The following is a 57,671-nucleotide window of genomic DNA, read 5'->3' on the forward strand; positions in this document are numbered from 1 at the left end:
TGCGTTTCCGACTCTATCAGACCGTTTCCGGTTCCGATTTCCTCGGTGCCTTTCAGGTTTCCGCTTTCGCGTTTCCCTTTCCGGCGGTTCCGACTTTATCAGAGGTTCTGAGTCAGAATTTCCGCCCCCTTCGGGGACTGGCTCCAGCACGCGAGGCGTTCCGGGTTCCCGTTCAGGCGGAGCCGTAAACGTACTGGAGCGGGGCTCCTCGATGCAAATCGAGGAGCCCCGCTCCAGGTTGGCGCGTGTGAGGGTCAGACCTCGACGACGACCGGGAGGATCATCGGGCGCCGGCGGTAGTTGTCCGAGACCCACTTGCCCAGCGTGCGGCGGATGAGCTGCTGCATCTGGTGGGGCTCGACGACGCCGTCCTGAGCCGACTTCTCCAGCACGTCCCTGACCTTCGGGATCACGTCGACGAAGGCCGAGTCGTCGATACCGGAGCCGCGGGCCTGTACGTGCGGGCCGCCGGTGATCTTGCCGGTACTGGCGTCCATCACGACGAAGACCGAGATGATGCCCTCGTCACCGAGGATGCGCCGGTCCTTGAGCGCGGGTTCGCCCACGTCACCGACCGAGAGGCCGTCAACGTACACGTATCCCGCCTGGACCTTGCCGGAGATCTTGGCCTTGCCGCCGACGAGGTCGACGACGACGCCGTCCTCGGCGATCACGATGCGGTCGTGCGGGACGCCGGTGAGAGCGCCCAGCTCGGCGTTGGCCCGTAGGTGGCGCCATTCGCCGTGCACCGGCATCAGGTTCTTCGGCTTGCAGATGTTGTAGAAGTACAGGAGCTCGCCCGCGGACGCGTGGCCGGATACGTGCACCTTGGCGTTGCCCTTGTGGACGACGTTCGCGCCCCAGCGGGTCAGGCCGTTGATGACGCGGTAGACCGCGTTCTCGTTGCCCGGGATGAGCGACGACGCGAGGATCACCGTGTCGCCCTGGACGATGCGGATCTGGTGGTCGCGGTTGGCCATACGGGACAGCGCGGCCATCGGCTCGCCCTGGGATCCCGTGCAGACCAGCACGATCTCGCTGTCGGGGAGGTCGTCGAGCGTCTTGACGTCGACGACGAGGCCCGGCGGGACCTTCAGATAGCCGAGATCTCGTGCGATGCCCATGTTGCGCACCATCGAGCGGCCGACGAAGGCGACCCTGCGGCGGTTCTCGTGGGCCGCGTCCAGGATCTGCTGGATGCGGTGCACGTGGCTGGCGAAGCTGGCCACGATGATCCGCTTGCGGGCGCCGGCGAAGACCTGGCGCAGCACGTTCGAGATGTCGCGCTCGGGCGGGACGAAGCCCGGGACCTCGGCGTTCGTCGAGTCCGAGAGAAGAAGGTCGATGCCTTCCTCGCTCAGCCGTGCGAAGGCGTGCAGGTCCGTGAGACGGCCGTCCAGCGGGAGCTGGTCCATCTTGAAGTCGCCGGTGTGGACGACCATGCCCGCGGGGGTGCGGATGGCGACCGCGAGGGCGTCCGGGATGGAGTGGTTGACCGCGACGAACTCGCAGTCGAAGGGGCCGATGCGCTCGCGGTGGCCCTCGGCCACCTCCAGCGTGTAAGGCCGGATGCGGTGCTCCTGGAGCTTCGCCTCGATGAGCGCGAGGGTCAACTTGGAGCCGATGAGCGGGATGTCCGGCTTCTCGCGGAGGAGGAAGGGAACACCGCCGATGTGGTCCTCGTGACCATGGGTGAGGACGATGCCCTCGATGTCGCCGAGGCGGTCTCTGATGGACGTGAAGTCCGGCAGGATCAGGTCGATTCCGGGCTGCTCCTCCTCAGGGAAGAGCACTCCGCAGTCGACGATCAGCAGACGACCGTCGTACTCGAAGACCGTCATGTTCCGGCCGATTTCGCCGAGGCCGCCCAGCGGGGTGACCCGCAGGCCGCCCTTCGGGAGCTTCGGCGGGGCGCCGAGTTCGGGATGCGGATGACTCAAAAGACTCTCCTCACCACACGCGCCACGTACCTGGCAAGGCACGTGGCGCGCGTGACGTTCGTGCAGTAGCAGTTGTCGTGTGGGGTGCAGGCCCGGTGGCCTGCGTGGTCGTGCGTATTCAGTTGTGAAGTCTGTATTTAGAGCTGTACCCCGCCGGCGGCAAGATCGATCTTGAGCTGGCTGGTCTCCTCGGGCGAAAGCTCGACCATCGGGGCGCGCAGCGGTCCCGCGGGCAGGCCCTGGAGGGCGAGCGCGGCCTTCGTCGTCATGACGCCCTGGGTGCGGAACATGCCGGTGAAGACGGGCAGCAGCTTCTGGTGGATCTCGGTGGCCTTCTGCACGTCACCCGAGACGTAGGCGTCCACCAGGGTGCGGAGCTCGGGGGTGACCACGTGGCCGACGACCGACACGAAGCCGACAGCGCCCACGGAGAGCAGCGGCAGGTTCAGCATGTCGTCGCCCGAGTACCAGGCGAGGCCGGAGCGGGCGATCGCCCAGCTGGCTCGGCCCAGGTCTCCCTTGGCGTCCTTGTTCGCGACGATACGCGGGTGCTCGGCGAGGCGCACCAGGGTTTCAGTGCTGATCGGTACGCCGCTGCGGCCAGGGATGTCGTAGAGCATCACCGGGAGTTCGGTGGCGTCGGCGATGGCTGCGAAGTGCCGGTACAGGCCCTCCTGCGGGGGCTTGTTGTAGTACGGCGTCACGGTCAGCAGGCCGTGCGCGCCGGTCTTCTCGGCGGCGCGGGCGAGTTCGACGCTGTGGCGCGTGTCGTTCGTGCCGACTCCGGCGACGACGTGGGCGCGGTCGCCGACCGCTTCCAGTACGGCTCGTACGAGATCCGCTTTCTCCGCGTCGCTGGTGGTCGGGGACTCACCGGTGGTGCCGTTGACGACCAGGCCGTCGTTGCCTGCGTCCACCAGGTGGGTTGCGAGCCGCTGCGCGCCTTCGAGGTCGAGCGCGCCGTCCGCCGTGAAGGGCGTGACCATGGCGGTGAGGACCCTCCCGAAGGGGGTCTGCGGAGTGGAGGTCGGAGCCATGGGTAACACGCTACTCGCTGCTCAACGCGGGGTCTGCCCTCGGGGCAGGCGACAAGTCGTGAAAAAAGTGGAGCCCGGCACTGCCTGCTCGGGGGTTCAAGCAGTGCCGGGTCCGTTTCATCAGGCTAGATGAACTTCTCGAAATGCCGCAATACGGACACTTCGCTCGGGCCACCCGCGCATCTGTGCCGCAAGGCGTGCGGGAGCACGCTACGGCGCCACACGTCCATTGGCGTTGAAGGCCGCGTACGTGAGCGGCATCAGCTTCGCCCACTCCGCTTCCATCTTCTCCCCGACCATCTCGATCTCGCGCTGCGGGAAGGACGGGACCTTGGCCAGCTCGTGCTGGGTGCGCAGGCCCAGGAAGTGCATCAGCGAGCGGGCGTTGCACGTGGCGTACATCGAGGAGAAGAGGCCTACCGGCAGGACCGCACGGGCGACCTCGCGGGCCACGCCCGCGACCAGCATTTCCTGATACGCCTCGTACGCCTGACGGTATGAGTCCTCCATCACGCGGGAGGTGAGCTCCTGCTGGGCCGGGGTGCCCTCGACGAAGATGTACTTGCCGGGGCGGCCTTCCTGGATCAGCTTGCGGGACTCGCCCGGGACGTAGAAGACCGGCTGGAGCTCCCTGTACCGGCCCGACTCCTCGTTGTACGACCAGCCGACGCGGTGGCGCATGAACTCGCGGAACACGAAGATCGGGGCGCTGATGAGGAACGTCATCGAGTTGTGTTCGAAGGGGCTGCCGTGCCTGTCCCGCATCAGGTAGTTGAGCAGGCCCTTCGAGCGCTCCGGGTCCTTCTTCAACTCGTCCAGCGACTGCTCACCGACGGTCGAGACACGGGCGGCGAACAGCACGTCCGAGTCGGAGGCGGTGTGCTTGACCAGCTCGACGTGCACGTCACTGCGGAAGCTGGGCTTGAGGTCGTCGGCGGAGGTGTCGGTCACGGTGGAGAGGGTCCTTCCATCACGGGCTCGGGCGGCGCCCACTCTACGGCCCGGCACCGACAACGGGGCGTTCGGTGTCGTGCCGCGACAATAGTCCGCGAACTTCTGCGAATTCGGTGAAACTGGGCACCTCTTGGGGCGTTCGGTCGTCTGTATTGGTGACAGCAGTTCGTTCGAGTTCCCAGAGGAGAAGCAGTTCCCATGTTCCGTCGGCGCGAGCCCGTTCCCTTCGCCTTCATCGCCGAAGCCGACCAGTTCCGCAGCAACGTCACTCCCCCGCCCCGTGAGCGCCCCTCGGCCGGTCAGATGGTCGGCCGATGGCTGATCGGACTCACCGTGGTCACCGGGCTCATAGGCGCTCTGATCATCGGAATGCCCGCCTTGTCCCTGGACAAGTCGTCCGCGGACCAGACATCCGCGACAACGCGGCAGTCCGAAGCCTCCGACGGCCGCTGACTCGTCCGGACCCCCAAGGGTGGTGAGCGGGGACCCGGCTCGATAGCCTCACCGGGCACAGCCCATGCGTGGATTGAGTGAGGACCAATCGTGCCCCTGCCCTTCCTGACGGCGGATCGCGCTTTTGACGAGGTGGCGGACGACCTCGCGCTGCCGTTCGACGACCGCGACCACTGGCGGCGTCCCTACCGGCCCGGACCGTGGCGGGTGGGCGCGGCCGCGCTCGTCCTGCTGCTGGCCTCGTACGTGCTGTTCGCCGGCGTCATCATCGCGGTGACCGGGACCCTGACCGCTGCCATGGCCTGCTTCGGCGGTGCCGTGCTCGTCATACTCTGCGCGCTGCGGTTGCTGCGGGTGGGAGTGTGGGTGAGTGCTCAGGGGCTGCGCCGGGTGACCTTCTTCCTTACGAGTACGACGCGGTGGGACAAGGTCGTCGCGGTGCGCACGGTGCAGCAGCCGGTGCGCTGGCTCGGACTGCCCCGCACCGTTCAGGGACAGGCCCTGGTCCTCGTACGCGGAGATCGCTCGCCCGACGACCTGCCGCCCCTGCTGACCACGCACAACGCCGACTTCCTGGCGCGCATGGAGGCCTTCGACCGGGCGGCCGACGCCATCGAGGTGTGGGCGGACGAGTACCGGCGGCCCTGAGGACCGGCACCGACGAGAACACGAGAGGGGCCGGCCCGCGAAACGCGGACCGGCCCCTTCGTCGTACCTCCGAGGTCTCCGTGGTCGTACCTCTGAGGCTTCCGTCCAGGGCTTCTCAGGCTTGCACCGGTGGTCTGCCCTCGTGGAGGGCGATCGCTCGCTGCATCGCCTTGCGGGCGCGTGGGGTGTCGCGGGCGTCGTGGTAGGCGACGGCGAGGCGGAACCAGCTGCGCCAGTCGTCGGGGGCGTCCTCCGTCTCGGCCTTGCGCCGGGCGAAGACCTCGTCGGCCGAGTCGCGGTCGATGCGGCCGCCCGGGGTGCGCTTCAACTCGTCGACGGGCAGGCCGCCTTCGGCGTCGAGCTCGGCGGCGAGGCGATTGGCCTTGCGGACGAACTCGGTGTTCTTCCAGAGGAACCAGATGCCGATGACCGGCAGGATCAGCACCGCCGCCCCGAAGGTGACGGTGAGGAGCGTGCCCGTCTGGATGAGCAGTACTCCGCGCCAGCCGACCAGCACGAAATAGGCGACCAGGACGGCCGCCGTGATGGCGTATGTGAGCTTCGCGCGCATGGTTACCGGTTCAGATCCAGGAAGTGTTCCAGGCCGAAGGTGAGGCCCGGGGTGGTGACCACGCGGCGGGCGCCGAGCAGGATGCCCGGCATGAAGCTGCTGTGGTGCAGGGAGTCGTGGCGGATGGTGAGGGTCTCGCCCTCGCCGCCGAGCAGGACCTCCTGGTGGGCCAGGAGGCCGCGGAGGCGTACGGCGTGCACGGGCACTCCGTCCACGTCGGCGCCGCGGGCGCCGTCCAGGGCCGTGGCGGTGGCGTCGGGCTGCGGGGCGCTCCCCGCGCGCTCCCGGGCCGCGGCGATGAGCTGCGCGGTGCGGGTGGCGGTGCCGCTGGGGGCGTCGACCTTGTTCGGGTGGTGCAGTTCGACGACCTCGACGGACTCGAAGTACGGGGCCGCCGCCTCGGCGAACTTCATGGTGAGTACGGCGCCGATGGAGAAGTTGGGCGCGATGAGCACGCCCGTCTCCGGGGAGGCGGACAGCCAGGCCCTGAGCCGCGCCAGGCGCTCGTCGGTCCAGCCCGTGGTGCCGACCACGGCGTGGATGCCGTGCCGTACGCAGAAGTCGAGGTTGTCCATCACCGAGTCCGGTGTGGTCAGCTCGACGGCGACCTGGGCACCGGCCTCGGTCAGTGCCTCCAGTCCGTCGCCCCGGCCGAGCGCGGCCACCAGCTCCATGTCCTCGGCGGCCTCGACGGCTCGTACCGCCTCGGCTCCGATACGGCCCTTGGCACCGAGGACCGCCACCCGCAGCTTGCTCATCTTCTTGTTTCCTTAGTCGAGGACTTGCGCGACCGGTCGAGGACCTACGCGACCGCTTCGTGCAGACGGGAGGCCTGCTTGTCCTTGAGCGGGCCGATGACCGACAGCGAGGGCCGCTGTCCCAGGATGTCGTGGGCGACCGCGCGGACCTCGTCCGGGGTGACCGACGCGATCCGGACCAGCATGTCGTCGACGGACATCTGCTCGCCCCAGCACAGCTCGCTCTTGCCGATACGGTTCATCAGCGCGCCGGTGTCCTCGAGGCCGAGGACGGTGGAGCCCTGGAGCTGGCCGATGGCGCGGCCGATCTCGTCGTCCGAGAGGCCGTGCTCGGCGACGTGGTCCAGCTCGTCGCGGCAGATCTTGAGCACGTCGTGCACCTGGCTCGGGCGGCAGCCCGCGTACACGCCGAAGAGGCCGCAGTCGGCGAAGCCCGAGGTGTACGAGTACACGCTGTAGGCCAGGCCGCGCTTCTCGCGGACCTCCTGGAAGAGGCGCGAGGACATGCCTCCGCCGAGTGCGGTGTTCAGGACGCCGAGGGCCCAGCGGCGGTCGTCGGTGCGGGCCAGGCCCGGCATGCCGAGGACGACGTGGGCCTGCTCGGTCTTGCGGCCCAGGAGCTCGACGCGGCCCGCGGTGCGGATGGCGCGGCGGCCGTCGCGCGGGGCGAAGGGGACGGCGTCGGGGACCTTGAGGGCGCCCGCCTTCTCGAAGGCGGCGCGGACCTGGCGTACGACCTTGTTGTGGTCGACGTTGCCCGCGCAGGCCACGACGAGGTGTGTCGGGTCGTAGTGCTTCTTGTAGAAGCGGCGGATGCGGTCGGCCGTGAGGGCGTTGACGGTGTCGACCGTGCCGAGGACCGGGCGGCCGAGGGGGGTGTCGCCGAGCATGGTGTGCGCGAACAGGTCGTGCACGCAGTCGCCCGGGTCGTCCTCGGTCATCGCGATCTCTTCGAGGATCACCCCGCGCTCGGCGTCGACGTCCGCCTGCTCGATCAGCGAGCCGGTGAGCATGTCGCACACGACGTCGATGGCGAGCGGGAGGTCGGTGTCGAGCACGCGTGCGTAGTAGCACGTGTACTCCTTCGCCGTGAACGCGTTCATCTCGCCGCCGACCGCGTCGATGGCGGAGGAGATGTCCAGGGCCGACCTGCGCCGGGTGCCCTTGAAGAGCAGGTGCTCCAGGTAGTGGGTCGCGCCGTTCAGCGTCGGCGTCTCGTCGCGGGAGCCGACGTGCGCCCAGATGCCGAAGGTGGCGGAGCGTACGGAGGGGAGCGTCTCGGTGACGATGCGCAGGCCGCCCGGGAGGGTGGTCCTGCGGACCGTACCGATGCCGTTCTCGCCCTTGATGAGGGTTTGGGTACGGGCGACGGCCCGCGCCTCCGAAGAGGTGCGGGCCGTCGCCGTGGAGCTGCTCGACGTCACTGGTCGGTGTCGTCCTTCTTGTCGTCGCCCTCTTCGCCCTCGACCACGGGGATCAGGGAGAGCTTGCCGCGGGAGTCGATCTCGGCGATCTCGACCTGGACCTTGGAGCCCACACCGAGCACGTCCTCGACGTTCTCCACGCGCTTGCCGCCGGCGAGCTTGCGGATCTGCGAGATGTGCAGCAGACCGTCCTTGCCCGGGAGCAGCGACACGAACGCGCCGAAGGTGGTGGTCTTGACGACCGTACCCAGGTAGCGCTCGCCGACCTCCGGCATGGTCGGGTTGGCGATCGAGTTGATCGTGGCGCGCGCGGCCTCGGCCTGCGAACCCTGCTGGGCACCGATGTAGATGGTGCCGTCGTCCTCGATCGTGATGTCGGCGCCGGTGTCCTCCTGGATCTGGTTGATCATCTTGCCCTTGGGGCCGATGACCTCACCGATCTTGTCCACGGGGATCTTGACGGTGATGATCCGCGGGGCGTTCGGGGACATCTCGTCCGGCGTGTCGATCGCTTCCATCATCACGTCGAGGATGTGGAGGCGGGCGTCGCGGGCCTGCTTGAGGGCCGCGGCCAGGACGGAGGCCGGGATGCCGTCCAGCTTGGTGTCCAGCTGGAGGGCGGTCACGAACTCCTTGGTGCCGGCGACCTTGAAGTCCATGTCACCGAAGGCGTCCTCCGCACCGAGGATGTCGGTGAGGGCGACGTAGTGCGTCTGGCCGTCGATCTCCTGGGAGATCAGACCCATGGCGATACCGGCGACGGGGGCCTTCAGCGGCACACCGGCGTTCAGCAGCGACATGGTGGAGGCGCAGACCGAGCCCATGGACGTCGAGCCGTTGGAGCCGAGGGCCTCGGACACCTGACGGATCGCGTAGGGGAACTCCTCGCGGGTCGGCAGGACCGGCACGATCGCGCGCTCGGCGAGCGCGCCGTGGCCGATCTCGCGGCGCTTGGGGGAGCCGACGCGGCCCGTCTCACCGACGGAGTACGGCGGGAAGTTGTAGTTGTGCATGTAGCGCTTGCGGGTCACCGGGGAGAGGGTGTCCAGCTGCTGCTCCATGCGGAGCATGTTGAGGGTGGTGACGCCCAGGATCTGGGTCTCGCCACGCTCGAACAGCGCCGAGCCGTGCACGCGCGGGATGGCCTCGACCTCGGCGGCGAGCGTACGGATGTCCGTGACGCCTCGGCCGTCGATGCGGACCTTGTCCTTGATGACGCGCTCGCGCACCAGGGCCTTGGTCAGCGAGCGGTACGCGGCGGAGATCTCCTTCTCGCGACCCTCGAACTGCGGGAGCAGCTTCTCGGCGGCGATCTCCTTGACGCGGTCGAGCTCGGCCTCGCGGTCCTGCTTGCCGGCGATGGTGAGCGCCTGGGAGAGCTCGCTCTTGACCGCGGCGGTCAGGGCCTCCAGGACGTCGTCCTGGTAGTCGAGGAAGACCGGGAACTCGCCGGTCGGCTTGGCGGCCGCGGCGGCGAGTTCGGCCTGAGCCTTGCAGAGCACCTTGATGAAGGGCTTCGCGGCGTCCAGACCGGCGGCGACGACCTCCTCGGTCGGCGCCTCGGCGCCACCCGCGACCAGCTGGATGGTCTTCTCGGTGGCCTCGGCCTCGACCATCATGATCGCGACGTCGCCGTCCTCCAGGGCGCGGCCCGCGACGACCATGTCGAAGACGGCGTCCTCGAGCTCGGTGTGCGTCGGGAACGCGACCCACTGGCCGTTGATCAGCGCGACGCGGACGCCGCCGATCGGGCCGGAGAAGGGCAGGCCGGCCAGCTGCGTGGACGCGGAGGCGGCGTTGATCGCCACGACGTCGTACAGGTGGTCGGGGTTGAGCGCCATGATCGTGGCGACGACCTGGATCTCGTTGCGCAGGCCCTTCTTGAAGGACGGGCGCAGCGGGCGGTCGATCAGACGGCAGGTGAGGATGGCGTCCTCGGAGGGACGGCCCTCACGGCGGAAGAAGCTGCCGGGGATCTTGCCCGCGGCGTACATCCGCTCCTCGACGTCCACCGTGAGGGGGAAGAAGTCGAGGTTTTCCTTGGGCTTCTTGGAGGCGGTGGTGGCCGACAGAACCATGGTTTCGTCGTCCAGGTACGCGACGGCGGATCCGGCGGCCTGCCTGGCCAGCCTGCCCGTCTCGAAGCGGATGGTGCGGATGCCGAAGGAACCGTTGTCGATAACGGCCTCGGCGTAGTGGGTCTCGTTCTCCACTAGCGTTTTCTCCGATACTTTTCGTCTTTCGCCCCGTCCTGCCCGTGTGGCAGGGGGACAGCGGCGGAGAAGCGCTCCTACTGGTGCTGGCCGGTCTTCGATCGAAGCACCCGGGTTTCGCGTTCTCCCGGGGGCCACTACCGAGGACCGGCGGCGGCGAGGTGCGCTTCTCCTCGTTCCCTGACGTGACGTGCCCTGCCCGGCGGGCGGCGCTTCGTCACGCTTCGTCCTGCGTACTTCTGTCGTACCAGCTGTCTCGTATCAGCTGTGCTCCGCGTACCGCGTCGCGCTACCACACTACAAAGCGTCGGTGACACTCCGCACCTAGAGCACGTACAGCAAAAGGGAGCGGTCCCCTAGTAGTGGGAACCGCTCCCTCTCACGGTGTCTTACTTGGCGCCCGCCGCACCGCGGCGGATGCCCAGGCGGTCGACCAGCGCACGGAAGCGCTGGATGTCCTTCTTGGCCAGGTACTGCAGCAGGCGGCGACGCTGACCGACCAGGATCAGCAGACCACGACGGGAGTGGTGGTCGTGCTTGTGGGTCTTGAGGTGCTCGGTCAGGTCCGAGATACGGCGCGAGAGCATGGCGACCTGGACCTCGGGGGAGCCGGTGTCGCCCTCCTTCTGACCGAACTCGCCGATGATCTGCTTCTTCGTTGCGGCGTCGAGCGACACGCGTACTCCTCGTAGTCTGTGATGTGCCACCGAGTGCCCCTGGTCCACATCTCAGGGGAGCTTCCGATACTCGGGAGGCGGGATCCGCCGGGCGCGGCCTCCGGAGCGGTGAGCTCCGAGGGTGCGTACACAGGCGGCCGTTACACAGGGTACCAGCCTGGACAGACCCGGCTTACCCGCTCCCCGAACCCGCCCATACGGCGCGGACCAGGCCACTAGGCTGGACCGACAGGTCTTTCGTATGCGGGGAAGGGGCCGGCGGAACATGGCCGAGGAAGCGGACAAGGACGTCAAGGCGCGCAAGGAGCGGGAGAAGGACGAGCTCTACGCCCTCGACATCTCGGGCGTCGAATGGCTGAGCGCGCCGGGCACCGAGGAGCACGAGGAGCGGGTGGAGATCGCGTACCTGCCCGAGGGCGCGGTGGCCATGCGTTCGTCTCTCGACCACGGGACGGTCCTGCGGTACACGGAGGCGGAGTGGCGGGCCTTCGTGCTCGGCGCCCGGGACGGCGAGTTCGACCTGGAACCGGCTCCGCACAACGGCGGGCTGGCGGGCGACTAGGGCGACGGGGCCACCGCCCGAGAGGGTCGGCGCGTAGGCAGGCGTGAGCGGTCGGGGCGGTGTGTTCGCCTCGGCCGCTTTTCACGTTCGGGCGGGGGTTCTACGTCGACATCGACATGTACTTGGGCGTACGACTTGACCGTCGCTGTCGGTCATGAGCGCGGCGCTTCGTCGTGGACGGGGAGGCGTCGTGCGTCAACTGCCCGGCGCCTGGTGCGGCTTGTTCACCGGTGCTTCCAAGGCCCGTAGGCGGCTTGCTGTTCCGCCGCCGCCTCGGACTGGGTACAAGGGGAGAGGCGGGTCGGCCCCCCTCGCCGGGTCGACCGCCTCGATGACAGTGTTTGTCCGCTTTGCTGGTCAATAGTGCACGTGGGTACGCCACTTCTGGGCAGCGTGTGTCGTAGTGGGCAGTGGCGGTGGGGCGGACGGGCCTGCCGTATTGACAGTCGTGGTGATTAGGCTGGGACCGGGCGCGACGCCAGAACCCGTGGACGGACCGACCACATCCCGCCCCGGCACGGCGCCGCATCAGGGGGCTCGACCACACCAGGAGGAATTGTGAGCAGCGATCGGGACGGCATCCGCGGGGGCTGGGCCACACCCGGCGATGACCACTCCGACGCGGAGTCCGCCGTCGAGACGACGGGCGAGTTCACCATCGACTACGCGCCGCCGGCCTGGTACACGCAGAACGCGTCGGGGAGTTCGGGGGATGCGGCTCCCAAGCCGGAGCCCGAGGCCGAGGCCGAGGCCGAGCCGGAGTTCGAGCCCGAGCCGGAGCCGGAGCCCGCTTCGGAGGACGCGGAGAACGCCGGCGATGTGGCTGAGGGCTTCGCGGGTTCCGACTCTCCGGAGGCGCCGGTGCCCGACGCGGAGGCCGCGGGCGACGCGGGCGCTGCTTCAGAAGCGCCGGTCACTCCGGAGGCTTCGGCCTGGGGTACGTCCTCCGTGCCGCCCGTGGTGAGCCCCGCCGCCGTGCCCGACCTGCCGGTGGGCGGGGAGTTCGAGCCGCCCACCGGCGCCCCGGCGGACGAGGCTCCTGTCGCGGGGCCCGTCGCGGGCACCCCGGCCGAGCTGCCGAGCCTGCCGCTCCAGGTGCCTCCCGCCGTGGCCCCGGCCGCCGCCGCTGCTCCCTCCGCCGCTCCCTACGTCGTCCCGCCCGCCGCTCCCGACGTCGCACCTCCCGCGTCGCCCGTCGGGGTGTCCGGCGACGACGCGGAGAGCCGTGCCGGGGATCTGGAGAGTGGCGCCACCATGCGGATCTCCGCCCGCGCCGTGAAGCGCGAGGTCGAGGAGCGGGCGGGGGCGACCCCGGATGCCGGTGTCGCTGCCGGAACCGCCGGGGACGGCGTTCCCGGGCACGCCGGTGATTCCGGCGGTGTCGGTGACCCTGATGTCGTACAGGACGAGGAGACGGGCGGCGCCGGGGCGCGGTCCGCTGACACTGATGCGATCGACGACGCCGTGGTCGTCTCGCGGACTTCCGGCGCGTCCGATGACGCCGGGGCCGTGGAACCGCGGGACGCCGATGCCGGTGACGGCGTCGACGAGGTCCAGGACGCAGTGCCCCAGGACGCGGCGGTCCGGAACGCCGAGCCACAGGACGTGGTCCCGGCCCCTGAACCGCGTGGAGAGGCTCCGGCGCAGGACGCTCCCCCCGCGTGGGCTCCGCCTCCGTTGCCGCAGGCCGGGCTGCCTCCGTTGCCGCCCGCCTATCAGCCCGCGGCGCCCACTCCCGCGGCGGAGTGGCCCGCGTCCACGCAGCCCGCTGCGGCCGAGGCCGGGCAGGTACAGGAACCGCCGCGGGTGCAGCCGCCCGCGCCGGGCCAGCCGTTCCAGCCACCGGCATCCGCACCCGGCCAGCCTTTCCAGCCACCGGCACCGGCCCCCGCGCCCGGCCAGCCTTTCCGGGCGCCCGTACCCCAGCCCGCTCCGCAACCCGCACCCCAGCCCGCAGCGCCTCCGGCGTGGCCCGCCTCCAGTGCGCCCGCTCCCGCAGGCCAGGCCCAGGCGCCCGCCCCGGCCGAGGCCCCACCTCAGGCGCCCCAGCCTCAGACTCAGGCCCCCGCTCAGGCCCAGCCACAAGGAAGCTACGGCTTCCCCCAGCCCAGCGTGCCTGCCCCCAGCCCCACCCCGCAGGGCAGCTACGGCTTCCCTCAGCCGGGCACCCCCGCGCAGGCTCCGGCTGTGCCCGGCCAACCCGCACAGGCGGCCCCGCCCGCCCCGGCGCCCGGTTACGGCTTCCCGCAGCAGGCTCCCGCCCCGCAGGCGCCCGACGCCCCCGCGCCCCAGCCCGGCTACGGCTTCCCGCACCAGGCCTCCGCGCAGCCCGCGGCCCCGGTGCCCCCGGCGCAGGCGGCACCGTCGTACCCGCAGCAGGGCCAGGCACAGCCCCAGCCGGGCCACCCGCCCGTACCGCAGCAGTACGAGGCGCAGCCGCCGCAGGGTTTCCCCCAGCAGGGACCCGACGCCCCGCCGGCCGCGGAGCCGCAGGCCCAGCAACAGCCGCAGGCGCCCGTCGATCCGCGGGCCGGGGCCGGCTGGCCGCAGCCCGTGCGGCACGACCAGCGGCAGCCCATCAACCCCAACGCCGCCCCGCTCGGGTACACGGCGGCGGTGGAGCTCTCGTCCGACCGGCTGCTCAACAACAAGAAGCAGAAGGCCAAGAGCGGACGCCCGGCGGCCGGCGCGTCGCGGTTCAAGCTCGGCGGGAAGAAGGAGGAGGCCGAGCGGCAGCGGAAGCTGGAGCTGATCCGTACGCCGGTCCTCTCGTGCTACCGGATCGCCGTGATCAGCCTCAAGGGCGGCGTGGGCAAGACGACCACGACCACCGCGCTCGGTTCGACGCTCGCCACCGAGCGGCAGGACAAGATCCTCGCGATCGACGCCAACCCGGACGCCGGTACGCTCGGGCGCCGCGTCCGCCGCGAGACCGGGGCCACCATCCGTGACCTCGTCCAGGCGATCCCGCACCTCAACTCGTACATGGACATCAGGCGGTTCACCTCGCAGGCCTCGTCGGGCCTGGAGATCATCGCCAACGACGTCGACCCGGCGGTGTCGACCACGTTCAACGACGAGGACTACCGGCGCGCGATCGACGTACTGGGCAAGCAGTACCCGATCATCCTGACGGACTCGGGCACGGGGCTGCTGTACAGCGCCATGCGCGGGGTGCTCGACCTGGCCGACCAGCTGATCATCATCTCGACGCCGTCGGTCGACGGTGCGAGCAGTGCCAGTACGACGCTGGACTGGCTGTCGGCGCACGGGTACGCGGATCTCGTCTCGCGGTCCATCACCGTCATCTCCGGGGTCCGCGAGACCGGCAAGATGATCAAGGTGGACGACATCGTCAGCCACTTCGAGACGCGCTGCCGGGGTGTCATCGTCGTGCCCTTCGACGAGCACCTGTCCGCGGGTGCCGAGGTCGACCTCGACATGATGCGGCCCAAGGTGCGGGAGGCGTACTTCAACCTCTCCGCGATGGTGGCCGAGGACATCGCGCGCCACCAGCAGTCGCACGGGCTCTGGACGTCCGACGGCAACCCGCCGCCGGTGGCCGCTCCCCCGCTGCCCGGACAGCAGTACCAACAGGGGCCGGCCCAGCAGTACCCCGGTCAGCCCGCCCCCGGGCAGCCGGCGCCGGGTCAGGTCCCGCAGCAGCCGCAGCCGCAGCACGGACAGCAGCCGTATCCGCAGCAGCCCGGTCAGCCCTACCCCCAGCAGCCCCAGCAGCCGGGGCAGGGCCACCCGCAGCAGCCGGGACAGCCGTATCCGCCGCAGCAGGGGCAGCCGTACCCCCAGCCGGGGCAGCCCTTCCAGCCGCCGGCACCCCCTCAGCAGTAACCCGATCGGCCCCTTTCCGGGGACCGATTCGCGTCAGGGCCCGCACCGTCTCCGTACGGTGCGGGCCTTTCGCGTACCCGGGGCTGTTTCCCGCCGTCAGGCCCCCACCTGGAGGGCTTCAGCGGTCTGAACCAATGAGTGAAAAATGCGCGTCAACTCGTTATTTCCGCAGGCCACATGGGGTTCACGCGCCGTTGACTCGTGGAGACCGCCGCTGGTAGACACACTCACCAACCCCGCCGGCGTCCCCCATCAACCGTGGTCCATCCGTTCAACAAGCCATCCCTGTGCGAGCGATGACGCGAGGTCACCGACCCATGAAGACACAGCATCAGCACGGCAGAAGGCGTCTGCGGCTCGTCGCCGCCGCGGGCCTCGCGGCGCTCTCCCTCACCGCCGCTCTCGCGACCCCGCTCAACCCGGCGCCCCAGCAGGCCGAGGCGCGGCCCGACGCACAGGCTCAGGCCAAGGAGGGCAAGGAGGCCAAGGAGGGCAAGGAGACGCTCACGGTCGCGGTGGCGCAGAGCGTCGACTCACTGAGCCCGTTCCTCGCGAGCCGTCTGGTCAGCACGAGCATCCACCGGCTCATGTACGAGTATCTGACCAACTACGACCCCACGGACAACCACGCCATCCCGGGGCTCGCCACCAAGTGGGAACCGTCGGCCGACAAGCTCACGTGGACCTACACGATCCGCTCCGACTCCAAGTGGTCGGACGGCGAGCAGGCCACCGCCGAGGACGCGGCCTGGACCTTCAACAAGATGATGACCGACGACGGCGCGGCCACCGCCAACGGCAGCTTCGTCGGCAACTTCAGGAAGGTCACCGCCCTCAGCCCCACCGAACTGGTCATCGAACTGAAGAAGCCGCAGGCCACCATGGCCGCGCTCGACGTGCCGATCGTGCCGAAGCACGTCTGGGAGAAGGTCGGGGACTTCTCGAAGTTCAACAACGACAAGACCTTCCCCGTGGTCGGCAACGGCCCGTTCGTGCTCACCGACTACAAGGCCGACAGTTACGTACGGCTCAAGGCCAACAAGAGCTTCTGGCGCGGCTCCCCCAAGTTCGACGAGCTGGTCTTCCGGTACTACAAGGACAACGACGCCGCCGTCGCCGCCCTGCAGAAGGGCGAGGTGTCCTTCACCTTCGGCCTGACGCCCGCCCAGGCGGACACCCTGGAGACCCAGAAGAACATCAAGGTCAACGACGCCCCGGGGCGCCGCTTCTACGCGCTCGCCGTCAACCCGGGCGCGCGGGCCAAGAACGGGCAGAAGTTCGGCGACGGGCACGAGTCGCTGCGCGACGAGCGGGTGCGGCAGGCGCTGTTCAGGGCCGTCGACCGCAAGGCACTCCTCGCCAAGGTCTTCCAGGGCCACGCCGTCGAAGGGGCCGGCTATCTTCCGCCGCGCTTCGCCGACTACTTCTGGAAGCCGTCCGCGAGCCAGGAGCTGTCCTACGACCCGGCGGAGGCGGCCCGGCTCCTCGACGAGGCCGGCTACAGGAAGAACGGCGACGGCAGGCGCGTCGGCAAGAACGGCAAGCCGATCAACTACCGCGTGCTGTGCCACGCCACCGACCCGAACGACAAGGCGGTCGGACAGTACCTGAAGGAGTGGTGGGGCGAGCTCGGCATCGGTGTCACCCTCAACTGCCTGGACAACGTGACCGACCCCTGGCTCGCGGGGACGTACGACATCGCCTTCGACGGCTGGTCCGCCAACCCCGACCCCGACTTCCTCCTGTCGATCCAGACCTGCGGCGCGCTCCCGGCGACGCCCGAGGACACCGGAGCCACGGACAACTTCATCTGCGACAAGAAGTTCGACGACCTGTACGACCAGCAGCTCGCCGAGTACGACACCGCCAAACGGGCGGACCTCGTCAAGCAGATGCAGTCGCGGCTGTACGACACCGGATACATGAACGTCATGGCGTACCCGAACGCGGTCGAGGCCTACCGCACCGACCAGATCGAGTCGATCGAGACGATGCCGAAGTCGGCGGGCAACATCTACGGCCAGGACGGCTACTGGAGCTGGTGGTCGGCGGTTCCGGCGGCCTCCTCCGGTGAGTCCTCCGACGGTTCCGGCTCGACCGGGGTCATCATCGGCATCGTCGCGGGCGTCGTGGTCCTGCTGGGCGCCGCGGCGTTCTTCGCGATGCGGCGCCGCTCGACCGCCGACGACCGCGAGTAGTCACGGGTCCCCCACCGAGCCGCGAACAGCCCCCCACCGAGTGAGAGTCCATGACCGCTGAAGCAACACCCTCGCCGGCCACGGCGATCGGCGGTCCGGCCGAGGCCGGGCCGTCGGTCCGCGGGCCGCGGGCGCGCAGCAGGACCGCCTATCCGCGGTACGTGGCGGGCAAGTTGGGCGGCGCGGCCGTCTCCCTGCTCGCCGTGCTCGTCACCAGCTTCTTCCTCTTCCGGCTCATCCCCGGCGACCCCGTGAAGTACATGACGGGCGGCCGTCAGGTGTCGGCCGAACAACTCGCCAACTACCGCAAGGAGTTCGGGCTCGACCTGCCGCTGTGGGAGCAGTTCACCGACTACTGCGCCAAGGTACTCAGCGGCGACCTCGGCACGTCGTACCAGTTCCGCGCCCCGGTCATCGACAAGATCACCGAGGCGCTCCCGAACACCCTTCTGCTCACCGGCACGTCGTTCGTCCTCTTCACGGCGCTGGGCATCTTCCTCGGCACCCGCTCCGCGTGGCGCAACGGCGGGGTCGGCGACCGGCTCAACACCGGTCTGGCGCTCACCCTCTACTCCATCCCGTCGTTCTGGCTCGGGCTGCTGCTCATCATCGTCTTCTCGGTGGGCATGGGCCCGATCCCCGGCCTGTTCCCGACCGGCGGCATGGAGTCGGGGAACGGCGAGACCGGTTTCGCGTACGTCGCCGATGTCGCCCAACATCTCGTCCTGCCGGTGCTGACACTGGTCGCGGTCGAGTACGGGCAGACCCTGCTCGTGACGCGCTCGGCGCTGCTCGACGAGATGGGCAGCGACTATCTGACGACGGCACGGGCCAAGGGCCTGCGGGACGACCTCGTGCGGCGCAGGCACGCCGTGCCCAACGCGCTGCTGCCGACCGTGACGCTGATCTTCATCAACCTCGGCAGGACCGTCGCCGGTGTCATCCTCGTCGAGACCGTCTTCTCCTGGCCTGGCCTGGGCGGGCTCTTCTACCAGGCGCTGAGCGTGCCCGATCTGCCGCTGGTGCAGGGGCTGTTCTTCTTCTTCGCGGCGGCGGTGATCGTGATGAACACGCTGGCCGATCTGATCTATCCGCTGCTGGATCCCCGGGTGGGCCGATGACGACCGAATCCACCGCGGCCGAGCAGGCCGCGCCGGTATCCGAGAAGAGCCCTCGTGCTCTCGCCCGGCAGCGCCGCCGGGCCTCCGCGGCCCGCTTCTGGAAGCAGTACCGGACCCACCGGGCGGGCGTCCTCGGGCTCGCCGCGCTCGGCCTCTTCGCCCTCATCGCGCTCACGGCGCCGCTGACCGTCGGCTCCGACGTGCGCAGTGTGACCAACGCGCCCGGCGGTCCGATGGAGAGTCCGAGTGCCGAATTCCCGCTGGGGACGGACCAGTTCGGGCGCAATCTGCTCGGCCTTGTGGTGTGGGGAGCGCGGGTGTCGCTGCTCGTCGGTCTGCTCGCCGCCGTGCTCTCCGTGGCGATCGGCGCGGTCATCGGGATCACCGCGGGGCACTTCCGGGGCTGGTTCGCGACGGTGATGATGCGGATCACGGACTGGTTCCTGGTCATGCCGACGCTCGTTCTCGCGATCGCGCTGGCGACCGTGATGTCACGCTCACTCGGCACGATCATCCTCGCGATCGGCGTCACCACCTGGCCGACGACGGCCCGGCTGGTGCGCGCGCAGACCCTGGCGGTGGAGTCGCGGCCGTACATCGAGCGGGCCAGGGCGCTCGGCGGCGGGCACTGGCACATCATGTCCCGCCATGTGCTGCCCAATGTGATGCCGCTGGTGCTGGCGCAGACGACGCTGATCATCTCTTCGGCGATCCTCGCCGAGGCGACGCTCGCGTTCCTGGGGCTCGGCGATCCGACGGTCGTGTCGTGGGGCGGGCTGCTCCAGGACGCCCGGGAGGCGGGCGCGGTCAGCGCCGGGAAGTGGTGGTACCTGGTGCCGCCGGGGGTCGCGATCGCGGGCGTCGCGCTGGCGTTCACCCTGTGCGGGCGCGCGGTCGAATCGGTCCTCAACCCCAAGCTGGGGGTGGCACGTTGACGCTCCTCGATGTCCGGAACCTCGAAGTGACCTACGCGGGCGGCGCGGCCGCCGTGCGCGGCGTGGACCTCAGGCTCGAAGCGGGCCAGAAGCTCGGCATCGCGGGCGAGTCGGGCTGTGGCAAGTCCACCCTGGCGCTCGCGCTGCTGCGGCTGCTGCCCGCCGGCACCCGCACCACCGGCGAGATCCTGCTCGACGGCGAGGACGTGCTGTCGATGAAGTGGGGCCGGGTGCGGGCGGTCCGCTGGGCGGGCGCCTCGATCGTCTTCCAGGGCGCCATGCACTCGCTGAACGCCGTGCACCGCGTCGGCGACCAGATCGCCGAGCCGATCCTGCTGCACCGCAAGGCGACCGCGGCGGGCGCCAAGCGGAAGACCGGCGAGCTGCTCGAACACGTGGGTCTGCCCGCCGCCCGCGCGGACGCCTACCCGCACGAACTCTCCGGCGGCCAGCGCCAACGCGTCATGATCGCCATGGCGCTGGCCTGCGACCCCCGGCTCGTCATCGCCGACGAACCGACCACCGCGCTCGACGTGATGATCCAGGCACAGATCCTCCGGCTCATCCAACAGCTCGTCACCGAGCAGGAGTTGGGCCTCGTCATGATCAGCCACGACCTCGCGGTGCTCTCCGACACCTGCGACCGGCTGGCCGTGATGTACGCGGGCAGGGTGGTCGAGGAGGGACCCGCCCGCCAGGTCTACGAGAACGCCCGACACCCGTACGGCCAGGCCCTGTCGGCCGCCTTCCCGCGCATCGGCGACACCGCCTCCCGGTTCGCGCCCCGCGGGCTGCCGGGCGACCCGCCGGATCCGTCGGCGCTGCCGTCCGGCTGTACGTTCCACTCCCGGTGCACCGTGGCGCTTGACTCGTGCGTGACCGAGGACCAGGTGCTCCGGGACGCGGGAGCGGGCCGGTGGGCCGCCTGCGTGCACGCCGGGGCGCCCGCTCCGGAGACGAGGAGCACCGTATGACCGGCCCCGCACGCCAGGAGCAGCCCGTGACAGCGCCTCCCATGCCAGCACCCTCGCCCCTGCTCAGCGCCCAGGGCCTGCGCATCGCCTTCCCCGGACGGCACGGCGCGGCCCTAGCCCGTGCCGTCGACGGGGTCGACCTCGACATCAGGCGCGGCGAGATCGTCGCGCTGGTCGGCGAGTCGGGCTGCGGCAAGACGACACTGGCGCGCTCGCTGCTCGGCCTCGTCCCGCCGACCGGGGGCCGCGTCACCTTCGACGGCAGGCCCCTCGACTACTCCTCACGCGCGCTGAAGGCGTACCGCAAGCGGGTCCAGCTGGTCCTCCAGGACCCGAGCGGCTCGCTCAACCCCCGTCACACGGTGTACGACGCGGTCGCCGAGGGCCTGCGCATCCACCGGTACGGCGGTGACGAACGGGCCGCGGTCGCGGAAGCCCTCTCCCGGGCGGGACTCCGCCCCCCGGAACGCTTCTTCCTCCGCTATCCGCACGAGCTGTCCGGCGGCCAGCGCCAGCGAGTCGTCATCGCGGGAGCCCTCGTCCTGGAACCCGAACTCATCGTCGCCGACGAGCCGGTGGCCTCCCTGGACGCCTCGGTACGCGGCGAGATCCTGGCCCTGCTCCTGTGGCTGCGCACCGAACTCGGCCTGTCCGCACTGGTGGTGACCCATGACCTGGGCCTGGCGTGGAACATCGCCGACCGGGTCGCGGTGATGTATCTGGGCCGCATCGTGGAGACGGGCAAGGTCGAACAGGTCCTGACGGCACCTCAGCACCCTTACACACAGGCCCTGTTGTCGGTCCTGCCAGAAGCTCCCGGCGACCCGGTGGTCCTGACCGGCGAGCCCCCGGACCCGTCCCGCATCCCCTCCGGCTGCCGCTTCCACGCGCGCTGCCAGGTCCTGGCGAGCGGCGAGGCGGAACGGGCGGGAGTCGCGGACGCCTGCCGAACCCAGGATCTCGCGGTGCTCGCCGGAGGCGCCGAGACACAGGTCGCGTGCCACTGGGCAAAGGCACCGGCAACCAAGTAGGACACCGTCAGGGCGTGAGGAGAGCGGCCGGTGCGACCACGGGCGCCGGCCGCCGCCATCGACGTACGACAGGCGACAGGCGACAGAAAACCCGAGGGAGAACACCCGAGGGAGAACTACTCCCCCTCGTACCCCTCGATCAGCTCCCGCGACCGCTTCACGTCGTCCCCGATGGCCACGAGCAGGGCCTCGATGGAGTCGAACCTGGCCTGGCCGCGCACGAAGGCGAGGAAGTCGACGGCGACGTGCAGGCCGTACAGGTCGAGGCCGACGCGGTCGATGGCGTACGCCTCGACGGTGCGCTCGGTTCCGTCGAACTGGGGGTTCGTGCCCACGGAGATCGCGGCGGGCATCGCCTCGTCCGCGACGTGCAGCCAGCCGGCGTAGACGCCGTCGGCGGGGATGGCGGTGTGCGGCAGTGTCTCGACGTTCGCCGTCGGGAAGCCGAGCTCGCGGCCTCGCTGGGCGCCGCGTACGACGATGCCCTCGACGCGGTGCGGACGGCCGAGGATCTCGCGGGCGCCCTCGACATCCCCCTCGGCGACGAGCCGGCGGGTGAGGGTCGAGGAGAAGGGTTCACCGCCGCCGGCGTCACCGGTCACGTACAGGTCGACGACCTCGACCTCGAAGTCGTACGTCCGGCCCTGCTCGCGCAGGAAGTCGACATTTCCCGCGGCCTTGTGGCCGAAGCGGAAGTTGGGGCCTTCGACGACCGCTTTCGCGTGCAGTTTGTCGACGAGGACCTTCGCGACGAAGTCGGCGGGCGACAGCTTCGAGAACTCGGTGGTGAAGGGGAGGATGAGGAGGGCGTCCACGCCCAGCTCGGCCATCAGTTCGGCGCGGCGGTGGTGCGGGGCGAGCAGCGGCGGGTGGCTGCCGGGGCGCACGACCTCGCTGGGGTGCGGGTCGAAGGTGACGACGACGGAGGGAACGCCCAGGTCACGGGCGCGGTCCACGGCATGCCGGATGATCAGCTGGTGCCCGCGGTGCACCCCGTCGTAGGAACCGATGGTGACGACGCTGCGCCCCCAGTCCTCGGGGATGTCCTCCAAGCCACGCCAGCGCTGCACTGTGTCTGCTCCTTGTCGCAAACTCGTCGAACCCGTGTCCGTGATTGCCCTCATGCGCAGCTCTAAGAGTGCCATGCCGGGTGCTCTCCGCTTGCATCGGCATCGGGCTGTGACGCATCCGGCACCACCGCACGGCGGTCAGGCGGGAACCGGCGCGCCGGCCAGGTTCTCGATCATGCGGCGGGTGCTCGGCCCGACCACGCCGGACCACTCCTCGGGAGCCTCGGCCAGCCAGCGGGCGACGAGCGTGGCGAAGCCGGGGACGGCACGGGCGAGTTCGACGAGGCCGTGGTCGAGAACGGTGGCGCCGGCCGGGGTGCGGGCGAGGAGGAGGCCGGTGCGGTGGACGAGTTCGCGGGTGGGTCCCTCTCCCCCGCGGGCGGCGCCCCTCGCGGCGGCCCGCAGCAGGGTTTCGAGGACGGCCGGGTCCCGCTCGTGCGTGAGGACGAGGTCCAGCAGTTCGCGGCGCAGTGGCCGGGAGGCCGGGCCGCCGGGCGCGGCGAGCACGGTCGCGAGCGACGAGCGCGCCGGTGCGGGGCAGCCGTAGAGCAGGCCTGTGACCAGCGGAAAGAGCACCGGACGCGCTTCGGGACCCTGTTCGAGGCGCCTGTCGACGTAGGCGGCCACGTGGGGGGCCGTCGCCGGGCGCAGCTCCACCACCTCGCGGACGAGGACGGCGACGCGGCGGGCCAGGGCGGGGGTGGTGACATCGACGAGCGTGCGCAGCGTCTCGTACGTGTCCGAGTCCAGGTCCGAGTCCGAATCCGAGCCCGTGTCCCTTCCCGTCCCCGTGCCGCTGCCCGACTGGCACAGCCGTGTCCTGAAGGCGGCGAGCACCTGGTCGGGGTGGGTCGTGAGGGCGGCCGCCGGCGCGCTCGCGGGCAGCTGCGGGTCGCCTGCCGTGAACCGCTCCAGAGCTCCGGGCAGATGACGGGCCCTGGTCCACGGGTCCCGTACGAGGAGGCCGAGCGCGCCGCCGTGCAGGGTGCTGTCGGCGGGGCGGGCCAGCAGGGCGAGCGCCGCGTAACGCAGCAGGGCGCGGTCGGCCTCGGTGCGCACATGCGGCGCGGCACGGAGTCCGTAGGCGACCGCCGCCACCCGCCAGGCCGGCCGCTCGTCGTGCGCCCACCGGTCGACCGCCCGGCAGACGGCGGACGGTTCCTCCTCGGCGAGTACGGCGAGCAGCTCGTCGGCGCGCCGGTGCGCGACTCCGACCAGCGCCTCCGCGAGATCGTCCAGGGCGCGGCGCCGGTGGGCGTACAGCAGCGCCTGTGCCGCCGTGGCCACCGTCGCGTGCGGGGTCGCGGGGAGAGGGCGGTCGTCGTCGAACCAGGCGGTGAGATGCGGCTGTACGGCGGTGGGGTCGGCGGCGAGCCGGCGGGCCACGGCGTCCAGGTAGCGGGGGTCGCCTTCGTGGTCGCGGCCCGGATCCAGGCCCTGGCTCCGGTCCGCGGAGCGCGGCGCCTCGTCCGCGACGACCAGATGCCGCAGGAGTTCGAACCGGTCCGCCTCGGGCAGCGCCAACGCCTCCCAGAACGCCGGCCCGAACTCCCCTGGTACGCGGCGCCCTTGTTCCCGCCACACCCCGATCCGCTCGGCGAGCTGCCGCAGCACCCCGGCGTACGGGCCCGCGTCGGGCACGCTCAGCAGGACGTCGGCGCAGAGGTGCGTGGCCCACCAGGCAGCGTCGCCGGCCGGTGTCGGCTCCGTGGGCAGGAGGTCGTCCATGGCGTGGACCAACTCCGCGAGCCTGCGCGCCAGTTCGGCGGGATACCGCTGACGGGCCAGCAGGAGCAGGGCCTGCACGACCGGGCCGATGCGGTGACGGGGAACGGGCGGCGCGGGCGCCTCCCGGGCATCCTCGGGCGTCTCGGACGGAGCGGCGCGCGCCCGGTGCACCAGGGCGTGCAGGGCCGGGGCCAGGTCGAGGTGGGCGCCCTGGATCCAGTCGGCGAGTTCCTCGTGGGCGAAGCGGTAGCCGGTGCCCGCCGGGACGAGGAGTCCCTCGGTGAGGACGGCCGAGGCCCAGCCGGTGGCGGCGCCGAGGCGGCGTCCGCGGCCGGGGCCCCACGGGAAGACGGCCTCGAAGGCGGCACGGTCCAACTCCCCCTGGCCGGGCCCCAGACAGCGCCGCGCAGCTTCGTGCACCTGGCCGGAGACCTGGGCCGCCATCCGCCGTACCGCCGCGCCCCGCAGCCCGTTCGCCGCGGCGAGCCGCACCGCGACGCGCAGGCACATGAGGTCCAGGTAGGCGGCGAAGACCTCGTCCCGGTCGAGCGGCCCGGCGTCGCCGTCCGGCAGCGCGGCCCGCACCTCGGACAGCAGCCGCAGGGTCAGCGGGTGCCGTGCGTCGGCTCGCGCCAGCACCCCCTCGGGGATCCCCGCCCGGATCCGCGCCCGCAGCGCCTCGTCGTCGGTCAGGTCCCCCAGCCGCACACAAGCCGGTGACCGCCCGGTCTCCCGGGCCGAGGGGGCGGGTGGGGCGGGGTACGTAGCGGGCGGAGCGGCGTAGGGAACCGGCGGGGCAGCGGGCGGAGCCGCGTAGGGAACCGACGGAGCAGCGGGCGGAGCCGCGTCCAGAACCGACGAGGCAGCGGGCACACCGGCGTAGGGAACCGACGGAGCAGCAGGCGCACCCGCGTCCAGAACCGACGAGGCAGCGGGCACACCGGCGTAGGAAACCGGCGGAGCCGCATACGGAGCCCACGGGGCGACCGGCGAGGCAGCGTCCGGAACCGACGCGGCAGCAGGCGCACCCGCGTCCGGAACCCACGAAGCCGCAGGCGCACCCGCGTCCGGAATCGAAGAGGCAGCAGACGCACCCACGTCCGGAACCCACGAAGCGGCAGGCGCACCCGCGTCCGGAACCCACGAGGCAGCGGGCGCCCCGGCCCGGTGCAGCAGTTCGCTCGGGAACTCGGCCCCCGCCTGCTCCCAGTACTCGGCCCGGCACGCGATCGCGAGCCGCGCGCCGTTCTCCCGCAGCCACTGCGCCGTGGCCGCCGTCCACCGGGGCATCCGGTGGGCGAGGGCGGGCGGCATCTCCTCCGGCCCGTCCAGGAGCAGCAGCAACGGGCGCCCGGCGTCCCGCGCCACCCGGGCCAGCCGCTCCGGGCCGATGTCGCCCAGCTCTCCGCCGTACCCCTGGGGAGGCAGCACGCCCGAGCCCTCCGCGCTGCTCCCGGTGCCCTCCCGCGAGGCCGCGACGATCCGCCCCGCCCGCTCCAGCGCCCGCGCCGCGGCCTCCGCCACCGAGAGGTCGGTGGCGAGGAGGTCGGCGCCTCGCAGCCACAACGTGGGAGCCGGTTCCGCGCTCCGGGTGCGGCGTTCGGCGAGGGCCGCCAGTTCCGTCGTACGACCGCTGCCGGGTGGGCCGACGAGCCCGAGCACCGCAGCCGGGCCGCCGTGCGGAGCCGTGAACGCCGCCAACTCCCGTGCGACCTCGGCCCGTTCGACAGGAGCGCAGTCGACGGTGTCCGGACCGCCCGAGCCGACGCCCGGACCCTCCGAGCCCACGGAGGTCGCCGTGAGCTCCAGGACACCCGCCGGATTCAGGTCGGCCCCGTACGCGGGCACCGTGCTCGCGTTGCGGGCCAGCAGTGCGGCGAGGGGGCCTTCGGCGTCCGGCCCTCGCAGCGGGACGGCGAAGCCGGCCACCCTGTGCCCGGCGTGCAGCGCGGTGCCGAGGACCGCCACCACCGCTCCCGTGGAGACGTCGATGACCGGGCCTCCGGCGGCTCCCCCGCCCAGCCGCAGCGCGTCGGCGCCGCTCGTACCGATCGCCAACTCCAGTGCGTCGCGCAGGAGATGGAAGCGGTCGGTCGCCGTGTAGGTGACCGCGCAGCCGCCGAGCACCCGCGCCTCGCGCCAGCCGCCCGCGGCGATCCGCACGTAGGTGCCGGTCTCGACACGGCCGCGCACGGTGACGGGGAGCGGGTCGACACCGAGACCTTCGGTGCGTACGAGAGCCAGATCGGCGTCCGGGACGGGCGTGACGGCGTCGGCGGTGACTACGCAGGTGCGTCCGCCGGGGGCGTGCAGGACCAGGCGGGCAAGTCCGTCGACCGCCTCGTGACTGGTGACCACCGTGCCCTGGTGGTCGGCGACGAAGCCCATTCCGCGCGGACGCCCGGCAAGATCACAGACGCGCACCAGCGCCTCGTCGGGCGTCGCCCGGCTGTCGTCCTGGATCTCCCGGTCCTCGTCAGGGAGCTCCCGGCCGTCGTCAGGAATCTCCAGGCCGTCGTCGGACGCCCGCCGCGCGTCGGCCCACGTCGCCCAGGTGTCGGCTCGCTTCGCCCGTGTGCCGCCCGGCTTCCCCCGCGTGCCGCCCGACGCCGCCCGCGTGTCCCCCGGCGCCCGCAGGCCGTCGACAGCGGCTCCGCCGTCGACCGGCGTGCCGTCGTCGACCGGCACTGTGCCGTCGACCGGCGCGTGCCGGCGCCCGGTCCGCGGGCCTCGTCCCGCCATGCTCGAACCTCCCCGCCGCGCTCCTGCTTCCGACGGTAGGCGGGGGATGATCAGCGGGACAGATCGCTTCGCGAACACGCCCCCTTCCGCTCCCCCGCTTCACTCCGAGCGCCTGCTCGATGGGGTGAATGGACGAGTGCGGATGGATAAACCCTTGGGTGGGGGAACCGAGGGGGGACCGTGGAGCGGCGGGCACGAGACCCCGTGATCGCCGCTCCACGGGTGGGCGGACAGAGCGCTCCGGCGGCGCTGTCGGCGTCAGCCGAAGACCGCGAGGCTCTTGGCCTTGCCCTTCTGGTCCTCCACCAGCGCCAGGAAGCGCCCCTCGGGGTCGAAGACCGCGACGGCGCCGCGACCGGCGTACTCCTCGGGCATCTCCAGCCGCACGCCGTTCAGCAGCAGCTTCGCCCGTCTGTCGTCGACGTTCCAGCGCGGGAACGCGGCCGTGGCGGCGTCCGCGACCGGCATCACGGTCAGCTCCTGCTGGAGCTGGTCCAGAGTGCGCGCGGAGTCCAGCTTGTACGGGCCGACGCGGGTGCGGCGCAGCGCGGTGAGGTGACCGCCGACGCCGAGGTCCGCGCCCAGGTCACGGGCGAGCGCCCGGATGTAGGTGCCGGAGGAGCAGACCACGGACACCACCAGGTCGAGGACCGGGGTGCCGTCCTCGGCGACGGCGTCGCGGACGTCGTACACCGAGAACGACGAGATCCGCACCGGCCTTGCCGGGATCTCGAAGTCCTCTCCGTCGCGCGCCCGCTTGTACGAGCGCACCCCGTTGATCTTGATGGCGCTGACCTTGGACGGCACCTGCATGATGTCGCCGGTCAGCTTGGCGATGCCGGCGTCGACGGCGTCCCGCGCGATGCCGGACGCGTCCGTGGACGACGTGATGTCACCCTCGGCGTCGTCCGTCAGCGTGTTCTGCCCGAGCCTGACGGTCCCCAGATACTCCTTCTCGGTGAGCGCGAGGTGCCCGAGGAGCTTGGTCGCCTTCTCGACGCCGAGGACGAGTACGCCCGTAGCCATCGGGTCGAGGGTGCCCGCGTGTCCGACGCGGCGGGTCTTGGCGATCCCGCGCATCTTGGCCACCACGTCGTGCGAGGTGAAGCCCGACGGCTTGTCGACGATGACAAGTCCGTCGGGCGTCCGGTGCTTCTCGGTCATCCGGTGGCGTCGTCCGTCTCGTCGTCTTCCGGGTCTTCGACGGAGTCGGGCTCTTCGTCGGAGTCGGGCTCTTCGTCAGAGTCGGGCTTCTTGTACGGGTCCGCGTCACCGGCGTACTTCGCGCCGGAGGAGACCTCACGCACCTTCTCGTCCGAGGCCCGTGCCTTGTCGAGCAGGTCCTCGATGGTCTTGGCGGTGTCCGGCAGGGCGTCCGCGACGAAGGTCAGCGTCGGCGTGAACTTCACACCCGCCGCGGCGCCGACCGCGGAGCGGAGCACGCCCTTGGCGCTCTCCAGGCCCGCCGCGGCCTCGGCCCGCGCCTCGTCGTCCCCGTAGACCGTGTAGAAGACGGTCGCCTCCCGCAGATCACCCGTGACCCGGGTGTCCGTGATGGTGACGTGGGTGCCGAGCCGCGGGTCCTTGATCCCGCGCTGCAGCTTCTTGGCCACCACCTCTCGGATGAGGTCCGCCAGCCTCTTAGCCCGCGCGTTGTCGGCCACTGGTCCGTCTCCTTCTTCGCCTTGCTTGTTTCGTCGGTCTACGTCGGACGTCGTCGGTCCTGGTCGGACGAATACCGTCCTGGTCGGACGTCGTCATCGGACGTCGTCAGTCGTCGTCCGTGTGGAGTCTGCGCCGTACCGACAGCAGGTCCACCTCCGGCCGGGCCGCGACGAGCCGTTCACATCGGTCCAGCACGTCGGTGAGGTGCTCGGTGTCCCCGGAGACCACCGCGAGGCCGATCTCGGCCCTGCGGTGCAGGTCCTGGTTTCCCGTCTCCGCCACGCTCACCGCGTACTTCCGCTGAAGTTCGGCGACGATGGGCCGGACGAGGGAGCGTTTCTCCTTGAGCGAGTGGACATCGCCGAGGAGCAGATCGAAGGACAGCGTCCCCACGTACATGTGTATCCGGATGTCCCGCCGGTACGGGATAGACGGCCTGCCAATGCGCTTGGCAGGGACATCAGAACCGTACAACGAAGTCCCGGCCCTCTCGACGGGGTTTTCGCCCCCGCCGCCCCTACCCGTCCCGTCCTTCCGGGGCTGTGCCCCGGACCCCCTCGGCTGTTCTTCGGCTGTCGGCCGGTGGGGGCTTGTCGCGCAGTTCCCCGCGCCCCTGAAAAGCGGCGAGCTGGCCGGCGGTGACTTGTCACCGCCGGCCAGCTCACACCATCACTCTACGAGCGCGGCTTCTCGCGCATCTCGTACGTCGCGATGACGTCGTCGACCTTGATGTCGTTGAAGTTGCCGAGGTTGATACCGCCCTCGAACCCTTCGCGGATCTCGGTGACGTCGTCCTTGAAGCGACGCAGCCCGGAGATGTTGAGGCTCTCCGCGATGACCTTGCCGTCGCGGATGAGGCGCGCCTTGGTGTTGCGCTTGACCTCGCCCGAGCGGACCAGGACACCGGCGATGTTGCCCAGCTTGGACGACTTGAAGACCTCGCGGATCTCCGCCGTGCCGAGCTCGACCTCCTCGTACTCCGGCTTGAGCATGCCCTTGAGGGCCGCCTCGATCTCCTCGATGGCCTGGTAGATCACCGAGTAGTACCGGACGTCGACGCCCTCGCGCTCCGCCATCTGCGCCGCTCGGCCCGCTGCGCGGACGTTGAAGCCGATGACGATGGCGTCGGAGCCGGTCGCCAGGTTGATGTCCGACTCGGTGACCGCACCCACACCGCGGTGCAGGACACGGATGTCGACCTCTTCGCCGACGTCGAGCTGGAGCAGCGAGGACTCGAGAGCCTCCACCGAACCGGACGCGTCGCCCTTGATGATGAGGTTGAGTTCCTGCACCAGACCGGCCTTGAGGGCCTCGTCCAGGTTCTCCAGGGAGAACCGGACTCCGCGCCTGGCGAAGTTGGCGTTGCGCTCACGCGCCGCGCGCTTCTCAGCGATCTGACGCGCCGTGCGGTCCTCGTCGACGACCAGGAAGTTGTCGCCGGCGCCCGGGACGTTGGTGAGACCCAGGACCAGGACGGGGGTCGACGGACCCGCTTCCTCGACGTTGTTGCCGTTGTCGTCGAGCATCGCCCGGACACGGCCGTACGCGTCGCCGACCACCATGGTGTCGCCGATGCGCAGCGTGCCGCGCTGGACCAGGACCGTCGAAACGGCACCGCGGCCGCGGTCGAGGTGGGACTCGATCGCAATACCCTGCGCGTCCTGCTCCGGGTTGGCCCGCAGGTCGAGCGAGGCGTCCGCGGTCAGGACCACGGCCTCCAGCAGGCTCTCGATGTTGAGTCCCTGCTTGGCGGAGATGTCGACGAACATCGTGTCGCCGCCGTACTCCTCGGCCACCAGACCGAACTCGGTGAGCTGACCGCGCACCTTGGTCGGGTCGGCGCCCTCGACGTCGATCTTGTTGACCGCGACCACGATCGGCACGTCGGCCGCCTTGGCGTGGTTCAACGCCTCGATCGTCTGGGGCATCACACCGTCGTTGGCCGCCACCACGAGGATCGCGATGTCGGTCGACTTGGCACCACGGGCACGCATGGCGGTGAACGCCTCGTGACCGGGGGTGTCGATGAAGGTGATCCTGCGCTCTTCACCGTTGACCTCGGTCGCGACCTGGTACGCGCCGATGTGCTGCGTGATACCGCCGGCCTCGCCCGCGACGACGTTCGTCTTGCGGATGGTGTCGAGAAGGCGGGTCTTACCGTGGTCGACGTGACCCATGACGGTCACGACCGGCGGACGGACCACGAGGTCGTCCTCGTCGCCCTCGTCCTCGCCGAACTCGATGTCGAAGGACTCGAGCAGCTCGCGGTCCTCCTCCTCGGGGCTGACGATCTCGAGGACGAAGTTCATCTCGTCCGCGAGGAGCTTCAGCGTCTCGTCGGAGACGGACTGCGTGGCAGTGACCATCTCGCCGAGGTTCATCATCACGCCGACGAGCGACGCCGGGTTGGCGCCGATCTTCTCGGCGAAGTCGGTGAGCGAGGCACCGCGCGACAGGCGGACGGACTGTCCGTTGCCGCGAGGCAGCATGACGCCGCCGACCGACGGGGCCTGCATGGCCTCGTACTCCTGGCGCCTCTGCCGCTTCGACTTGCGGCCACGACGCGCGGGACCACCGGGACGGCCGAAGGCGCCCTGTGTGCCACCACGGCCACCGGGACCGCCCGGACGACCACCGAAGCCGGGACGACCGCCGCCGCCACCGGGACCACCGGGACGACCGGCGAAGCCACCGCCGCCGCCACCCGGACCACCGGGACGACCGGCGAAACCGCCGCCACCGCCACCGGGACCGGCCGGACGACCGGCGAAACCGCCGCCGCCGCCACCGGGACGACCGCCACCGGCACCGCCGGGACGACCGCCACCGCCGCCGGGACCACGACCGCCACCGGGGCCACCGCCACCGGGACGCGGGCTGCCCGCGGCAGGACGCTGCGGCATCATGCCGGGGTTGGGACGGTTACCGCCGGGGCCGCCGCCGGGACGCGGAGCGCCACCCTGCGGACGGGGCATGCCACCGGGGGTCGGACGGGCACCGCCCGGACCGCCCTGCGGACGCGGAGCGCCGCCGGGGCCGCCCTGCGGACGGGGACCGCGGTCACCACGGTCCTGACCCGCGCCCTGCGGACGCGGGGCGCCGGGGGCGCCTGCGCCACCCGGACGCGGGGCACCGCCCGGACGGGGCGCCTGCGGGCGCGCCATACCGGTGGAGCCACCAGAGGTGAACGGGTTGTTGCCCGGACGCGGGCCGGCCGGACGAGCACCGGGACGCGCACCCTGGCCACCCGGACGCGGAGCGCCCTGACGGTCGCCACGGTCGGGGCGGTCGGCACGCTCGGGACGGTCGCCGCGAGGCTGACCACCCTGGGCGGGACCGGCAGGACGAGCACCCGCGGGCTTCGGAGCACCGGGGCGGGCGGCAGCCGGACGTGCGGCACCGGCGGCCGGGGCCGCGGGAGCCGACGGGGGCGCCGTGAACTCGGCCGCGACCGGAGCCGGAGCCGCCGGAGCGGGCTTCGGCGCGGGCTTGGGACCCGGACGCGGGCCCGAGGCCGGAGTGGACGGCACGGCCGGAGTGACCGGGGTGACCGGTGCGGCCTCCGCGGGCTTCTCGGCCACGGCCGGCTTGGGAGCCGGCGGACGCGGGGCGGCCGGACGGGCCGCCTGCGCGGGAGAAGGCGCGCCCGGCTTGGCGGGCGCGGCCTTGCGCGGCGCCGGCTTGCCGCCGCCGTTGCCCTGCTGGAGGGCGTCTGTCAGTTTGCGTACAACGGGCGCCTCGATGGTCGAGGACGCCGAACGGACGAACTCACCGAGTTCCTGGAGCTTGGCCATGACGACCTTGCTCTCAACCCCGAACTCCTTGGCGAGTTCGTATACCCGGACCTTAGCCACTTCGCTCCTTTTAGGTCCGGGTGCGTCCGGACCGTCGCTACTTCATGGGCGTACTCATCGCGTGCTCATCGAGTGCTCATCGCAATCTCGACCTACTTCCAACTCGCGGGGTACCAGGGCCGCACGGGGGTTCCGTGCGACACGTCTTACGGTGTTGCCTGCTCGACGCAGTGGCGCAACGCCTTGCTGTCGAGCGGTCCCTGGACGCGCAGCGCCCGTGGGAACGCCCGGCGGCGGACCGCCAGGTCGAAGCAGACCAGGGCGGGGTGTACATACGCACCCCGGCCGGGCAGCGTACCGCGATGATCGGGGACGCATTCACCCTCGACCGCCACGATGCGCAGCAGATCCTTCTTGGCCGCTCGCTCCCGGCACCCCACACAGGTGCGTTCAGGGCATGCGCGGGCTCGCGTCCGGCCAGACACTCTTAAGTCTACCTCCCCGTACCGACCTCACCCCTTCGGGGCAATAATCGAACGGTTGTTGTCGTGATCTAAGCCACCCGCGGCTTGGATCTATTCCCCGGACTGGTCCCCGCGCTGCTCGGACGGCTGTTCGGTGTCCGGACGGATGTCGATCCGCCAGCCCGTGAGGCGGGCCGCGAGGCGGGCGTTCTGCCCTTCCTTGCCGATCGCCAGCGACAGCTGGTAGTCGGGAACGGTCACCCGCGCGGAACGGGCCGCGAGGTCGACGACCTCGACCTTGGAGACGCGGGCCGGGGACAGCGCGTTCGCGACCATCTCCGCCGGGTCGTCCGCCCAGTCGACGATGTCGATCTTCTCGCCGTTCAGCTCGGCCATCACGTTGCGCACCCGGCTGCCCATGGGGCCGATGCAGGCGCCCTTGGGGTTGAGCCCGGACCGGGTGGAGCGGACGGCGATCTTCGTACGGTGGCCGGCCTCGCGCGCGATGGCGGCGATCTCGACGGAACCGTCGGCGATCTCCGGCACCTCCAGCGCGAACAGCTTCTTCACCAGGCTGGGGTGGGTGCGCGAGAGCGTCACGGACGGGCCGCGGACACCCTTCGCCACCCGGACCACGTAACTGCGCAGGCGCAGGCCGTGCGTGTAGGTCTCACCGGGGACCTGCTCCTGCACGGGCAGGATGGCCTCCAGCTTGCCGATGTCCACGAGCACGTTCTTCGGGTCGCGGCCCTGCTGCACGACACCGGTGACGATGTCGCCCTCGCGGCCCGCGTACTCGCCGAGCGTCGCGTCGTCCTCGGCGTCCCGCAGGCGCTGGAGGATGACCTGCTTGGCGGTCGTCGCGGCGATCCGGCCGAACCCGGAGGGGGTGTCGTCGAACTCGCGCGCCTCCTGCCCCTCCTCGATGTCCTCGGGGTCCTCCTTCGCCCACACGGTCACGTGGCCGGTCTCCCGGTCGAGCTTCACGCGCGCGTGCCGGCGGCTTCCCTCGGTGCGGTGGTATGCGATGAGGAGGGCCGACTCGATCGCCTCGACCAGCAGGTCGAAGGAGATCTCCTTCTCCCGTACCAAACCCCGCAGGGCACTCATGTCGATGTCCACGGCTACGCCTCCTCTGCGTTCTCTTCGTGCGATTCCTGCTCTGACTGCACGTCCTGCTCGTCCTCTGCGTCCTGCGCGTCGTTCTTGTTCTTGCGGTTGAACTCGACCTGGACACGCGCCTTGGCGATGTCCTCGAAGGCGAGCCGCTTCGCGGTGGGCTTGCGCCCCTTCACGCCGGGCACCTCGACGTCGACCCCGGTGTCGTCCACCGTCAGGATCCGGGCGACCAGCTCGTCGCCCTCGGTCAGCTGGAACTTCACCAGGCGGTCCGTGGCGCGTACGTAGTGGCGGTGCTCCTTGAGCTCACGCTCGGCACCGGGGGTTCCGACCTCCAGGGTGTACTCGCCCTGGCCCATCGCGTCCGTCTCGTCCAGCTTCGCCGAGAGCGCGCGGCTCACATCGGCGATCTGGTCGAGGTCGGCGCCCGTGTCCGAGTCGACGACGACCCGCAGCACCCGCTTGCGTCCCACCGAGTCGACCTCGACCTCTTCGAGATCGAGTCCCTGAGAGCTGACGAGCGGTTCCAGCAGTTCTCGCAGCCTCTCGCTCTGGGTGGTGCTCATCCGGGTGACTCCTCGGCCGCGTGTGCTGTTGTGGGTAGGTCTCGTGTGTCAGGTCAAAGGGTATCCGGTCGCCGGGGGTGTTGCCGTCCATCCCGACGTGGCCGGACGGGGCGCGGGGCGGGCGGGACGGAGGAAACCGGCCGGGAACCCACGGTCCGCGGGAGCCGCTGGCAGGGGATCGGCCGGGGCGCGGGTACCGTGATCACGGGCGTGCAGCCCTCTCCCTTCGTACGAGCCTGCCGAGGACGTCTCCCGTGCCGTTCACCCCGCCGTCGCGCACCCTTTCGGGCCCGCGCCGAAGGACCCTGCTGGCGTCGGCCGCGGGTGCCTTGGCGCTCGCGGGCTGCTCCTCCCCCGAGTCCTCCACCGACACCACCGGCGGGAGCCCGTCGGCCGCCGACCGGGCACGCGCGCGTGGGGCCCTGGACAGCCTGGCGCTCGCGGAACGGTACGCGACCGTGATCACCGCGCACCCGGCACTGGCGGAACGCCTGCGCCCGCTGCGGGCGGAGGTCCTGCGGCACGCGGCGGCGTTCGGCACGGCGGAGGACGCGTCGGCTTCGGCGTCGCCGTCGGCTTCCGCCTCCGCCTCCGCGTCGGCCAGTGCCTCCCCCACCGCGCCGGTCGACCAGAAGGGCGCCCTCGCAGGCCTCGCGGCGGCCGAGCGCACCCTGGCTGACCAGCGCGCGAAGACCCTCCTGGAGGTTCCGGGAGAGCTGGCCAGACTGCTGGCCTCGGTCGCGGCGGCCGGCGCGGCCCACGCCTTCTTGCTGACGGAGGGGACGAAGTGAGCGACACCAAGGACAGCGGCGGAACCAAGGGTTCGAAGGAAGCGAAGGAGGCCAGGGCCGCGGAACTCAAGGCTCTGCAGGCCGCGCTCGGCGCCGAGCACGCCGTCGTCTACGGGTACGGCGTGGTCGGCGGGAAGGTCGAGGCGGCACGCAGGACGGACGCCCGCGCCGCGTACGACGCCCACCGGGCGCGGCGGGACGAACTGGCGCGTGCCGTGCGGGACCTGGGCGGCACGCCCGACGCCGCGGCGCCCGCCTACGCGCTGCCGTTCCGGGTGAAGGACTCCGGCGCGGCCGTGCGCCTCGCGGCGCGGTTGGAGGAACGGGTGGCCGGCGTGTACTCCGATCTCGTCCGGGCCACCACCGGCGACCGGCGGGCCGCGGCGGCCGAGGCGTTGCGCGAGGCGGCGGTACGGGCGGTGCGGTGGCGCGGCGAGAGCGTAGCCTTCCCTGGGCTCGCCGAGCGGGCGGCCACCCCGTCCTCGTCGGCGCCCTCGCCGTCGTAACGCCAGCTGGAAGGGAACCACTCGCGCATGCCTTTCGAACCGCCGCCGCGTCTCGTACGGGCGCTCGGCGAGACGCACCTCAGCGGAGCCGACGGTACGGAGGGGAACGGCGGGTCGGGCGAGTGGCTGGACAAGCTGCCCGTACTGGCGCAACAGGCGGTCGATCTACGCGAGTTGACCGTGGAACGGGTGCAGGCGCCCGGCGGTCGCAGCAGCCTGGTGGTGCTGGTCGGGCGGGCCGACGGCACACCGGCGGTGCTGAAGCTGGCGCCCGAGCGGGCCCGTCCGGAGAGTGAGCGGGCCGCTCTCGCCCATTGGGACGGCCGGGGTGCGGTGCAGCTCCTCGACGACCCCGGCGACGCTCCCGGCGTACTGCTGCTGGAGCGGCTCCGCCCCGATCTGTCGGTGCGGTCGCTGCCGGAGGCGAAGGCCCTGCTGGAGGCCGCCGGAACCCTACGGCGGCTGTGGGTCGAGCCGCCCGCCGGGTACGCCTTCGAGACCGTCGCCGAGCGGACCGGGCGGCAGGCGGCGGTGATGCGGGCGTCCGCGGGCGCCGACCCGGAGGTCGCGGCCCTGGTGGACGCGGCGCTCACGGCCCGCGAGGAGCTGCTCGCCGGCCCGCCCGAGGAGCGGTTGCTGCACGGCACCTTCCGGCAGAGCAAGGTGCTCGCCGGTGAGCGCTCGCCGTGGCTGGCCGTGGGTCCCGACCCGGTGGTCGGCGAGTGCGCCTTCGATCTGGCCCGGCTGGTCCGCGACCGGGTGGAGGATCTGATCGCCTCGCCCTCGGGGTCCTCGACCACGCGTCGGCGGGTGAAGCGGCTCGCCGAGTCGCTGGACGTGGACCAGGAGCGGTTGCGCGGCTGGACCCTGTTCCGGGCGGTCGAGTCCGGCGTACGGGCCCGGCGGGTCGGGCGTGCGCAGGACGCGGAGCTGCTGCTGGAGTTCGCGGGCTGGCTCTGAGGCCCTTGTGTGAAGCGGGCCGTGGAGAAGGCGGGCCGCCTTCTCCACGGCCTCAGCCGTGCCTACGCGGTCAGGCGGGCGATGGCCTCGTCGACCGTCAGCTCCTCGCGCTCGCCGGTGCGGCGGTCCTTGAGCTCCACGACGCCCTCGGCCGAGCGCCGTCCGGCGACCAGGATCTGCGGTACGCCGAGGAGTTCGGCGTCCGTGAACTTCACGCCCGGCGAGACGCCGGCCCGGTCGTCGACCAGGACACGGACACCGGCGGCGCCGAGCTTCTCGGAGACATCGAGGGCCAGCTCGGTCTGGAGGGCCTTGCCCGCCGCGACGACGTGCACGTCGGCCGGCGCGATCTCCTTGGGCCAGCACAGCCCCTGACCGTCCGCGGTCTGCTCGGCCAGGGCCGCGACGGCGCGCGAGACGCCGATGCCGTACGAACCCATGGTCACGCGGACGGGCTTGCCCTGCTGGCCGAGTACGTCGAGCTGGAAGGTGTCGGCGTACTTGCGGCCGAGCTGGAAGATGTGGCCGATCTCGATGGCGCGGTCCAGCTTGAGGCCGGTGCCGCAGGAGGGGCAGGGGTCGCCCTCCTCGACCACGACGACGTCGAGGTAGTCGTCGACCTCGAAGTCACGGCCGGCGACGACGTTCTTCGCGTGGGTGTCGGCCTTGTTCGCGCCGGTGATCCACGCGGTGCCGGGGGCCACCCGCGGGTCGGCGATGTAACGGACCTTCTCCAGGCCCTGCGGGCCGACGTAACCGCGTACGAGGTCCTCGCGGCCCTCGAAGTCCTCGGCCGTCACCAGTTCCACGACGGCGGGTGCGAGGTGCTCGCCGAGCTTGCCGAGGTCGACCTCGCGGTCGCCGGGGACGCCGACGGCGACGATCTCGCCGTCCACCTTGACCAGGAGGTTCTTGAGAGTCGCGGAGGCCGGGACGCCGAGGTGCTGGGCGAGGGACTCGATGGTGGGGGTGTCGGGGGTGTCGAGCTCCTCGACCGGGCCGTGCTCCTCGGCGACGGGCGTCAGCTTGAAGGTGACGGCCTCCGTGTTCGCCGCGTAGTCGCAGGCCGGGCAGTCCACGAAAGTGTCCTCACCGGCGGCGGCCGGGGCGAGGAACTCCTCGGACGCCGAGCCGCCCATCGCGCCGGAGACGGCGGAGACGATGCGGTAGTCGAGGCCGAGGCGCTCGAAGATCTTCTGGTAGGCGGCGCGGTGCAGGGCGTACGACTGCGCGAGGCCCTCGTCGGTGGTGTCGAAGGAGTACGAGTCCTTCATCTGGAACTCGCGGCCGCGCAGCACGCCGGAGCGCGGGCGGGCCTCGTCCCGGTACTTCGTCTGGATCTGGTAGAGCATGACCGGCAGGTCCTTGTAGGAGGACGCCTGGTCCTTCACCAGGAGCGTGAAGATCTCCTCGTGGGTCGGGCCGAGCAGGTAGTCGGCGCCCTTGCGGTCCTTGAGACGGAAGAGCAGGTCGCCGTACTCCTGCCAGCGGCCGGAGGCCTCGTACGGCTCCTTGGGCAGCAGGGCGGGGAGGAGGACCTCCTGCGCTCCGATGGCGTCCATCTCCTCGCGGACGACCCGGGAGACGTTGTCGAGGACCTTCTTGCCCAGCGGCAGCCAGGTCCAGATGCCCGCGGAGGTGCGGCGCACATAGCCGGCGCGGACGAGCAGCTTGTGGCTGAGCGTCTCGGCGTCCGCCGGGTCGTCACGCAGTGTCTTGACCATCAAACGGGACATGCGCTGGACCTGGGCCATGATTGTTGACTCCTGCTGCGTAAGTGGTGATGGCAAGGAGGTTAGCCGGGGGCCCGCCGTCCCCGGAAATCCGTTTCGCCGTCAGCGGCGCCGCAGCGGCAGCGGAGCGCCCATCACGGCGTACGGCTTCGGAGCGCTGGGGAACAGAACCTGCCTGGCCAGATCCTCGTACCCGAGGGAGTGGTACAGGCCGCGTGCCGGGCTGTCCGTGTCGATGGCGGAGAGGATCGACCGGGGTTCGGCGACGCCGTCCGTGATGACCGTGATCAGCGCCCGGCCCACACCGCGGTTCTGGTACCGCGGGTGGACGTGGAGTTCGGTGATCACGAAGGAGTCGTCGAGCCAGCCGTCGTGGCCCTGGCCGCGCAGATACGGCTCCACGACGGTGGACCACCAGTGCGTGCGGTCGTTCGGCATGCCGTAGACGAAGCCGACGAGCCGGCCGTCGGCGGTGGTGGCGCCGAGCGCGCGGGCTCCCGGATAGCTCAGGTGCCGCAGCACGATCTGTCGTCGTACGGCGATCTCGTCGGTGCCGAGTCCGAAGGCGAGGGCCTGCACGGCGAGGGCCTCGTCGACGCGGGCAGCGAGATCCAGCGGGCCGATGACCACGTCGTCGGGGGTACGGGGGCCCTGACCGGGGAAGCGCAGCATGCCGGGGAGACTACAGGCCTGGTCCGTGGCTCAGAACTGTCCGCCGGGCCGCGGCCGGAACAGAACGGTCCGGGAAGGGCGCCGGGCCAGAACAGCACGCTCATGAACGCGCCGGGCTAGAACAGCACGCTCATGAAGGCGCCCGGCTAGAACAGCACGCTCATGAAGGCGCCGACCTCCTGGAAGCCCACCCTCTGGTAGGTGCGCCGCGCGGCCGTGTTGAAGTCGTTGACGTAGAGGCTGGCGACCGGGGCGACGTCCGCGAGGGCGTAGCGCAGGACGGCGGCCATGCCCGGGGCCGCGAGTCCCTGTCCCCGGTATTCGGGGGCGACCCAGACGCCCTGGATCTGGCAGGCGTGTGTCGTGGCGGCGCCGATCTCGGCCTTGAAGACGACCTTGCCGTACTGGTCGACGCGGGCGAAGGAGCGGCCGGAGCCGACGAGTTCGGCGACCCGGGCCTGGTAGAGCAGCCCGCCGTCACCGGCGAGCGGCGAGACGCCGACCTCCTCGGTGAACATCGCCACGCACGCCGGCATGATCGTCTCCATCTCGTCCTTGCGGACGCGGCGGACGTAGGGATCCGGGGCGATGTCGGTGGGGAGCCGGTCGGTGACCATCAGGGGCTGGTGGGTGCGGACCTCGCGGGCCGGGCCCCAGTTCGGTTCGAGCAGGCGCCACAGCCTGGCGGTGGCCTCGGCCGGGCCGACGATCGAGGAGCAGCGACGGCCTGCCCTGCGGGCGCGGTCGGCGAAGCCGCGGACGGCTCGGGGGGTCGCGCAGATCGGCACCAGGTTGGCGCCCGCGTAGCAGAGGGAGCGGAGCATGCCGTCCTCGTACCAGCCCCACATCTCGCCGCCCAGGCGCCAGGGGTCGAGGCCGGCGATCTGGACGCGGGAGGCGACGAACGCGTTCGCCACCGGCTCGCTGTCCAGGACTGCGAGCGCGGCGTCCAGGTCACTCGGTTCGAGGACCCTGGTGGTGGTCTGGGTCAACACGTGCGGGGGCCTCACCATGCGGATCTGCTGATCTCCGCACTGTACCTGGCGAGGTTCAGCGGCGCCGCCCCGCGGGTGGGAGGAGGTTCTCCGCCCCCTCCGCCCCTTCCCGTCCCCTATCCGGGGGCTGCGCCCCCGGACCCCCGCTGTCGCGCTTCGCGCTCGTCCTCAGACGCCGGACGGGCTGGAGGATCTTCAGCCGGCCACCGAGACCGACGGCTCGCCCGAAGCGACGCCGGCCGCCTCCATCTCCTCGGCGATCTTCAGCGCCTCCTCGATGAGCGTCTCGACGATCTTCGACTCGGGGACGGTCTTGATGACCTCGCCCTTGACGAAGATCTGGCCCTTGCCATTGCCGGAGGCGACGCCGAGGTCGGCCTCGCGGGCCTCGCCGGGGCCGTTGACGACGCAGCCCATGACGGCGACGCGGAGCGGGACCTCCATGCCGTCGAGGCCCGCGGTGACTTCCTCGGCCAGCTTGTACACGTCGACCTGGGCGCGGCCGCAGGAGGGGCAGGAGACGATCTCCAGGCGGCGCTGCTTCAGGTTCAGCGACTCCAGGATCTGCATGCCGACCTTGACCTCCTCGGCGGGCGGCGCCGAGAGGGAGACGCGGATCGTGTCGCCGATGCCCTCGCTCAGCAGGGCGCCGAAGGCCACCGCCGACTTGATGGTGCCCTGGAAGGCGGGTCCTGCCTCGGTGACACCGAGGTGGAGGGGGTAGTCGCAGGCCTGCGAGAGCTGACGGTAGGCGTTGACCATGACGACCGGGTCGTTGTGCTTGACCGAGATCTTGATGTCCCGGAAGTCGTGCTCCTCGAAGAGGGACGCCTCCCAGAGGGCGGACTCGACGAGCGCCTCGGGCGTCGCCTTGCCGTACTTCTTCAGCAACCGCTGGTCCAGCGAGCCCGCGTTGACGCCGATGCGGATCGGGGTGCCGGTGTCCTTGGCGGCCCGCGCGATCTCCTTGACCTGGTCGTCGAACTGCTTGATGTTGCCCGGGTTGACCCGCACGGCCGCGCAGCCCGCGTTGATCGCGGCGAAGACGTACTTCGGCTGGAAGTGGATGTCCGCGATGACGGGGATCTGGGACTTCTTCGCGATGACCGCGAGGGCGTCGGCGTCGTCCTGGGTCGGGCAGGCGACCCGGACGATCTGGCAGCCGGACGCGGTCAGCTCGGCGATCTGCTGGAGCGTGGCGCCGATGTCCGACGTACGCGTCGTGGTCATCGACTGCACGGAGATCGGGGCGTCTCCACCCACGGGCACGCTTCCGACCATGATCTGCCGGGTCTTGCGGCGTTCGGCCAGCTTGGTCGGAACGGACGGCATGCCGAGAGAAATCGCAGTCATCTGCTGTGCAACCCCAAGTTGTGGATCAAGGTCCCGGAATCGTGGGCTCCAGGCTTCGAGATTACGGCACCGGTAGGCGGCCGGGCACATCCCGCTTGTAAACGCACTCATTAGTGGGTGGCCGGGCCCACACAGCGGTGGGCGGCCGGGCAGTCACTCTGCCCGGCCGCCGCGAACACCGCCCGGCTAGGAGATTTTCACCGGGTTAACGACGTCGGCGATCAGCACCAGGATCGTGAAGCAGATGAAGACGCTGGCCACCACATAGGCGACGGGCATCAGCTTGGCGACGTCGAAGGGGCCCGGGTCGGGGCGCCGCAGCACCTTCGCCAGGTTCCGGCGCAGCGACTCCCACAGCGCGCCCGCGATGTGCCCGCCGTCGAGCGGGAGCAGCGGGAGCATGTTGAACAGGAACAGTGAGAGGTTGAAGCCGGCCACCAGGAACAGCATCATCGCGACCTGCTGGGACGCCGGGATGTCGAGGGTGAAGACATCGCCGCCGATGCGGGCCGCGCCGACCACGCCCATCGGGGAGTCGGCCTCGCGCGGGCCGTCCCCGAAGGCCGCGTCCCACAGGGCCGGGACCTTGCTGGGCAGGGCGATCAGCGACTCCACGCCGTTCTGCATCATCTCGCCCATGCGGTCCACGGACTGGCCGAAGGACTGCTCGACGATGCCGGTGGCGGGTGTGAAGCCGAGGAAGCCTGCGTACACGTACTGGCCCTCGACATAGCCGCCGTCGCCGTCGCTCTTGCTGACCTGGTTCCTGATCAGGTGGGCGGTCAGGTCGACCTGCTCGCCCTTGCGCTCGACGGTGAGGGTGACGTCCTTGCCGGGGTTGGCGCGGATGTCGGACTGGAGGGTCGACCAGTCCTGGACCGCCTTGCCGTCGAAGGCGACGATCTTGTCGCCGCCCTGGAGTCCGGCGGCCTTGGCGGGCGCGGCCTGGTCGCCGCTCGCGCACTTGGTGCGGTTCTCGCTGCCCTGGATGACGCAGTCGGAGACCTTGCCGACGGTGGTGGTCTGGGTCTGTATGCCGAACGTCATCATCACGCCGAGGAAGATCGCGACGGCCAGGATGAGGTTCATGAAGGGGCCGGCGAACATCACGATCACGCGCTTCCACGGCTTGCGCGTGTAGAAGAGGCGGTTCTCGTCGCCCGGCTTGAGCTCCTCGAACGCGGCGGACCTGGCGTCCTCGATCATGCCGCGGAAGGGGGAGGTCGAGCGGGCCTCGATCCGGCCGTCGGGGCCCGGCGGGAACATGCCGATCATGCGGATGTAGCCGCCGAGCGGGATCGCCTTGATGCCGTACTCGGTGTCGCCCTTGCGGCGCGAGAAGATGGTCGGTCCGAAGCCGACCATGTACTGCGGCACCCGGATGCCGAAGAGCTTGGCCGTCGACAGATGTCCCAGTTCGTGCCACGCGATCGAGATGAGCAGGCCGACCACGAAGACGACTATGCCGAGGATCATCATCAAGGTCGTCATGCACGAGCCTCCGCGGTTGTCGCCTGTGGCGTCTGTTTCGTCTGTGCCGTCAGTTCACGGGTCCGGGCACGCGCCCAGGTCTCCGCTTCAAGGACGTCCGCGACGGTCAGGGAAGTTCCCGTGTCCGGCGTGCCGTGTTCCTCGACCACTCGCGTGACAGTCTCCATGATGCCGAGGAAGGGCAGCGCGCCGTTCAGGAACGCGTCCACACACTCCTCGTTGGCGGCATTGAACACCGCCGGGGCCGTGCCCGCGAGCCGCCCGACGTGCCGGGCGAGCGCGACCGAGGGGAACGCCTCGTCGTCGAGCGGGTGGAACTCCCAGCTCGACGCCCTGGTCCAGTCGAAGGCGGGCGCCGCGTCGGGCACGCGCTCGGGCCAGCCGAGCCCGATGGCGATCGGCCCCCGCATGTCGGGGGGCGTCGCCTGGGCGATCGTCGATCCGTCGGTGAACTCAACCATCGAGTGGACATACGACTGCGGGTGCACGACCACCTCAATCCGCTCGAAGGGAATGTCGTAGAGGAGGTGCGCCTCGATGACCTCGAGCCCCTTGTTCACCAGGGTCGCGGAGTTGATGGTGATGACCGGCCCCATCGCCCAGGTGGGGTGGGCCAGTGCGGCCTCGGGGGTGACGTCGGCCAGCTCGGATCTCGTACGTCCCCGGAAGGGGCCCCCGGAAGCGGTCACGACGAGTTTGCGTACGTCGGCCCGGGTGCCCGAGGCGAGGGCCTGGAACAGGGCGGCGTGCTCGGAGTCGACCGGGATGATCTGGCCGGGCTTGGCCAGCGCCTTCACCAGCGGGCCGCCGACGATGAGCGACTCCTTGTTGGCGAGCGCGAGAGTGCGGCCCGCCTCCAGGGCGGCGAGGGTGGGCGCGAGGCCGATGGACCCGGTGATCCCGTTCAGCACGGTGTGGCAGGCGGAGGCGGCGAGCAGGGTGGCCGCGGTCGGCCCGGCGAGGATCTCCGGAAGCCGCTCACCAGGGGCGTACTGCGCCGCGAGGGCCTCCTTCAGCGCCGGTACGACGTCCTCGCGCGCGACGGCGACCCTCTCCACGCGCAGCAGGCGGGCCTGTTCGGCGAGCAGGCCGACCCTGCCGCCCGCGGCGGAGAGTCCGGTGACCCGGAACCGGTCGGGGTTGCGCAGCACGAGGTCGATGGCCTGGGTGCCGATCGAGCCGGTGGAGCCGAGGATCACGACATCCCGGACTCCCTCCACGGGGTCGAAGACAAGATGCGGATCGGCGAGGGGGGCTGGACTGTCGCTCATTCCCCCATTGTGGCCGCAATGGGTCCCGCGCAGGACAGTGCGCCCCTCTTCCGGTCCCTTTAGCACCCTCGCGCCCCGCAGGAACGGAAATCACCCTTTGTGAAACCAGCGTGAAGATCACGTGATAGCACTGCACAACCGGTCGGTGGACGACCGACCGGCGGACAACACCCTGGGGGGTTCTCATGCGGATTCGCGCTGCCCTGCCCGCGCTCGTGGGCGCAGTGGCACTGACGGGCACGTTTCTCAGCACTCCGGCTCAGGCGGCCGGCGGTGTGACCATTCACCGTGCCTACTTCGACAGCCCCGGCTCGGACCGGGGCTCGAACGCGAGCCTCAACGGCGAGTGGGTGCAGCTCAAGAACACCGGTTCGGTGGCGATCTCGGTCAAGGGCTGGATCCTGAAGGACGTCGCGAACCACAGATTCACCTTCCCCGACGTGAAGATCGGGGCGGGCAAGACCGTCATCGTGCACACGGGCAAGGGCACGGCCACCTCGGCGCACCGGTACCAGAACCGGCGCGCCTACGTCTGGAACAACACGAGCGACACCGCCACGCTCACCAAGGCGAACGGCAGCAGGGTCGACTCGTGCTCGTGGACGACGCGGGATCCCAGCGACAAGTACTGCTGACCCGCCTCACCGCCTGCGGCGGCGCCTGGCCTTCGACTTCGCGGGCCGGGCGCCGCCGCGCGCGGGCGCCGGGCCGGTGGGTGCGGGCTTCTGGTCCGCGCCGGTGGAGGACCGATCGCCGGGGCCGGGCCCGGACGCGCTGTCGGCCGGGGTGAAGGAGCCCTCGACGACGCCTTCCGCCGTGTCCAGCGTCGGCGCCGTGTAGTGCAGTTCCTCGGTGCGGTCGCGGCGTTCGAGGTTCTCCGCGCCGGGGGCCGCCGCGTCGAGGTTGAACACGTAGCCGACGGACTCCTCCTTGATGGCCTCGGTCATCGCGCCGTACATGTCGAAGCCCTCGCGCTCGTACTCGACGATCGGCTCCCGGCCGAGCGTCCAGCGCAGGCCGATGCCGTCGCGGAGGTAGTCCATCTCGTAGAGGTGCTCGCGCCATTTGCGGTCGAGGACGGAGAGGACGACCAGCCGTTCCAGGTCGCGCAGGACGTCGGCGCCGAGGTCGGCCTCGCGGTCCTCGTAGCGGGCGTGGATGTCCGCCGTCACCGCGTCGAGCAGTTCCTCGGCGGTGAGGCTCGCGCGGTCGCCCGCCGCGTCCTCCAGGTCCTCGATGGTGAGCCGTACGGGGTAGAGCTGCCGCAGGGCGCTCCAGAGCCGCTCCAGGTTCCACTCCTCGGCGAACCCCTCGCCCGTCTCGTGCTCGACGTAGGCCCGCACGGTGTCGTCCATGAAGTGCAGGATCTGCTCGCGCAGGTCCTCCCCCGCCAGGACCCGGCGGCGTTCGGCGTAGATCAGCGTGCGCTGCCTGTTGAGGACCTCGTCGAACTTGAGGACGTCCTTGCGGGACTCGAAGTGCTGCTGCTCCAGCTGGGCCTGGGCGGAGGCGATGGCGCGGGTGACCATCTTGTTCTCGATGGGTACGTCGTCGGGGACGTTCGCCATGGACATCACGCGCTCGACCACGTTGGCGCGGAACAGCCGCATCAGGTCGTCCTGGAGCGAGAGGTAGAAGCGGGAGGCCCCCGGGTCGCCCTGCCGGCCGGAGCGGCCACGCAGCTGGTTGTCGATACGGCGGGACTCGTGGCGTTCGGTGCCCAGGACGTAGAGGCCGCCAAGGCTCTTGACCTCGTCGTGTTCGGCGGCTGCCGCCGAGGTGATCCGGTCGAGGATCCGCTGTCTGTCCTCGGGGCCCGCGTCCTCGCCGGCCTCGGTGAGCGCCATGGCCTCCGGATTGCCGCCGAGCATGATGTCGGTGCCGCGGCCCGCCATGTTGGTCGCCACGGTGACCGCGCCCCTGCGTCCGGCCTGCGCGACGATCTGGGCCTCGCGCTGGTGGTTCTTGGCGTTGAGGACCTCGTGCCGGATGCCCTTCCTCCGCAGCCGGGCGGAGAGCAGCTCGGACTTCTCCACGGAGGTGGTGCCCACCAGGACCGGCTGTCCTGCCTCGTGCTTCTCGGCTATGTCGTCGAGGATCGCGGCGTACTTCGCCTCCTCGGTGCGGTAGATCTGGTCGGGATCGTCGAGGCGGACCATCGGCCGGTTGGTGGGGATCGGGACGACGTGCAGCTTGTAGATCTGGTGGAACTCGGCGGCCTCGGTCATCGCGGTGCCGGTCATGCCGGCGAGCTTGTCGTAGAGGCGGAAGAAGTTCTGGAGGGTGATCGTGGCGAGGGTCTGGTTCTCGTCCTTCACCGTCACTCCCTCCTTGGCCTCGATCGCCTGGTGCAGGCCCTCGTTGTAGCGGCGGCCCGCGAGGATGCGCCCGGTGTGCTCGTCGACGATCAGCACCTCGCCGTCCACGAGGACGTAGTCCTTGTCCTTCTTGAAGTGCTCCTTGGCCTTGAGCGCGTTGCCGAGGTGGCCGATGAGCGGGGTGTGGTCGGACTCGTAGAGGCTCTCGATGCCCAACTGGTCCTGGAGGTACTCCACTCCGCGGTCCAGGATCGACACCGTGCGCTTCTTGGGGTCGTACTCGTAGTCGTACCGCGTACGCAGCTCGGCGAGGCGCTCCTTGTCCGACGGCGTCGTGAACTGCTCCTCCTGCACCAGGACGCCCTTCATGCGCAGGGCGAACCTGGCGAAGGACTCGTACCAGTGGGTGGGCTGGTCGGCCGGGCCGGAGATGATCAGCGGGGTGCGGGCCTCGTCGATGAGGATCGAGTCGGCCTCGTCGACGATCGCGAAGTTGTGGCCGCGCTGGACCAGTTCGTCCTGCGACCAGGCCATGTTGTCGCGCAGGTAGTCGAAGCCGAACTCGGTGTTGGTGCCGTAGGTGATGTCGCAGGCGTACTGCTGTCGGCGCTCGGCCGGTGTCGACTGCGTCTTGATGACGCCGACGGTCAGGCCCAGGAAGCGGTACGCGCGGCCCATCCACTCGGCGTCGCGCTCGGCCAGGTAGTCGTTGACCGTGACGAGGTGAACCCCCTTGCCGGTGAGGGCGTTCAGGTAGACCGGGAGCGTGCCGACCAGGGTCTTTCCCTCGCCGGTCTGCATCTCGGCGATGTTGCCGAGGTGGAGCGCCGCGCCGCCCATGATCTGTACGTCGAAGTGGCGCATGCCCAGGGTGCGGCGCGCGGCCTCGCGCATCACGGCGAAGGCCTCGGGCAGCAGGTCGTCGAGGCTCTCGCCCTCGGCGTACCTCGCCTTGAACTCCGGGGTGAGCGACTGGAGTTCCTCGTCGGTCAGTTCCCTGAAGTCCTCCTCGATGGAGCCCACCTGTTCGGTGACGCGCTCCAGACGGCGCAGCATCCGGCCCTCGCCGGCCCGCATGATCCTGCCGGTGATGGCGTCAAGGCCCTTTACTGGCATGGGAATTCCCCCACAACTAAACGGCGTCCATGAGCATTTCCATCCAGCGGTTGGCCCGCTGGAGAATATGGACGTTCTGTTGATTCGCTCTGATCACCTCGCGCAGAACGGGGTTCTCGACCACGTCGAGCGCGGCACGGAAAAGCTGCTGGATCACCGGCCGTTCACCCGGCCGCCCCGCGTCGAGCAGCGCGTCGACGTCACGGAGGTCGAACCTCCGGATCCGGGGCGCGTCGAAGGAGGCCACGGGCGGCCTCGGTTCCTCGTCCACCAGGGCGAGCGCGCAGTCGTTGAGCAGCACGGCGACCGCGTCCCGGTGCCCCTGGAAGGTCTCAGGGGCGGTCTCCCGCAACTTCTGCGCGAGCGGCCGTACTTCGTCGCGCACGGTCCGCAGGGCCCGTACGAGATCCGTCTCGTCGAGCTGCCGCCACGCCTGGCCGCGGGCGCGCGTCAGCTGTACGGAAATGCCGTGACCGTATTCTTCCCCGGCTCCTTGGCGCATGTGCCGTCCCCGTTCGCCATTGTGCTCATTGTTGGCGCACATTTCCGGTGCGGCAAGCGGCACAATGACGGACGGGGCTGTTGTGCACGGTTGGGGAAAAGGTCAGCGAATGGGTCGGTGGACGTTTTCCCTCTTGCTCGGACCGGGCGTCGCGTCGGCGATCCAGGGGCCTTCGCCCGAGGGGTCGATGACGCCCTGCTCCAGCCACGCGTAGGTGCCGGAGAGGACTCCCTTGACCACCTTGTGGTCGAGGTCGTCGGTGTTGGTCCACAGACGGTTGAAGAGTTCGTCCACGCGGATGCGGGACTGGCGGCAGAAGGCGTCGGCGAGTTGGTAGGCCTCGCGGCCGTGCGCCTCCGTGGTGCGCAGAAGTTCGGCGCGGACACAGGCCGCGCTCATCGCGAAGAGTTCGGCGCCGATGTCGACGATCCGGCCCAGAAAGCCCTGCTTGGTCTCCATGCGGCCCTGCCAGCGGGACATGGCGTAGAAGGTGGAGCGGGCCAGCTTGCGGGCGCTGCGCTCGACGAAGCGCAGGTGCGGCGAGAGGTCGATCTCCTGGTTGAACTCGGCGTACGCGCGCGGCAGTTGACCTTGCCCAGTGACCAGCTTCGGCAGCCACTTGGCGTAGAAGACACCGGCGTTGGCGCCCGCCTTCGCCTTGTCCGAGAGGGACTTGTCGGGGTCGATGAGGTCCCCGGCGACCGAGAGGTGGGCGTCGACGGCCTCGCGGGCGATCAGCAGGTGCATGATCTCCGTCGAGCCCTCGAAGATGCGGTTGATGCGGAGGTCGCGCAGGATCTGCTCGGCCGGTACCGCCCGCTCCCCGCGCGCCGCCAGCGAGTCAGCCGTCTCGAAACCGCGGCCGCCGCGGATCTGGACCAGTTCGTCGGCCATCAGACAGGCCATCTCGGAGCCGTACAGCTTGGCGAGGGCGGCCTCGATGCGGATGTCGTTGCGGTCCTCGTCGGCCATCTGGGAGGACAGGTCGAGGACGGCCTCCAGCGCGAAGGTGGTCGCCGCGATGAAGGAGATCTTCGCGCCGACCGCCTCGTGGTGGGCGACCGGCTTGCCCCACTGCTCACGCGCCGCCGACCACTCGCGGGCGATCTTCAGACACCACTTGCCCGCGCCCACGCACATGGCGGGCAGGGACAGCCGGCCCGTGTTGAGCGTGGTCAGCGCGATCTTCAGGCCCGAGCCCTCCGGGCCGATCCGGTTCGCGGCGGGCACCCGGACCTGGTGGAAGCGGGTGACGCCGTTCTCCAGGCCGCGCAGGCCCATGAAGGCGTTGCGGTTCTCGACGGTGATGCCCTCGGAGTCCGCCTCGACCACGAACGCCGTGATGCCGCCCTTGTGGCCCTCCGACTTCGGCACCCGCGCCATGACGACGAGCAGGTCGGCGACGACGCCGTTGGTCGTCCAGAGCTTCACCCCGTCGAGGACGTACTCGTCGCCGTCCGGTACGGCACTGGTCGCCAGCCGCGCCGGGTCGGAGCCGACGTCCGGCTCGGTGAGCAGGAACGCCGAGATGTCGGTGCGGGCGCAGCGGGGCAGGAAGGCGTCCTTCTGCTCCTGGGTGCCGAACTGCTTCAGCGGCTGCGGTACGCCGATCGACTGGTGGGCGGAGAGCAGCGCGCCGATCGCGGGGCTCGCGGATCCGACCAGGGCGAGCGCCTTGTTGTAGTACACCTGGGTGAGGCCGAGACCGCCGTACTTGGTGTCGATCTTCATGCCGAGGGCGCCGAGCTCCTTGAGGCCGTTGATGACCTCGTCGGGGATCCGCGCCTCGCGCTCGATGAGCGCGGGGTCGATCTTCGTCTCGCAGAAGACGCGCAGCCTGGCGAGGAACTCCTCGCCGCGCCGGGCGTCCTCGTCGGCCGGCAGGGGGTGCGGGTGGATCAGGTCGAGCCGGAAGCGGCCGAGGAACAGCTCCTTGGCGAAGCTGGGCCTGCGCCAGTCCTGTTCGCGCGCGGCCTCGGCGACCTGCCGGGCCTCACGTTCGGTGACTGTGGGCTGGTGGGGTGTTGCGGTCATGAGGGTCACCTCGCCGCGCATCGGGAACAGGGGTTCGTGTGCCGGTGTCGTACGCTCTGACACCCCGATCTTGTCCGCCCATTTCAGCGATCTTGGGGCGCACGTTACCGATCGGTTCTACTCGATCGTATTTACCTGATTCCGGATGACCCCACCAGCCCTCGCGCGGCGTTCGGCCCAACGCGCTCGCGGCGGCGTCGCATCGGGGATGCTTGACGGGGGGACGGTGGACGGTTGGAGAAAGCGCGGCCACGGGAAAAGGTGTCGAAGCGCTTCGACAACCTATGGACACCCAACATCCATCGGGCTACTGTCGAGCCACCCTCACTCGCCGTTATCCGCAACGCGCACTGTCGAAGCGCTTCACACAATGCTGGGAGAGCTGGATGGTCACCCTCGCCGAGGTCGCCCAGCACGCCGGAGTATCCGCGAGCACGGTGAGCTATGTCCTCAGCGGCAAGCGGTCCATCTCCATGGGCACCCGGCAACGGGTCGAGCAGAGCATCCAGGAGCTGGGCTACCACCCGAACGCGGGAGCCCGCGCCCTGGCGAGCAGCCGGTCCAACATCATCGCGCTGATGATCCCGCTCCGTACGGACATGTACGTGCCGGTGATGATGGAGATCGCCATCGCGGTGGCGACCAACGCCCGCACCCACGGGTACGACGTGCTGCTGCTCACCGGCGAGGAGGGCCCCGACGCGGTACGCCGGGTCACCGGCAGCGGACTCGCCGACGCGATGATCCTGATGGACGTCGAACTCGACGACGAGCGGATGCCGTTGCTTCGCGACACGGACCAGCCCTCGGTGCTCATCGGGCTGCCCGCCGACACCTCGGGACTGACCTGTGTCGACCTCGACTTCGGCGCGACGGGCGCTCTGTGCGCCGAACACCTGGCGCTGCTGGGCCATCGTGACATCGCTGTCATCGGCGAGGCGCCCGCGGTCTACGAGCGGCACACGGGGTTCGCCGAGCGCACACTCGACGGACTGCGTTCCCGGTCACGGGAGTTGGGCCTGCGCGTACTGCACCGCCCCTGCGAGGGCGGCTTCGACGCGATGTCCCTGACACTCGCGCGGATCTTCGACGAGCGTCCGGGCACCACCGGTTTCGTCGTGCAGAACGAGTCCGCGGTCGAGCCGCTGCTCGCGCTGCTGCGCCGGCAGGGCCGCGCCGTCCCCGAGGACGTGTCGGTGATCGCGATCTGCCCGGACCAGGTCGCGACCCAGGCCTCGGTGCGGCTGACCTCGGTCGCCATCCCCGCGCAGGAGATGGGGCGGCACGCGGTGGAACAACTGGTCGCCAAGCTGGACGGCCATGGCAAGGACGAAGTCGTGCTGATCGCACCGGAGTTGACGGTGCGGGCGAGCACGGGCCCGGCGCCGAGCGCGGGCTGAGCCCACCCGTTCGAGTACGAGTACCCGCGCCACCCGCCCGGGTCCCCCCGCCACCCGCTCAGGCACCCCTGAGCCCGTCCGCTCACGCACCCCTGAGCCCATCAGCCCAGGACCCCGGCCGGTCGCCTCCCCGGCGGCCGGCCACCTCAGGCGGCCCCACGGGGCAGCCCCTTCTTTCCCGGTACGCGTCCGTCGCGGGCCGGGTCTGTCGCAGCCCACTCCTTCTCCCAGGAGCACCCCCAGTGAATCTGCCTGCCGAAACACAGCCCCAGGTCAGCCTCGCGCAGTCCTCACCCACCGTCGGCACCTTCCGCGAACGGGACGGTGCGCTGGAGTGGAGCGGCCGCACGGAGACCGTGCGTGTCGAGCCCTGGGGCCCGGACGCGGTCCGGGTCCGCGCACGGCTCGGCGGACCGGTCCTCGAAGGCCTCCCGGGCGCGCTGCTCGACGAGCCGCCGGCCACCGAGAGCACGGTCAAGACCGAGGCGGGAGAAGGGCGGTTGACGGTCGGCGCGCTGACCGTCCTGGTGTCCGCGGAGGGGCTCATACGCTTCGTCCGCACCGCCGACGGCTCGGAACTGCTCGCCGAGGAGCGCGCCCACTTCTGGTGGCCCGGCTCACGTCTCTACACCCCGACCGGCAACGGCCACCACCGGCTGGAGCAGCGGTTCGCCGCCTACCAGAACGAGAAGCTGTACGGGCTCGGCCAGCACCAGCACGGGCTGCTCGACCAGAAGGGCGCCGTCCTCGACCTGGTGCAGCGCAACGCCGAGGTGACCATCCCGGTGCTCACCTCCAGCCGGGGATACACCCTGCTGTGGAACTCCCCCGCCATCGGCCGCGTCGAGCTCGCAGGCAACGGCACCCGCTGGGTCGCCGACTCGGCCCGCCAGCTGGACTACTGGATCACGGCGGGCACCCCGGCCGACGCGCAACGCCGCTACAGCGCCGCGACCGGCCGTACGCCGATGCTGCCCGAGTGGGCCGCCGGCTTCTGGCAGTGCAAGCTGCGCTACCGCACGCAGGACGAACTCCTCTCCGTGGCACGGGAGTACAAGCGGCGCGGGCTACCCCTGTCGGTCATCGTCTGCGACTTCTTCCACTGGACGCACCTGGGCGACTGGAAGTTCGACCCGTCCGAGTGGCCCGACCCCGCCGCGATGCAGGAGGAACTCGCCGCGATGGGCGTCAAACTGGTCGTCTCCGTCTGGCCCTCGGTGTCCCCGCTCTCCGAGAACCACCAGCTCATGGAGCAGCGCGGCTACTTCATCGGCACGCAGTACGGCCCGATGGCGCACGCCGACTGGCCCGACAAGGAGGTCGCCTCCACCGTGCAGGTCGCCTTCTACGACGCCACCAACCCGGAGGCCCGCGACTTCCTCTGGTCCCGGGTGAAGGCCAACTACCTCGACCCGTACGGCATCACGGCCTTCTGGCTGGACGCCTGCGAGCCGGAACTGAAGCCGGGGTTCTCGGAGAACCTGCGCTATTACGCGGGTCCCGGCCTGGAGGTGGGCAACCTGTACCCGCGGGAGAACGCCCGCGTCTTCTACGAGGGGCTGCTCGCCGCCGGTGAGACCGAGATCGTCTCCCTCAACCGGTCGGCGTGGGCGGGCAGTCAGCGCTACGGCGCCGCCCTGTGGTCCGGCGACATCGGCACCGACTTCGCGACCCTGCGCCGCCAGATCGCGGCCGGCCTCAACACCGCGCTCTCCGGGATCCCCTGGTGGAACACCGACATCGGCGGCTTCCACGGCGGCGACCCGGACGACCCGGAGTTCCGCGAGGTCATGGTCCGCTGGTTCCAGTTCGGCGCGCTGTCCCCGCTGATGCGCCTGCACGGCTTCCGCGACCCGGGCATGGCCCTGGGCCCCGATATGACCGGCGGCCCGAACGAGGTCTGGTCCTACGGTGAGGAGGCCGGCGCCATCCTGGAGAAGTACCTGCGGCTGCGCGAACGCCTGAAGCCGTACGTCCTGGACGTCATGCGGGAGGCCCACGAGGAGGGGCTGCCCGTGATGCGCCCGCTCTTCCTGGAGTTCCCGGACGACCCGGCCGCCTGGTCGGTGGACGACGCGTACCTCTTCGGCCCGGATCTGCTGGTCGCGCCGGTGCTCACGGCGGGCGCGACGGACCGCACGGCCCACCTTCCGGCGGGCGCGCGCTGGACGGACGCGTGGACCGGTGAGACGTACGACGGGGGCGCGGCCGTCACCGTCGACGCCCCGCTGGACCGCATCCCGCTGTTCCTGCGGGACGGGGCCCGGCTGCCCGTGACGGAGTGAGCAGGAAAGTGCGGCCGGTCCCTCGCGAGGACCGGCCGCACTCTCACGTCCGGATCAACTGCTGCTGACCGTCAGATTGTTGGTGGTGAAGTCCAGACCGCCGGACGAGGACGTCACCTCGTAGCCGAACTGGACGTCCCCGATGGTCTCGTTGCCGAACCAGCCCTTGGTGTCCTTGATCCACTTGAGGATCGGCAGGATGTTGACGGTGCCGGAGGACGAGTCCGAGGTGCGCAGGAACGAGAAGACCTCGTTCGCTCCGTTGTTGCCCTTGTAGACGGTCCACGTGTGGCCGCCCAGTGTCACGTTGCCCTGCGAGGTGCCGAGCGGGCCGACGGCTCCGTTGTAGTTGACCCAGAGCATGATCTCGTAGTCGTAGGCGGTGTCCCAGATGTCGTACGACGTGTTGTACGCGCCGGCGGACGGGACCGTGACGTTGTAGCTGCTGGAGAGCGAACCGATCGAGGTGATCGTCTTGTTGATCACCTTCTTGGAGTTGGGGTACGACTTGATGCCGCCGGTGTTGGGGTGGTTGGCCCACACTCCCCAGTTGGTACCGGAGTTGGCCCAGACACACTGGGAGCCCGCTCCGGATCCCCAGATGTTGTTGTAGAGGGTGTAACCGTTCAGCGAGGTGTTGCCCCACTGGTCGCAGGAGCTCCAGACGGCGGCCTGAGCGGGGGCGGGGGCGGCGGCGGCTCCGACGGTGACGCCGAGCGCGAGTGCGGGGGCCGCGAGGGCCTTGGCGATCCTGTTCCGTGTACGACGTGCCATGGTGTCCCTTCCATGGGTGGGGGGAATTGCGGCTGCTCTACTGCGGCCCCAGGCTGAGGACGCAGTCTTCTCCGGCGCGCAGGGAGAGCGGTCGCGCTCCGGCGGAAGTCCTGAGATCGACGCGCAGGGTGCGGGCGGGGCGGATGACGGCCGTACGCTCCCGGGGGCTCCAGGTCAGGTCGACCTCGGCACCGAACCGCGTGCGGATGCCGTGCAGTCGGCCGGTCGGGTACGCCGTGGGGAGCGCCGGAAAGAGGACCAGCCGTCCCGGGGTGGACTGGACGAGTGCCTCGATGAGGACGGCTGGGAGCGTGTGGGCGGCGTCCGCGTTGTAGACATGGCGGTTCGGGTAGTGGCCGCTCATGAGGGAGACGTGGAAGAAGTCCCCTGCCAGCACCTTGCCGAGGGCCGCCGTCACGCGGTCGGCGTCGCGCAGCCGGGCTGCCACCAGGGCGTGGTGGAGGTGGCCGTGCGCCGAGTCGTTCTCGGCGCCGCGTAGTTCGAGGGCGCGATGGGCCGCCTCGGCCAGTTCCGGGGTGTCGTAGGGATTGATCTCGTCGAGGGGCCAGACGCCGTAGAGGTGGCTGAGGTGTCGGTGATCGTACGTGTCCTCCAGGCCCGGCCAGGCCCATTCGGCGAGCGCGCCCTCGGAGTTGACCCGATGCGGCGGCAACCGATCGGCGAGCGCCCGCCATCTTTCGGCGTCCGGGCCCGGGTGGTGGTCGGCGGCCGTGCGCAGCGCGTGGCGGGCCGCGGAGAGGTCCATGGCGGCGTTGAGGGTGACCCAGCCCGCGTTGGCGGGACGGTTCTCCGGTGAGTACGACGGGACGACGACCAGCCGACCGTGCTCGTCGGTCCGGGTGAGGAAGTCCTCGTAGAAGTACGCCACTTCGGCGAGCGCGTCCGCCAGGCGCGGGTCCCGCACGCCTTGGGTCTCCTCGTGGTCCACGAGCGGCTTGAGCAGCCAGTCGGCGCCGGCGGTCCACACGTGCAGGGGGTACTCACGGCTGAGGTGGTAAATGTGCCCGGACTCACCGTCGGTGTGCGCGGGGGCGACGACGCCACGTGCACCGAAGATCGCCCGCGCGTTGTCGCGCCAGTCGGGCAACTGGCCCCGCACCAGGGCGGCGTGGGCCTCGGTGACCTCCGGGAGGGCCCCCGCCGCCGCGGACGCGGTCTGGAGGTTGAGGTTGGCGTCGGTGGTGAACGCACCGGACCAGGCGGTGTCCCAGTCACCGGTCCACAGGCCGGTCAGACGCGGCGGCAGCGTTCCGGAGGCCGACAGGAGGTGGTAGCGGCCGGCCGCGAGGAGACGCTCCAGGAGGGCGGGGCTGCCCGGTCGGCGCAGCAACTCGGAGCCGGGTAGGGCTCGTTCGGCGGCGGGGGCCGCCAGATCGAAGCCCGCACGGAGGTACGCGGAGCGGTGGAGAGGTGTGTGGCGGGCCAGGAGATGGGCGTAGGCGGTATGGGCGGGGGTGGGGGTGGAAGCGGGGACGGGGGCGGTACCGCCCCCGGCCAGCAGCGCGCGCAGTTCCCGGGCCTCGGCGAGTACGTCCAGCTCGCCGGTGTGCCGTCGTACCCGGGTGAGCAGGAGCAGGGAGCGGGCGCCTTCCACCCGCAGGCCGGGAAGGGCGGTCCGGGTCCGGCCGCCGGTGACGACGGCGAGGGTGACTCCCGTGTACGCCAGGTCGCTGCCCGGATAGCGGGCGCGCAGCGTGAGCAGCGCGCCCTCGGGGGTGAGGACCCAGCTGTGCCCCACCATCACGTCACCCGGCAGGCCCGGTAGTCGATGGTCGAGGGTCACGTCGACGGTGAGGTCCGGCTCGGTCACGTACTGGACGACGACGTCGTCGGCGCGGGAGACGAAGACCTCGCTGCGCCAGCCGCCGTGTTGGGCACCCGCCACGCCCGTGGTGAAGTCGACCTCCCGCCGGTAGGAGCCCCGTTTCGCCGCCGGACGGCGCAGCCGCACCTGGAAGGCGGGGTGGAAGGGCCGCACCCACAGCAGTGGACGTCCGTCGGTGAAGTCCTCCCCCGCGGTGACGTCACCGGCGAGCAACCGGTCCTGGACCGCGCGGAGTTGGTCCGCGAGTGCGGGAGGACGGGCGTCCTCGTCGCCGTTCGGGCGGACCAGGGAGTGATGGTTGACGATGACCCGGTCGTCGTTCGGATCCCCGAACACCATGGCGCCGTGTGTTCCGTTGCCGCTCAGGAAGGCGTCCTCCCAGCGGGCGGCGGGCGCGGGTTCCCAGGTGCCGTGCACGGGTCCGGTGTCCGGGGCGGCGGTCGGCTCGGGCGCGGTCATGGCGCGAGCACCGCCACTCCGTAGCGTTCCAGGTGGACGGAGCCGGTGAGGGAGCGGCCGGTGAGCAGGTCGCGGTGGGTGCCAGGCACCTCGACGGTCACCTCGTCGCGCCCGTGGTTGAGCAGGAAGAGCAGCTCACCGCGGCGTACGGCCTCGACCCCCTCGGGGAGCGCGTCGAGCACCGGTCGGACCCCCGCTCCCTCGGCCACCTCCGCCAACAGCGCCCGGAGTGCGGGGAGTTCGGGGAGCGTGGAGAGGTACCGGACACTGCCTTTACGGAGGACCGCCGGCAGCCCGTCCAGTTCGCCGCCCTTGTAGACGGCCTCGGTCACGCCGTCCTCGGCCTCGATCTCCTCCGACCAGAGCGTCCCGCGGAAGCCGTCGCACTCGACGGTCTCCCCCGCGTCCAGCGGCCACCACTCGTGCAGCGTGCGGATGCCGAACAGCTCCCGCAGCCGCGCGTCCACTCCGCCGGGGCGCACCCGGTCGTCCTCGTCGGCGACTCCGGTCAGGAATCCGCAGACGAGGGTGCCGCCGTCCCGTACGTAGGCGACCAGGTTGTCGATCGCCGCGTCCGTGAGCAGGTAGAGCTGCGGTACGACCACGAGCCTGTACGGGGAGAGGTCGTGTTCGGGGTGGGCGAAGCCGGTGGTGAGGTGGGCCTCCCAGAGG

The 57,671-nt window shown here is 70.7% G+C and carries 44 protein-coding genes (1 of these 44 running past the window's edge); 15 read left to right on the forward strand and 29 right to left on the reverse strand.

Features of this window, described 5'->3' with window-relative positions; translation table 11 throughout:
• Positions 1-254 precede the first annotated feature (254 nt).
• From ACIP79_RS24705 to thyX, 3 genes are all read right to left on the reverse strand, one after another.
• Positions 255-1,940 (reverse strand): ribonuclease J, encoded by a 1,686-nt coding sequence (locus tag ACIP79_RS24705; protein ID WP_387188195.1) that lies wholly within the window; start codon positions 1,938-1,940, stop codon positions 255-257.
• A 137-nt stretch (positions 1,941-2,077) separates the two neighbouring features.
• Positions 2,078-2,977, reverse strand: a complete 900-nt coding sequence (gene dapA / locus ACIP79_RS24710) for a 4-hydroxy-tetrahydrodipicolinate synthase (RefSeq protein ID WP_401226741.1) — start codon at positions 2,975-2,977, stop codon at positions 2,078-2,080.
• A 210-nt stretch (positions 2,978-3,187) separates the two neighbouring features.
• Positions 3,188-3,928: an FAD-dependent thymidylate synthase gene (gene thyX, locus ACIP79_RS24715; protein WP_401226742.1), complete on the reverse strand. Its 741-nt coding sequence runs from the start codon at positions 3,926-3,928 to the stop codon at positions 3,188-3,190.
• Positions 3,929-4,129: 201 nt separating this feature from the next.
• Here thyX and ACIP79_RS24720 point away from each other — a divergent pair, with 201 nt between their 5' ends.
• On the forward strand, positions 4,130-4,384 hold the full coding sequence (locus ACIP79_RS24720) for a hypothetical protein (protein WP_387188194.1): 255 nt from the start codon (positions 4,130-4,132) through the stop codon (positions 4,382-4,384).
• Between the two features lie 90 nt (positions 4,385-4,474).
• Complete coding sequence (locus ACIP79_RS24725; RefSeq protein ID WP_401226743.1) at positions 4,475-5,032, forward strand: hypothetical protein; 558 nt, start codon at positions 4,475-4,477, stop codon at positions 5,030-5,032.
• Between the two features lie 115 nt (positions 5,033-5,147).
• On the opposite strand, the gene ACIP79_RS24730 is transcribed toward ACIP79_RS24725, so the two are convergent.
• From ACIP79_RS24730 to rpsO, 5 genes are all read right to left on the reverse strand, one after another.
• Complete coding sequence (locus ACIP79_RS24730; RefSeq protein ID WP_401226745.1) at positions 5,148-5,603, reverse strand: hypothetical protein; 456 nt, start codon at positions 5,601-5,603, stop codon at positions 5,148-5,150.
• A gap of 2 nt (positions 5,604-5,605) precedes the next feature.
• Positions 5,606-6,361, reverse strand: a complete 756-nt coding sequence (gene dapB, locus ACIP79_RS24735) for a 4-hydroxy-tetrahydrodipicolinate reductase (protein WP_401226747.1) — start codon at positions 6,359-6,361, stop codon at positions 5,606-5,608.
• A gap of 44 nt (positions 6,362-6,405) precedes the next feature.
• Positions 6,406-7,785 carry a M16 family metallopeptidase gene (locus tag ACIP79_RS24740; RefSeq protein WP_383682459.1) on the reverse strand — a complete coding sequence of 460 codons (1,380 nt, stop codon included), beginning with the start codon at positions 7,783-7,785 and terminating at the stop codon, positions 6,406-6,408.
• On the reverse strand, positions 7,782-9,998 hold the full coding sequence (locus tag ACIP79_RS24745; protein ID WP_401226748.1) for a polyribonucleotide nucleotidyltransferase: 2,217 nt from the start codon (positions 9,996-9,998) through the stop codon (positions 7,782-7,784). The genes ACIP79_RS24740 and ACIP79_RS24745 overlap by 4 nt, the downstream gene beginning before the upstream one ends.
• A 389-nt stretch (positions 9,999-10,387) precedes the next feature.
• Complete coding sequence (rpsO, locus tag ACIP79_RS24750) at positions 10,388-10,675, reverse strand: 30S ribosomal protein S15 (RefSeq protein WP_073494901.1); 288 nt, start codon at positions 10,673-10,675, stop codon at positions 10,388-10,390.
• Positions 10,676-10,940: 265 nt separating this feature from the next.
• Between rpsO and ACIP79_RS24755 the strand changes: the two genes are divergently transcribed.
• From ACIP79_RS24755 to ACIP79_RS24785, 7 genes are all read left to right on the forward strand, one after another.
• Positions 10,941-11,237, forward strand: coding sequence for a DUF397 domain-containing protein (locus ACIP79_RS24755; protein WP_383682455.1), 297 nt, complete (start codon positions 10,941-10,943; stop codon positions 11,235-11,237).
• A gap of 558 nt (positions 11,238-11,795) precedes the next feature.
• A complete protein-coding gene (locus tag ACIP79_RS24760; RefSeq protein WP_401226749.1) occupies positions 11,796-15,086 on the forward strand; it encodes an SCO5717 family growth-regulating ATPase in 3,291 nt (1,096 codons plus the stop codon).
• Between the two features lie 317 nt (positions 15,087-15,403).
• Positions 15,404-17,284 (forward strand): ABC transporter substrate-binding protein, encoded by a 1,881-nt coding sequence (locus tag ACIP79_RS24765; RefSeq protein WP_401226751.1) that lies wholly within the window; start codon positions 15,404-15,406, stop codon positions 17,282-17,284.
• Between the two features lie 50 nt (positions 17,285-17,334).
• Complete coding sequence (locus tag ACIP79_RS24770) at positions 17,335-18,405, forward strand: ABC transporter permease (protein WP_401226752.1); 1,071 nt, start codon at positions 17,335-17,337, stop codon at positions 18,403-18,405.
• Positions 18,402-19,340, forward strand: coding sequence for an ABC transporter permease (locus ACIP79_RS24775; RefSeq protein ID WP_383682449.1), 939 nt, complete (start codon positions 18,402-18,404; stop codon positions 19,338-19,340). The genes ACIP79_RS24770 and ACIP79_RS24775 overlap by 4 nt, the downstream gene beginning before the upstream one ends.
• Positions 19,337-20,314, forward strand: coding sequence for an ABC transporter ATP-binding protein (locus ACIP79_RS24780; RefSeq protein ID WP_401226754.1), 978 nt, complete (start codon positions 19,337-19,339; stop codon positions 20,312-20,314). The genes ACIP79_RS24775 and ACIP79_RS24780 overlap by 4 nt, the downstream gene beginning before the upstream one ends.
• 41 nt (positions 20,315-20,355) lie before the next feature.
• Complete coding sequence (locus tag ACIP79_RS24785; protein ID WP_401226755.1) at positions 20,356-21,345, forward strand: oligopeptide/dipeptide ABC transporter ATP-binding protein; 990 nt, start codon at positions 20,356-20,358, stop codon at positions 21,343-21,345.
• A 116-nt stretch (positions 21,346-21,461) separates the two neighbouring features.
• Here ACIP79_RS24785 and ACIP79_RS24790 read toward each other — a convergent pair whose 3' ends face one another.
• From ACIP79_RS24790 to rimP, 9 genes are all read right to left on the reverse strand, one after another.
• Positions 21,462-22,415, reverse strand: coding sequence for a bifunctional riboflavin kinase/FAD synthetase (locus tag ACIP79_RS24790; RefSeq protein WP_383682444.1), 954 nt, complete (start codon positions 22,413-22,415; stop codon positions 21,462-21,464).
• A gap of 138 nt (positions 22,416-22,553) precedes the next feature.
• Positions 22,554-26,885, reverse strand: a complete 4,332-nt coding sequence (locus ACIP79_RS24795; protein WP_401226756.1) for a trypsin-like peptidase domain-containing protein — start codon at positions 26,883-26,885, stop codon at positions 22,554-22,556.
• Positions 26,886-27,143: 258 nt separating this feature from the next.
• Positions 27,144-28,049 carry a tRNA pseudouridine(55) synthase TruB gene (gene truB, locus ACIP79_RS24800; RefSeq protein ID WP_383682440.1) on the reverse strand — a complete coding sequence of 302 codons (906 nt, stop codon included), beginning with the start codon at positions 28,047-28,049 and terminating at the stop codon, positions 27,144-27,146.
• The gene (gene rbfA / locus ACIP79_RS24805; protein WP_401226757.1) at positions 28,046-28,549 is read right to left on the reverse strand and encodes a 30S ribosome-binding factor RbfA; all 504 of its coding nucleotides are present in this window, start codon (positions 28,547-28,549) and stop codon (positions 28,046-28,048) included. Before rbfA ends, truB begins: the two co-directional genes overlap by 4 nt.
• 106 nt (positions 28,550-28,655) lie before the next feature.
• Complete coding sequence (locus tag ACIP79_RS24810) at positions 28,656-28,949, reverse strand: DUF503 domain-containing protein (RefSeq protein ID WP_383682436.1); 294 nt, start codon at positions 28,947-28,949, stop codon at positions 28,656-28,658.
• A 275-nt stretch (positions 28,950-29,224) separates the two neighbouring features.
• Positions 29,225-32,404: a translation initiation factor IF-2 gene (infB, locus tag ACIP79_RS24815; RefSeq protein ID WP_401226758.1), complete on the reverse strand. Its 3,180-nt coding sequence runs from the start codon at positions 32,402-32,404 to the stop codon at positions 29,225-29,227.
• Between the two features lie 146 nt (positions 32,405-32,550).
• Positions 32,551-32,829 carry a YlxR family protein gene (locus ACIP79_RS24820; protein ID WP_401226759.1) on the reverse strand — a complete coding sequence of 93 codons (279 nt, stop codon included), beginning with the start codon at positions 32,827-32,829 and terminating at the stop codon, positions 32,551-32,553.
• Between the two features lie 90 nt (positions 32,830-32,919).
• Positions 32,920-33,930 (reverse strand): transcription termination factor NusA, encoded by a 1,011-nt coding sequence (gene nusA / locus ACIP79_RS24825; RefSeq protein ID WP_383682431.1) that lies wholly within the window; start codon positions 33,928-33,930, stop codon positions 32,920-32,922.
• Positions 33,931-33,932: 2 nt separating this feature from the next.
• Positions 33,933-34,493: a ribosome maturation factor RimP gene (gene rimP, locus ACIP79_RS24830; RefSeq protein ID WP_401226761.1), complete on the reverse strand. Its 561-nt coding sequence runs from the start codon at positions 34,491-34,493 to the stop codon at positions 33,933-33,935.
• 254 nt (positions 34,494-34,747) lie between these two features.
• Between rimP and ACIP79_RS24835 the strand changes: the two genes are divergently transcribed.
• From ACIP79_RS24835 to ACIP79_RS24845, 3 genes are all read left to right on the forward strand, one after another.
• Complete coding sequence (locus ACIP79_RS24835) at positions 34,748-35,284, forward strand: hypothetical protein (RefSeq protein ID WP_401226762.1); 537 nt, start codon at positions 34,748-34,750, stop codon at positions 35,282-35,284.
• A 74-nt stretch (positions 35,285-35,358) separates the two neighbouring features.
• Entirely contained in the window at positions 35,359-35,790 is a 432-nt protein-coding gene (locus ACIP79_RS24840) for a ferritin-like domain-containing protein (RefSeq protein ID WP_401227027.1), read from the forward strand.
• Between the two features lie 27 nt (positions 35,791-35,817).
• A complete protein-coding gene (locus ACIP79_RS24845; RefSeq protein WP_401226763.1) occupies positions 35,818-36,750 on the forward strand; it encodes an aminoglycoside phosphotransferase family protein in 933 nt (310 codons plus the stop codon).
• 62 nt (positions 36,751-36,812) lie between these two features.
• Here ACIP79_RS24845 and ACIP79_RS24850 read toward each other — a convergent pair whose 3' ends face one another.
• The 6 genes from ACIP79_RS24850 to dxr form a co-directional block, all read right to left on the reverse strand.
• The gene (locus ACIP79_RS24850; protein WP_401226764.1) at positions 36,813-38,504 is read right to left on the reverse strand and encodes a proline--tRNA ligase; all 1,692 of its coding nucleotides are present in this window, start codon (positions 38,502-38,504) and stop codon (positions 36,813-36,815) included.
• An 81-nt stretch (positions 38,505-38,585) separates the two neighbouring features.
• Positions 38,586-39,155 (reverse strand): GNAT family N-acetyltransferase, encoded by a 570-nt coding sequence (locus ACIP79_RS24855; protein WP_401226765.1) that lies wholly within the window; start codon positions 39,153-39,155, stop codon positions 38,586-38,588.
• Between the two features lie 146 nt (positions 39,156-39,301).
• Positions 39,302-40,150 carry a GNAT family N-acetyltransferase gene (locus ACIP79_RS24860; protein ID WP_401226767.1) on the reverse strand — a complete coding sequence of 283 codons (849 nt, stop codon included), beginning with the start codon at positions 40,148-40,150 and terminating at the stop codon, positions 39,302-39,304.
• Positions 40,151-40,345: 195 nt separating this feature from the next.
• Positions 40,346-41,503, reverse strand: a complete 1,158-nt coding sequence (gene ispG / locus ACIP79_RS24865) for a flavodoxin-dependent (E)-4-hydroxy-3-methylbut-2-enyl-diphosphate synthase (RefSeq protein ID WP_401226769.1) — start codon at positions 41,501-41,503, stop codon at positions 40,346-40,348.
• 186 nt (positions 41,504-41,689) lie between these two features.
• Positions 41,690-42,994, reverse strand: a complete 1,305-nt coding sequence (locus tag ACIP79_RS24870) for a M50 family metallopeptidase (RefSeq protein WP_383683673.1) — start codon at positions 42,992-42,994, stop codon at positions 41,690-41,692.
• Positions 42,991-44,265: a 1-deoxy-D-xylulose-5-phosphate reductoisomerase gene (gene dxr / locus ACIP79_RS24875; RefSeq protein ID WP_383683675.1), complete on the reverse strand. Its 1,275-nt coding sequence runs from the start codon at positions 44,263-44,265 to the stop codon at positions 42,991-42,993. Before dxr ends, ACIP79_RS24870 begins: the two co-directional genes overlap by 4 nt.
• 185 nt (positions 44,266-44,450) lie before the next feature.
• Between dxr and ACIP79_RS24880 the strand changes: the two genes are divergently transcribed.
• A complete protein-coding gene (locus tag ACIP79_RS24880) occupies positions 44,451-44,900 on the forward strand; it encodes a lamin tail domain-containing protein (RefSeq protein WP_401226771.1) in 450 nt (149 codons plus the stop codon).
• Between the two features lie 6 nt (positions 44,901-44,906).
• Here the strand turns inward: ACIP79_RS24880 and secA are convergent, their stop codons facing one another.
• From secA to ACIP79_RS24895, 3 genes are all read right to left on the reverse strand, one after another.
• Positions 44,907-47,699: a preprotein translocase subunit SecA gene (gene secA, locus ACIP79_RS24885; RefSeq protein ID WP_401226773.1), complete on the reverse strand. Its 2,793-nt coding sequence runs from the start codon at positions 47,697-47,699 to the stop codon at positions 44,907-44,909.
• 16 nt (positions 47,700-47,715) lie between these two features.
• Positions 47,716-48,201: a hypothetical protein gene (locus ACIP79_RS24890; protein ID WP_401226775.1), complete on the reverse strand. Its 486-nt coding sequence runs from the start codon at positions 48,199-48,201 to the stop codon at positions 47,716-47,718.
• 102 nt (positions 48,202-48,303) lie between these two features.
• Entirely contained in the window at positions 48,304-50,235 is a 1,932-nt protein-coding gene (locus ACIP79_RS24895; RefSeq protein ID WP_387187924.1) for an acyl-CoA dehydrogenase family protein, read from the reverse strand.
• A gap of 386 nt (positions 50,236-50,621) precedes the next feature.
• Between ACIP79_RS24895 and ACIP79_RS24900 the strand changes: the two genes are divergently transcribed.
• Together ACIP79_RS24900 and ACIP79_RS24905 are read left to right on the forward strand one after the other, a co-directional pair.
• A complete protein-coding gene (locus ACIP79_RS24900; protein WP_383683684.1) occupies positions 50,622-51,635 on the forward strand; it encodes a LacI family DNA-binding transcriptional regulator in 1,014 nt (337 codons plus the stop codon).
• 242 nt (positions 51,636-51,877) lie between these two features.
• Positions 51,878-53,920: a TIM-barrel domain-containing protein gene (locus ACIP79_RS24905; RefSeq protein ID WP_401226776.1), complete on the forward strand. Its 2,043-nt coding sequence runs from the start codon at positions 51,878-51,880 to the stop codon at positions 53,918-53,920.
• 54 nt (positions 53,921-53,974) lie between these two features.
• On the opposite strand, the gene ACIP79_RS24910 is transcribed toward ACIP79_RS24905, so the two are convergent.
• The 3 genes in view from ACIP79_RS24910 to ACIP79_RS24920 are tightly spaced (at most 37 nt apart) and all read right to left on the reverse strand, a layout consistent with a single transcriptional unit that may run on beyond the window.
• Entirely contained in the window at positions 53,975-54,694 is a 720-nt protein-coding gene (locus tag ACIP79_RS24910) for a hypothetical protein (RefSeq protein WP_401226778.1), read from the reverse strand.
• Between the two features lie 37 nt (positions 54,695-54,731).
• Positions 54,732-56,999 (reverse strand): glycosyl hydrolase family 95 catalytic domain-containing protein, encoded by a 2,268-nt coding sequence (locus tag ACIP79_RS24915; RefSeq protein ID WP_401226780.1) that lies wholly within the window; start codon positions 56,997-56,999, stop codon positions 54,732-54,734.
• Positions 56,996-57,671: the 3' portion of a beta-galactosidase gene (locus ACIP79_RS24920; RefSeq protein ID WP_401226782.1), read on the reverse strand. 1,292 nt of this gene lie beyond the right edge of the window; 676 of the gene's 1,968 nt are visible here — the last part of the coding sequence; its start codon lies off the right edge, out of view — the gene reads right to left on this strand; its stop codon occupies positions 56,996-56,998. Before ACIP79_RS24920 ends, ACIP79_RS24915 begins: the two co-directional genes overlap by 4 nt.

The organism is Streptomyces sp. NPDC088747 (assembly GCF_044751025.1).
Classification (GTDB): domain Bacteria; phylum Actinomycetota; class Actinomycetes; order Streptomycetales; family Streptomycetaceae; genus Streptomyces.

Excerpts from the sequence above, each read along its gene's own strand:
- dapA (WP_401226741.1), bottom strand. The coding sequence starts at position 2,977 with ATGGCTCCGACCTCCACTCCGCAGACCCCCTTCGGGAGGGTCCTCACC.
- ACIP79_RS24720 (WP_387188194.1), top strand. The coding sequence starts at position 4,130 with ATGTTCCGTCGGCGCGAGCCCGTTCCCTTCGCCTTCATCGCCGAAGCC.
- ACIP79_RS24730 (WP_401226745.1), bottom strand. The coding sequence starts at position 5,603 with ATGCGCGCGAAGCTCACATACGCCATCACGGCGGCCGTCCTGGTCGCC.
- dapB (WP_401226747.1), bottom strand. The coding sequence starts at position 6,361 with ATGAGCAAGCTGCGGGTGGCGGTCCTCGGTGCCAAGGGCCGTATCGGA.
- ACIP79_RS24755 (WP_383682455.1), top strand. The coding sequence starts at position 10,941 with ATGGCCGAGGAAGCGGACAAGGACGTCAAGGCGCGCAAGGAGCGGGAG.
- ACIP79_RS24765 (WP_401226751.1), top strand. The coding sequence starts at position 15,404 with ATGAAGACACAGCATCAGCACGGCAGAAGGCGTCTGCGGCTCGTCGCC.
- ACIP79_RS24770 (WP_401226752.1), top strand. The coding sequence starts at position 17,335 with ATGACCGCTGAAGCAACACCCTCGCCGGCCACGGCGATCGGCGGTCCG.
- ACIP79_RS24775 (WP_383682449.1), top strand. The coding sequence starts at position 18,402 with ATGACGACCGAATCCACCGCGGCCGAGCAGGCCGCGCCGGTATCCGAG.
- ACIP79_RS24785 (WP_401226755.1), top strand. The coding sequence starts at position 20,356 with ATGCCAGCACCCTCGCCCCTGCTCAGCGCCCAGGGCCTGCGCATCGCC.
- ACIP79_RS24795 (WP_401226756.1), bottom strand. The coding sequence starts at position 26,885 with ATGGCGGGACGAGGCCCGCGGACCGGGCGCCGGCACGCGCCGGTCGAC.
- truB (WP_383682440.1), bottom strand. The coding sequence starts at position 28,049 with ATGACCGAGAAGCACCGGACGCCCGACGGACTTGTCATCGTCGACAAG.
- ACIP79_RS24810 (WP_383682436.1), bottom strand. The coding sequence starts at position 28,949 with ATGTACGTGGGGACGCTGTCCTTCGATCTGCTCCTCGGCGATGTCCAC.
- rimP (WP_401226761.1), bottom strand. The coding sequence starts at position 34,493 with ATGAGCACCACCCAGAGCGAGAGGCTGCGAGAACTGCTGGAACCGCTC.
- ACIP79_RS24845 (WP_401226763.1), top strand. The coding sequence starts at position 35,818 with ATGCCTTTCGAACCGCCGCCGCGTCTCGTACGGGCGCTCGGCGAGACG.
- ACIP79_RS24850 (WP_401226764.1), bottom strand. The coding sequence starts at position 38,504 with ATGGCCCAGGTCCAGCGCATGTCCCGTTTGATGGTCAAGACACTGCGT.
- ACIP79_RS24855 (WP_401226765.1), bottom strand. The coding sequence starts at position 39,155 with ATGCTGCGCTTCCCCGGTCAGGGCCCCCGTACCCCCGACGACGTGGTC.
- ispG (WP_401226769.1), bottom strand. The coding sequence starts at position 41,503 with ATGACTGCGATTTCTCTCGGCATGCCGTCCGTTCCGACCAAGCTGGCC.
- ACIP79_RS24870 (WP_383683673.1), bottom strand. The coding sequence starts at position 42,994 with ATGACGACCTTGATGATGATCCTCGGCATAGTCGTCTTCGTGGTCGGC.
- dxr (WP_383683675.1), bottom strand. The coding sequence starts at position 44,265 with ATGAGCGACAGTCCAGCCCCCCTCGCCGATCCGCATCTTGTCTTCGAC.
- ACIP79_RS24880 (WP_401226771.1), top strand. The coding sequence starts at position 44,451 with ATGCGGATTCGCGCTGCCCTGCCCGCGCTCGTGGGCGCAGTGGCACTG.
- secA (WP_401226773.1), bottom strand. The coding sequence starts at position 47,699 with ATGCCAGTAAAGGGCCTTGACGCCATCACCGGCAGGATCATGCGGGCC.
- ACIP79_RS24890 (WP_401226775.1), bottom strand. The coding sequence starts at position 48,201 with ATGCGCCAAGGAGCCGGGGAAGAATACGGTCACGGCATTTCCGTACAG.
- ACIP79_RS24895 (WP_387187924.1), bottom strand. The coding sequence starts at position 50,235 with ATGACCGCAACACCCCACCAGCCCACAGTCACCGAACGTGAGGCCCGG.
- ACIP79_RS24900 (WP_383683684.1), top strand. The coding sequence starts at position 50,622 with ATGGTCACCCTCGCCGAGGTCGCCCAGCACGCCGGAGTATCCGCGAGC.
- ACIP79_RS24910 (WP_401226778.1), bottom strand. The coding sequence starts at position 54,694 with ATGGCACGTCGTACACGGAACAGGATCGCCAAGGCCCTCGCGGCCCCC.
- ACIP79_RS24915 (WP_401226780.1), bottom strand. The coding sequence starts at position 56,999 with ATGACCGCGCCCGAGCCGACCGCCGCCCCGGACACCGGACCCGTGCAC.